49 protein-coding genes and 1 pseudogene are annotated in these 57,671 nt (G+C 67.8%); 24 read left to right on the plus strand and 26 right to left on the minus strand.

The annotated features are described in order from the left end of the window. Positions 1 to 87 precede the first annotated feature (87 nt). Both AWB95_RS11155 and AWB95_RS11160 read left to right on the plus strand, forming a co-directional pair. A complete protein-coding gene (locus AWB95_RS11155) occupies positions 88 to 1,068 on the plus strand; it encodes a phosphotriesterase family protein (protein ID WP_085168222.1) in 981 nt (326 codons plus the stop codon). Next, complete coding sequence (locus tag AWB95_RS11160) at positions 1,061 to 2,515, plus strand: AMP-binding protein (RefSeq protein WP_085168224.1); 1,455 nt, start codon at positions 1,061 to 1,063, stop codon at positions 2,513 to 2,515. The genes AWB95_RS11155 and AWB95_RS11160 overlap by 8 nt, the downstream gene beginning before the upstream one ends. Here AWB95_RS11160 and AWB95_RS11165 read toward each other — a convergent pair. Next, positions 2,481 to 3,657 (minus strand): annotated as a pseudogene (locus AWB95_RS11165) (acyltransferase family protein); the annotation flags it as partial. The gene AWB95_RS11160 and the pseudogene AWB95_RS11165 sit on opposite strands and share 35 nt — an antisense overlap. 100 nt (positions 3,658 to 3,757) lie before the next feature. Here AWB95_RS11165 and pgfA point away from each other — a divergent pair. The 4 genes from pgfA (at position 3,758) to AWB95_RS11185 (ending at position 7,442) form a co-directional block, all read left to right on the plus strand. After that, positions 3,758 to 5,005, plus strand: coding sequence for a cell envelope lipid trafficking protein PgfA (gene pgfA / locus AWB95_RS11170; RefSeq protein WP_169714669.1), 1,248 nt, complete (start codon positions 3,758 to 3,760; stop codon positions 5,003 to 5,005). 27 nt (positions 5,006 to 5,032) lie between these two features. Beyond that, on the plus strand, positions 5,033 to 6,733 hold the full coding sequence (locus AWB95_RS11175) for an MmpA family trehalose lipid delivery protein (protein ID WP_085168246.1): 1,701 nt from the start codon (positions 5,033 to 5,035) through the stop codon (positions 6,731 to 6,733). Between the two features lie 76 nt (positions 6,734 to 6,809). Next, complete coding sequence (locus AWB95_RS11180; RefSeq protein ID WP_062541905.1) at positions 6,810 to 7,034, plus strand: hypothetical protein; 225 nt, start codon at positions 6,810 to 6,812, stop codon at positions 7,032 to 7,034. A 24-nt stretch (positions 7,035 to 7,058) separates the two neighbouring features. Continuing rightward, positions 7,059 to 7,442 (plus strand): nuclear transport factor 2 family protein, encoded by a 384-nt coding sequence (locus AWB95_RS11185; protein WP_062541906.1) that lies wholly within the window; start codon positions 7,059 to 7,061, stop codon positions 7,440 to 7,442. Here AWB95_RS11185 and AWB95_RS11190 read toward each other — a convergent pair. From AWB95_RS11190 to AWB95_RS11200, 3 genes are all read right to left on the minus strand, one after another. After that, positions 7,439 to 8,878 (minus strand): PPE family protein, encoded by a 1,440-nt coding sequence (locus AWB95_RS11190; protein WP_085168228.1) that lies wholly within the window; start codon positions 8,876 to 8,878, stop codon positions 7,439 to 7,441. The genes AWB95_RS11185 and AWB95_RS11190 overlap by 4 nt on opposite strands. Positions 8,879 to 9,016: 138 nt before the next feature. Continuing rightward, complete coding sequence (locus AWB95_RS11195) at positions 9,017 to 10,195, minus strand: cupin domain-containing protein (RefSeq protein WP_062540534.1); 1,179 nt, start codon at positions 10,193 to 10,195, stop codon at positions 9,017 to 9,019. A 2-nt stretch (positions 10,196 to 10,197) separates the two neighbouring features. After that, complete coding sequence (locus AWB95_RS11200) at positions 10,198 to 11,385, minus strand: glycosyltransferase family 4 protein (protein WP_062540533.1); 1,188 nt, start codon at positions 11,383 to 11,385, stop codon at positions 10,198 to 10,200. Positions 11,386 to 11,501: 116 nt separating this feature from the next. Between AWB95_RS11200 and AWB95_RS11205 the strand changes: the two genes are divergently transcribed. Beyond that, a complete protein-coding gene (locus AWB95_RS11205) occupies positions 11,502 to 12,281 on the plus strand; it encodes a class I SAM-dependent methyltransferase (protein ID WP_062540532.1) in 780 nt (259 codons plus the stop codon). A gap of 42 nt (positions 12,282 to 12,323) precedes the next feature. Next, positions 12,324 to 13,796, plus strand: coding sequence for an aldehyde dehydrogenase (locus AWB95_RS11210; RefSeq protein ID WP_062540531.1), 1,473 nt, complete (start codon positions 12,324 to 12,326; stop codon positions 13,794 to 13,796). 75 nt (positions 13,797 to 13,871) lie between these two features. Here AWB95_RS11210 and AWB95_RS11215 read toward each other — a convergent pair whose 3' ends face one another. Next, positions 13,872 to 14,675, minus strand: a complete 804-nt coding sequence (locus AWB95_RS11215) for a crotonase/enoyl-CoA hydratase family protein (protein WP_062540530.1) — start codon at positions 14,673 to 14,675, stop codon at positions 13,872 to 13,874. A gap of 190 nt (positions 14,676 to 14,865) precedes the next feature. On the opposite strand from AWB95_RS11215, the gene AWB95_RS23265 reads away from it, so the two are divergent. Continuing rightward, positions 14,866 to 15,012, plus strand: coding sequence for a hypothetical protein (locus AWB95_RS23265; RefSeq protein WP_169714670.1), 147 nt, complete (start codon positions 14,866 to 14,868; stop codon positions 15,010 to 15,012). Between the two features lie 27 nt (positions 15,013 to 15,039). Then, positions 15,040 to 15,660 carry a TetR/AcrR family transcriptional regulator gene (locus tag AWB95_RS11220; protein ID WP_062540529.1) on the plus strand — a complete coding sequence of 207 codons (621 nt, stop codon included), beginning with the start codon at positions 15,040 to 15,042 and terminating at the stop codon, positions 15,658 to 15,660. A gap of 11 nt (positions 15,661 to 15,671) precedes the next feature. On the opposite strand, the gene AWB95_RS11225 is transcribed toward AWB95_RS11220, so the two are convergent. The 4 genes from AWB95_RS11225 to AWB95_RS11240 all read right to left on the minus strand — a co-directional run bounded on the left by AWB95_RS11225 (position 15,672) and on the right by AWB95_RS11240 (position 19,126). Next, on the minus strand, positions 15,672 to 15,968 hold the full coding sequence (locus AWB95_RS11225) for a hypothetical protein (RefSeq protein ID WP_062540528.1): 297 nt from the start codon (positions 15,966 to 15,968) through the stop codon (positions 15,672 to 15,674). Then, the gene (locus AWB95_RS11230) at positions 15,965 to 17,458 is read right to left on the minus strand and encodes a class I adenylate-forming enzyme family protein (protein ID WP_062540527.1); all 1,494 of its coding nucleotides are present in this window, start codon (positions 17,456 to 17,458) and stop codon (positions 15,965 to 15,967) included. The genes AWB95_RS11225 and AWB95_RS11230 overlap by 4 nt, the downstream gene beginning before the upstream one ends. Positions 17,459 to 17,531: 73 nt before the next feature. Then, on the minus strand, positions 17,532 to 18,365 hold the full coding sequence (locus AWB95_RS11235) for an arylamine N-acetyltransferase family protein (RefSeq protein ID WP_062540526.1): 834 nt from the start codon (positions 18,363 to 18,365) through the stop codon (positions 17,532 to 17,534). Then, positions 18,350 to 19,126: a crotonase/enoyl-CoA hydratase family protein gene (locus AWB95_RS11240; RefSeq protein WP_062540536.1), complete on the minus strand. Its 777-nt coding sequence runs from the start codon at positions 19,124 to 19,126 to the stop codon at positions 18,350 to 18,352. Before AWB95_RS11240 ends, AWB95_RS11235 begins: the two co-directional genes overlap by 16 nt. A gap of 122 nt (positions 19,127 to 19,248) precedes the next feature. Between AWB95_RS11240 and AWB95_RS11245 the strand changes: the two genes are divergently transcribed. Continuing rightward, positions 19,249 to 20,055 carry a 1-acyl-sn-glycerol-3-phosphate acyltransferase gene (locus AWB95_RS11245; RefSeq protein WP_062540525.1) on the plus strand — a complete coding sequence of 269 codons (807 nt, stop codon included), beginning with the start codon at positions 19,249 to 19,251 and terminating at the stop codon, positions 20,053 to 20,055. Beyond that, a complete protein-coding gene (gene fadD12, locus AWB95_RS11250; protein ID WP_062540524.1) occupies positions 20,055 to 21,650 on the plus strand; it encodes an acyl-CoA ligase FadD12 in 1,596 nt (531 codons plus the stop codon). Before AWB95_RS11245 ends, fadD12 begins: the two co-directional genes overlap by 1 nt. A gap of 12 nt (positions 21,651 to 21,662) precedes the next feature. Here the strand turns inward: fadD12 and AWB95_RS11255 are convergent, their stop codons facing one another. Beyond that, positions 21,663 to 23,078: a WS/DGAT/MGAT family O-acyltransferase gene (locus tag AWB95_RS11255; RefSeq protein ID WP_062540523.1), complete on the minus strand. Its 1,416-nt coding sequence runs from the start codon at positions 23,076 to 23,078 to the stop codon at positions 21,663 to 21,665. 43 nt (positions 23,079 to 23,121) lie between these two features. Then, positions 23,122 to 24,339, minus strand: coding sequence for an alpha/beta hydrolase (locus AWB95_RS11260; protein WP_062540535.1), 1,218 nt, complete (start codon positions 24,337 to 24,339; stop codon positions 23,122 to 23,124). A 100-nt stretch (positions 24,340 to 24,439) separates the two neighbouring features. Between AWB95_RS11260 and AWB95_RS11265 the strand changes: the two genes are divergently transcribed. The 3 genes from AWB95_RS11265 to AWB95_RS11275 are packed head-to-tail and all read left to right on the plus strand — an operon-like array spanning position 24,440 to position 27,612. After that, positions 24,440 to 25,333 carry an alpha/beta hydrolase gene (locus AWB95_RS11265; protein WP_085168229.1) on the plus strand — a complete coding sequence of 298 codons (894 nt, stop codon included), beginning with the start codon at positions 24,440 to 24,442 and terminating at the stop codon, positions 25,331 to 25,333. Between the two features lie 4 nt (positions 25,334 to 25,337). Next, positions 25,338 to 26,459: an acyl-CoA dehydrogenase family protein gene (locus AWB95_RS11270; protein WP_269745710.1), complete on the plus strand. Its 1,122-nt coding sequence runs from the start codon at positions 25,338 to 25,340 to the stop codon at positions 26,457 to 26,459. Continuing rightward, entirely contained in the window at positions 26,452 to 27,612 is a 1,161-nt protein-coding gene (locus AWB95_RS11275) for an acyl-CoA dehydrogenase family protein (RefSeq protein ID WP_062538773.1), read from the plus strand. Before AWB95_RS11270 ends, AWB95_RS11275 begins: the two co-directional genes overlap by 8 nt. A gap of 81 nt (positions 27,613 to 27,693) precedes the next feature. Here AWB95_RS11275 and AWB95_RS11280 read toward each other — a convergent pair whose 3' ends face one another. Genes AWB95_RS11280 through AWB95_RS11290 form a run of 3 tightly spaced genes read right to left on the minus strand, consistent with a single transcriptional unit; the run spans position 27,694 to position 31,167 of the window. After that, positions 27,694 to 28,998: an amidohydrolase family protein gene (locus tag AWB95_RS11280; RefSeq protein WP_085168230.1), complete on the minus strand. Its 1,305-nt coding sequence runs from the start codon at positions 28,996 to 28,998 to the stop codon at positions 27,694 to 27,696. Continuing rightward, positions 28,992 to 30,170, minus strand: a complete 1,179-nt coding sequence (locus tag AWB95_RS11285; RefSeq protein ID WP_085168231.1) for a CoA transferase — start codon at positions 30,168 to 30,170, stop codon at positions 28,992 to 28,994. Before AWB95_RS11285 ends, AWB95_RS11280 begins: the two co-directional genes overlap by 7 nt. Positions 30,171 to 30,180: 10 nt before the next feature. Continuing rightward, the gene (locus tag AWB95_RS11290; protein ID WP_062540129.1) at positions 30,181 to 31,167 is read right to left on the minus strand and encodes a MaoC family dehydratase; all 987 of its coding nucleotides are present in this window, start codon (positions 31,165 to 31,167) and stop codon (positions 30,181 to 30,183) included. A gap of 29 nt (positions 31,168 to 31,196) precedes the next feature. Here AWB95_RS11290 and AWB95_RS11295 point away from each other — a divergent pair, with 29 nt between their 5' ends. Continuing rightward, complete coding sequence (locus AWB95_RS11295) at positions 31,197 to 32,348, plus strand: acyl-CoA dehydrogenase family protein (protein ID WP_062540130.1); 1,152 nt, start codon at positions 31,197 to 31,199, stop codon at positions 32,346 to 32,348. An 82-nt stretch (positions 32,349 to 32,430) separates the two neighbouring features. After that, a complete protein-coding gene (locus tag AWB95_RS11300; RefSeq protein WP_062540131.1) occupies positions 32,431 to 33,192 on the plus strand; it encodes an alpha/beta hydrolase in 762 nt (253 codons plus the stop codon). On the opposite strand, the gene AWB95_RS11305 is transcribed toward AWB95_RS11300, so the two are convergent. From AWB95_RS11305 to AWB95_RS11325, 5 genes are all read right to left on the minus strand, one after another. Further along, complete coding sequence (locus AWB95_RS11305; RefSeq protein ID WP_062540132.1) at positions 33,189 to 34,079, minus strand: enoyl-CoA hydratase/isomerase family protein; 891 nt, start codon at positions 34,077 to 34,079, stop codon at positions 33,189 to 33,191. The genes AWB95_RS11300 and AWB95_RS11305 overlap by 4 nt on opposite strands. Further along, positions 34,076 to 35,590: a fatty-acid--CoA ligase FadD4 gene (gene fadD4, locus AWB95_RS11310; protein ID WP_062540133.1), complete on the minus strand. Its 1,515-nt coding sequence runs from the start codon at positions 35,588 to 35,590 to the stop codon at positions 34,076 to 34,078. Before fadD4 ends, AWB95_RS11305 begins: the two co-directional genes overlap by 4 nt. A 119-nt stretch (positions 35,591 to 35,709) precedes the next feature. Beyond that, positions 35,710 to 37,530, minus strand: a complete 1,821-nt coding sequence (locus AWB95_RS11315) for a phosphoenolpyruvate carboxykinase (GTP) (RefSeq protein ID WP_085168232.1) — start codon at positions 37,528 to 37,530, stop codon at positions 35,710 to 35,712. A gap of 140 nt (positions 37,531 to 37,670) precedes the next feature. Further along, complete coding sequence (locus tag AWB95_RS11320) at positions 37,671 to 39,149, minus strand: hypothetical protein (RefSeq protein ID WP_085168233.1); 1,479 nt, start codon at positions 39,147 to 39,149, stop codon at positions 37,671 to 37,673. After that, on the minus strand, positions 39,146 to 40,078 hold the full coding sequence (locus tag AWB95_RS11325) for a hypothetical protein (protein ID WP_085168234.1): 933 nt from the start codon (positions 40,076 to 40,078) through the stop codon (positions 39,146 to 39,148). Before AWB95_RS11325 ends, AWB95_RS11320 begins: the two co-directional genes overlap by 4 nt. Before the next feature lie 165 nt (positions 40,079 to 40,243). On the opposite strand from AWB95_RS11325, the gene trmB reads away from it, so the two are divergent. From trmB to mmpL3, 3 genes are read left to right on the plus strand one after another with little or no spacing between them, the layout of a single operon-like run. Next, entirely contained in the window at positions 40,244 to 41,008 is a 765-nt protein-coding gene (gene trmB / locus AWB95_RS11330) for a tRNA (guanosine(46)-N7)-methyltransferase TrmB (RefSeq protein WP_062541523.1), read from the plus strand. Then, positions 41,005 to 41,691, plus strand: coding sequence for an NYN domain-containing protein (locus tag AWB95_RS11335; RefSeq protein WP_062541524.1), 687 nt, complete (start codon positions 41,005 to 41,007; stop codon positions 41,689 to 41,691). Before trmB ends, AWB95_RS11335 begins: the two co-directional genes overlap by 4 nt. A gap of 59 nt (positions 41,692 to 41,750) precedes the next feature. Further along, positions 41,751 to 44,672: a trehalose monomycolate exporter MmpL3 gene (gene mmpL3, locus AWB95_RS11340; protein WP_085168235.1), complete on the plus strand. Its 2,922-nt coding sequence runs from the start codon at positions 41,751 to 41,753 to the stop codon at positions 44,670 to 44,672. On the opposite strand, the gene AWB95_RS11345 is transcribed toward mmpL3, so the two are convergent. Beyond that, the gene (locus tag AWB95_RS11345) at positions 44,669 to 45,823 is read right to left on the minus strand and encodes an AI-2E family transporter (RefSeq protein ID WP_062540605.1); all 1,155 of its coding nucleotides are present in this window, start codon (positions 45,821 to 45,823) and stop codon (positions 44,669 to 44,671) included. The genes mmpL3 and AWB95_RS11345 overlap by 4 nt on opposite strands. A gap of 117 nt (positions 45,824 to 45,940) precedes the next feature. Between AWB95_RS11345 and AWB95_RS11350 the strand changes: the two genes are divergently transcribed. Then, positions 45,941 to 47,098, plus strand: coding sequence for a lysylphosphatidylglycerol synthase transmembrane domain-containing protein (locus tag AWB95_RS11350; protein WP_062540604.1), 1,158 nt, complete (start codon positions 45,941 to 45,943; stop codon positions 47,096 to 47,098). Here AWB95_RS11350 and AWB95_RS11355 read toward each other — a convergent pair. Then, complete coding sequence (locus AWB95_RS11355; protein ID WP_085168236.1) at positions 47,091 to 47,618, minus strand: hemophore; 528 nt, start codon at positions 47,616 to 47,618, stop codon at positions 47,091 to 47,093. The two genes, AWB95_RS11350 and AWB95_RS11355, sit on opposite strands and share 8 nt — an antisense overlap. Before the next feature lie 287 nt (positions 47,619 to 47,905). Between AWB95_RS11355 and AWB95_RS11360 the strand changes: the two genes are divergently transcribed. Both AWB95_RS11360 and AWB95_RS11365 read left to right on the plus strand, forming a co-directional pair. Next, the gene (locus AWB95_RS11360) at positions 47,906 to 50,872 is read left to right on the plus strand and encodes an MMPL family transporter (protein ID WP_085168237.1); all 2,967 of its coding nucleotides are present in this window, start codon (positions 47,906 to 47,908) and stop codon (positions 50,870 to 50,872) included. Continuing rightward, positions 50,869 to 51,408, plus strand: coding sequence for a transcriptional regulator (locus AWB95_RS11365; protein ID WP_085168238.1), 540 nt, complete (start codon positions 50,869 to 50,871; stop codon positions 51,406 to 51,408). The genes AWB95_RS11360 and AWB95_RS11365 overlap by 4 nt, the downstream gene beginning before the upstream one ends. Before the next feature lie 87 nt (positions 51,409 to 51,495). Here AWB95_RS11365 and AWB95_RS11370 read toward each other — a convergent pair whose 3' ends face one another. Together AWB95_RS11370 and AWB95_RS11375 are read right to left on the minus strand one after the other, a co-directional pair. Then, a complete protein-coding gene (locus AWB95_RS11370; protein WP_062540385.1) occupies positions 51,496 to 52,185 on the minus strand; it encodes a hypothetical protein in 690 nt (229 codons plus the stop codon). Beyond that, on the minus strand, positions 52,182 to 52,790 hold the full coding sequence (locus AWB95_RS11375; protein WP_062540386.1) for a hypothetical protein: 609 nt from the start codon (positions 52,788 to 52,790) through the stop codon (positions 52,182 to 52,184). Before AWB95_RS11375 ends, AWB95_RS11370 begins: the two co-directional genes overlap by 4 nt. Before the next feature lie 41 nt (positions 52,791 to 52,831). Between AWB95_RS11375 and AWB95_RS11380 the strand changes: the two genes are divergently transcribed. After that, positions 52,832 to 54,817, plus strand: a complete 1,986-nt coding sequence (locus AWB95_RS11380) for a M13 family metallopeptidase (protein ID WP_062540387.1) — start codon at positions 52,832 to 52,834, stop codon at positions 54,815 to 54,817. 66 nt (positions 54,818 to 54,883) lie between these two features. Here the strand turns inward: AWB95_RS11380 and AWB95_RS11385 are convergent, their stop codons facing one another. From AWB95_RS11385 to ricR, 3 genes are all read right to left on the minus strand, one after another. Beyond that, complete coding sequence (locus AWB95_RS11385; RefSeq protein WP_085168239.1) at positions 54,884 to 55,897, minus strand: L,D-transpeptidase; 1,014 nt, start codon at positions 55,895 to 55,897, stop codon at positions 54,884 to 54,886. Positions 55,898 to 56,031: 134 nt separating this feature from the next. Continuing rightward, positions 56,032 to 57,258 carry an MFS transporter gene (locus AWB95_RS11390; protein WP_062541540.1) on the minus strand — a complete coding sequence of 409 codons (1,227 nt, stop codon included), beginning with the start codon at positions 57,256 to 57,258 and terminating at the stop codon, positions 56,032 to 56,034. A 71-nt stretch (positions 57,259 to 57,329) separates the two neighbouring features. Next, a complete protein-coding gene (gene ricR / locus AWB95_RS11395) occupies positions 57,330 to 57,620 on the minus strand; it encodes a copper-sensing transcriptional repressor RicR (RefSeq protein WP_062541541.1) in 291 nt (96 codons plus the stop codon). Between the last annotated feature and the right edge of the window lie 51 nt (positions 57,621 to 57,671).

The following is a 57,671-nucleotide window of genomic DNA, read 5'->3' on the forward strand; positions in this document are numbered from 1 at the left end:
GAGAACGCTCAGCTGACGCCAGCCGCCTAAACGCCACACGCAAATACGTCACCGAAATTCCGACCCAGACCACTTAGCATCGGGCCCATGTCGCAAGTGAATACCGCACGGGGAGCGATCGATACCGCCGACCTCGGCGTCACGCTGATGCACGAGCACGTGTTCATCATGACCACCGAGATCATGGAGAACTATCCGGAGGATTGGGGCGACGAGGCCCAGCGCCAGGCCGACGCCGTCAAGCGGCTCAACGAACTCAAGGCCGCCGGGGTGGACACCATCGTCGATCTGACCGTCATCGGGTTGGGCCGCTACATTCCGCGCATCGCCCGCGTCGCCGCCCAGACCGACCTCAACATCGTCGTCGCGACCGGCTTGTACACCTACAACGACGTGCCGTTCCGGTTCCATTACCAGGGACCGGGCACCCAGTTGGACGGCCCGGAGATCATGACCGACATGTTCGTCCGCGACATCGAAGAGGGCATCGCCGACACCGGTATCAAGGCGGCGATCCTCAAGTGCGCCACCGACGAACCCGGCATCACCCCCGGCGTCGAGCGGGTGCTGCGCGCGGTGGCCCAGGCGCACAAACGCACCGGCGTACCTATTTCGACGCACACCCACGCCGGTCTGCGACGCGGACTCGAGCAGCAACGCATCTTCGAAGAGGAGGGCGTCGACCTCTCCCGGGTGGTGATCGGCCATTCCGGCGATTCGACCGACATCGGCTACCTCGAAGAGCTGATCGCCGCCGGCTCCTACCTCGGGATGGACCGGTTCGGCATCGACGTGATCCTTCCTTTCGAGGATCGGGTGAACACGGTGGCGCGGATGTGCGAGCGGGGGCACGCCGACCAGATGGTGCTCTCCCACGACGCCAACTGCTACTTCGACGCGCTGCCCGAAGAGCTGATGCCTGTCGTCGCACCCAATTGGCACTACCTGCACATCCACAACGACGTGATCCCCGCACTCAAAGAGCGCGGCGTCACCGACGAGCAGCTGCACACCATGCTCGTCGACAACCCGCGACGGATCTTCGAACGGCAGGGCGGCTATGAGTGAGATCCTGCCGATCGGCACCCAGATCTCTGCGCTGGCACAGCGAGCTCCCGACGAACCCGCCGTCACCTGTGAGGGACGCACCATCACCCGCGAGGAACTCGACAAGTCCACCAACCGGCTGGCCCGCGCCTACGCAGAGCTCGGTGTCGGCGTCGGCGACTACGTGACGATCGTCTTGCCGAATTCGATCGAGTGGGTACAAGCCACGGTCGCATGCTGGAAGCTGGGCGCGGTTCCCCAACCGCTGTCGCCGCGGCTACCGGCCGCCGAATTCGAAGGCATCCTCGAGCTACGGCCCCGAGCCCTACTCGTCGGCCGTGAGTATCCCGGAATCCCCAGTGTACCAGCAGGATTCACGCCAGACACCTCCGATGACCCGCTGCCGGAAGCGGTGTCGCCGTGCTGGAAGTCGATGGCCTCCGGAGGCAGCACCGGTCGTCCCAAATTGATCGAAGCAGGCGGCGACAGCCGGATACCACCCGAGATCGGCTATCCCTTGGACGCGCAGGAAGGCGACGTCAACCTGATCTCGGTGCCGCTGACCCACAACACCGGCTTCACCACCGCAGTGATCGGCCTGCTGATGCGCCACCACCTGGTGCTGATGCCCAGGTTCGACCCGCACGAATTCCTGCGGCTGGTCACCGAACATCACGTCACCTTCCTGACGACGGTGCCGACGATCATGCAGCGCCTGCTGCCGGTCTATCGCGCCAACCCGAGCGCCTACGACCTGTCGTCGATCCGGCGATTCTGGCACCTCGGCGCGCCCTGCCCGCCAGCGATCAAACAAGCCTGGATCGACCTGCTCGGTCCCGAGAAAGTGTGGGAACTCTACGGCGGCACCGAACTTCAGGCACTGACGTTCATCTCCGGTGACCAATGGCTGACCCACCGCGGCTCGGTGGGCGTCGTGGTCGCCGGCGAGATGAAGGTGCTCGACGAGGACGGCAATCCGTGCCCACCCGGCGTGGTCGGCGAGATCTACATGCGACCCGGCCCCGGCACCGCGCCGACCTACCGCTACGTCGGCGTCACCGCCAAGAGCCGCGACGGCTGGGATTCGCTGGGCGATCTGGGCCACTTCGACGAAGACGGGTTTCTGTACCTGTCGGATCGGCGCGTCGACATGTTCACCGTCGGCGGCCGCAACGTCTATCCGGCCGAGATCGAGAACGCGCTGTCGGCACACCCGGATGTGTTGTCCTGCTTGGTAGTTGGCGTACCCGACGATGACCTCGGCCAGGTGCCCTACGCACTGGTGCAAGCGGAGGCTCTGGACGAGGAGGCCGTCCGCGCGTTTCTGGCCGAACGCATCGCCGCGTACAAGGTGCCGCGCCGCGTCGAGTTCGTCGACACCCCGCTGCGCGACGACGCCGGCAAAGCGAGGCGTTCTGCGGTGCGCGCTCAGGTCATGGCGCGATTGCGTCCTCTTGGCGCCGGCTGACCGCCTCCTGCCGTCGAATCTCCCAGCGCCGCAACGCTTCCCGGCACGGTGATTCGACCAGCGCATAGCTCACGGCGGCAATGGAGACGGCGAAAATCAGCGTCAGGACCAGCACCTCGGGCATGTGGCCCTGGAACGAGAACTCGCCGATCACCGGGAACACCATGGTCAGCGCCGCCAGATGCCAGATGAAAATGCCGTAGGACCAACGGCCCAGCGTCACCATCGGCGCACTGCCCAACAGCCGGTGCGGGGTGTCGGGCCGGTCCAGGACCAGCGGCGCCACCAGCGCGGCCGCCAGCAGCGAACCCATCGCGGTCTTCACCGTGAACTCCGCGGCGGTGCTGGGCGTCAACCCCGCCGGACCGGCCAGCGGGGAGGCCGCCACCAGATAGGCGCCCACCGCGACGACGGCCAGCAGCACCCGCCGCCGCGCCAGCCGATGCGGCAACCCGATCGGGCTGTACACCCACTCCGCGAGCAGCATGCCCGCGACGAACCAGGAGAAGAACGCCGGCGGCCAGTTCAGCGGGTTGAGCCCGGACGGCGCGTGGAAAGGAATCCAGCCCCAAAACCAGCTGGCGATCCCCAGGCCGGCGATCACCGGCACCCGGGCGCGGACCGGCAACCGGGCGGCCAGCAGCGCCAGGATCGGCAGCGCCAGGTAGAAAGTGACCTCAACCGACAGGCTCCACATCTGCGTCAGTCCCGCCGTCAGCGTCAATGGCACATAGACCTGGGTCAGCGACAAGTTCGCCAGCCACACGGTCAGGCTGGCGTGCTCGGCGTCGGGCAGCAAGGTCAGGATCACGACGACGGCCACCACATAGGCGGGCATGATGCGCACCACCCGGGACCGCAGATAGTGACCGGTCGACGGGCTGGGTCCCAGGCCGCGCGCCGCCGCCGCGTGCCCGCGCCACAGCAGGAACCCCGACAAGGCGAAGAACACCGCAACGGCCAAGTCGAAACGGCCGAACAGCCGACCGTCGACCCCACTGGAGTGTCCGGTCTGGAACGCGACGTGGGTGATGACGACACCGATGGCCGCGCATGCCCGCATGCCTTCCACCGCGGGCAGGAAGCTGCGGATCCCGCCCACCTGCCGGCCATCACTCATGGCAGACAGTGTGCCTGTGGCGCCGCGGGACTAAGCCGGCACCTTAAATATTGCTGTTAGGGTCAAACGAGTTTTGGCTTTGCTCCCAGGTAAAGCGGTCTCGGACCAGAAGGAGGACGCGGGTGAACCGAGCAGTCATGTTGCGGATCGCCGCATGCGGAATCATGGGACTCGGGGCCGCCCTGCTGATTGCCGCGCTGCTGCTCTGGACGTATACCGCCAGCAGGATCACCAAGATCCCACTCAACCTGGACACCACATTGATCAGCGACGGCAGCGGAACCGCGCTGGACCCGGCGTCCTTATCCGGCGACCACTTCGTCGTCGACAAGAATGTGCCGCTGGTTTCCCAGCAGCAGATCAGCGTCGAGTCGCCCGCCAACGCGGACGTCGTGACGTTCCAGGTGGGCACGTCGGTTCGGCGCACCGACAAGCAGAAGGACACCGGCCTGCTGCTGGCGCTGGTCGACACCGTCACCCTCAACCGCAAGACGGCGATGGCGGTCTCCGACGAGACCCATCCCGGCGGGGCCGTGCAAAAGCCACGCACCATCAACGACGACAACCCTCCGACCAACATTGCGCTGCCGCACGACGGGCTGTCCTACCGGTTCCCATTCCACACCGAAAAGCAGACGTATCCGTACTTCGACCCGATTGCGCAGAAGGCGTTTGACGCCAACTACAGCGCCGAGGAAGACGTCAACGGCCTGACCACCTACAAGTTCACGCAAAACATCGGGTACGACGACGACGGCAAGCTGGTCGACCCGGTGAAGTACCCGTCGCTGTACGCCAACGACGAGGACAGCAAGGTCACGGCTACCGCCGCGATGTGGGACGTCCCCAGCGACAACCCCGACGAGAAGATCGCCATGACCCGCTACTACGCGGCGCAGAAAACGTTCTGGGTGGACCCCGAGTCGGGCACGATCGTCAAGGAAGAACTGCACGCCAACCACTACTTCGCCCGCGACCCGCTGAAGCCGGAGGTGGCGCTGGCCGACTACAAGGTCACCACCAACGAAGAGACGGTCGAAGGGCAGGTCAACGCGGCCCGCAACGAGCGCGATCGGTTGGCGCTGTGGTCGCGGGTGCTGCCGATCACTTTCACCGCCGCCGGCTTGATCGCCTTGATCGGCGGGGTGCTGCTGGGCTCGTTCAGCCTGCGGACCGAGGCGGCGTTGCTCGACCCCGGCCTGGACACCGCCGACCATGGCTTCTTCGGCCGCGGCGGGCCGCCGGCCGAGCCGGTGCCCGGGGCTGAGGCCGAGACCGAGAAGCTGCCCACACCGCCCGCCGACCTCCAACGAGACGCCGGTCCGCCGCCGACGGCCCCACCCGAGCCGGGTCCACCCGACCGGACCTAACTCTTGACCGGGATCGGCCGCTGGGTTCTGCAGGGGTCCCGTCCCGGGTACGCGCTGGCGCTGGCGCTGCTGGTGGTCGGGCCGCTGCTGAGGCCGGGTTATCTGCTGCTGCGCGACGCGGTGTCCACGCCGCGGTCCTATCTGTCCGACACCGCGCTCGGTCTGTCCGAGTCGGCGCCGCGCGCGACGCCGCAGGATTTCGCGGTCGCGTTGGCCTCGCATCTCATCGACGGCGGCGTCGTGGTGAAGGCGCTGCTCGTCGTCGGGCTGTGGCTGGCGGGTTGGGGTGCGGCCCTGCTGGTCTTGGCGGTGTTGCCGGAGGCCGGGGCGAGCGGTCAGTTCGTCGCGATCACGCTGGCGATCTGGAATCCCTATGTCGGCGAACGGTTGCTGCAGGGGCATTGGAGCCTGCTGGTGGGCTACGGCTGCCTGCCCTGGGTGGCGACGACGATGCTGGCGCTGCGCTCAGGAGGCGGATGGCCGCGGTTCTTCGGGCTGGCGTTCTGGATCGCGCTGGCCGGGCTGACGCCGACCGGCCTGATGCTGGCTGCGACGGTGGCGCTGGTCTGCGTGCTGGCGCCGGGCGATGGCCGCCCACGTTGGCTGTGCGGTGCGGCGACGCTGGCCTGCGCGGTGGTGGCGGCGTTGCCGTGGCTGACGGCGACGGCGCTGGGCTCCTCTTTGCCGGCGGAGCAGGGTGCCGCGATAGCCGCGTTCGCGGCGCGCGCCGAGCCCGGCTTGGGCACGCTGGGCAGCCTGGCCAGCCTGGGCGGCATCTGGAACGGCGATGCGGTACCACCCTCTCGCGCAACGCTTTTCGCGGTAGCAGGGGCAGTCGTGATGCTCGGTGTGGTGGCGGCTGGACTGCCTGCTGTGCTGCGTCGGCCGACGGCGGTGCCGCTGCTGGTGCTGGCTGCGGTGTCGGTGCTGGTGCCCGCGGCGTTGGCCACCGGCCCGGGTCTGCACATGCTGCGGACGGTGGTCGACGTCGTGCCCGGCCTCGGTGTCTTGCGCGACGGGCAGAAGTGGGTGGCGCTGGCGATGCCCGGCTATGCGTTGGCCGTCGCTGGCGCTGTGCTGACGCTGCGACGTTGGGTGTACCCCGCCGTGACGGCGCTGATCTGTTGTGCCGCACTGTTGTTCACGCTGCCTGACCTGACGTGGGGGGTGTGGGGCAGGGTGGCGCCGATACACTATCCGCCCGGCTGGGCCGCTGTCGCGGCGGCAGTCAACGACCATTCCGGGGCGGTAGCGGTGCTGCCGGCCGGCAGCATGCGCCGCTTCTCCTGGTCAGGTCCGGCGCCGGTGCTCGACCCGCTGCCGCGCTGGGTGCGCGCCGACGTGCTGGCCACCGGCGACCTAACGATTTCCGGGGTGACCGTTCCCGGCGAGGGCACGCGGGCACGTGGCGTGCAGCAGCTGCTGTTGGCCGGAGCAGATCCCGCCATGCTGAACCGCGCCGGGGTGGCGTGGCTGGTCGTCGAGCGGGCAACGCCCGGCGAGATCGGCTCGGCAGCAAGGATATTCGAGCACCTCCCCGCGGTCTACCGCGGGCCTGACCTGGCGTTGTATCGAGTCAGCGGCGAGAGTGTCGGCGCCCCTGCCGGTCGGCGGTTGACCGTGCTGATCGCGCATTTCGCGTGGCTGGCGACGCTGGCCGTCGGGGCTATCGGGATGGCGGCAGCCGGCTGGCGCCGGTGTCGGCCGCTCGGTAGTCGGAGGACATGACGTCGCCGATTGCCCCCAACCGGCCGGGGAACCGCGCATCAGGGTAGCGTGACAGCAACAGCGAGGACGGATAAGCATGGCCATAAAGGACTGGCGGGACGCACCGGAGATTCATCCGTCGCAGATCCGCGTCGGTGACATCATCGACACAATGCAGCCCAACCACCTGCGCTACACGGTCAAATTGATCAGCGGGCCGCAGACAAGCCCGCGGCAGTGGACATTTTTCGGCCGCGACGCCCACGGCTTGCAGCACACGAACACATTCGGAGAGAACGACTTAGTTCGCAGGTACACCTGAACATCGCGCCAGTCGGACATTCGCATGAGCTTGTCGAAGGCCGAGGTGCGCCACGTCGTCGATGTCTATCTGCAGGCCTGGACCACCCAAGACCCCGACCTGATCGTCACCATATTCACTCCTACCGCCACCTACCATGAGCGCGTGCTGGGCGAGCCGGTCTGCGGCGAGGCGGGAATCCGCGACTATTGGCAGACCAAAGTGGTTGCGGGACAGGCCAATATCGAGGCCACGTTGCTCAACCTCTACCTCGACGGCACGACGGCCGTCGCCGAGTGGGAAGCGCGGTTCGACGATCTCGTCCAAGGACACCGCAAGCTGATGCGCGAGGTCGCGATCCTGGAATTCGACGGCGATCGGATTCAAAGCTTGCGGGAGTACTGGGCGTCCGAGCGACTGAGTTCCTAACTGGTGTCGGGGTGGTCGGTGTCGGTGCCCCAGCTGCTCGGCATCATCGGCATGGCCGGGCCGCTGAGCGCATCGTCGGCCAGCGTGGTCAACCCGGCGGCTTGTCCGGCCCCGGCCTTCCGCGCAGTACCGGCGAAGCCCAGTGTTCCCGCACCCTGGTCCGAGGCTGCCACGTCGGGCTCCAGATCCATGTATTCGTAACCGCGCCCCAGCTGTTTCGCTTTGGTTCGGCGCCTGCGGTGGCTCGCATCTTCTCGGGTAGCCGCCGCGGCCCCAACAGCCGCCGAGTCGGGCTCTGACGCATTCATTTTGGCTCCGGCGCGGACGCTCATCGGCGCGCCGGTCCCCACTCCGGGCGGCCCGACCACGTACGGGTAGGCGAAACCCGCCCCGCCGGGCGGGGGCGGTGCCGGCGGGCCGGTGGTCGCGACGGCGCTCGCTGTGGGCGCGGTCGCGGGCGCCGGGGCCGCAGCCTGGGCGGCGGCCGGCGTGGGCGCGGGTGAGGGCGTGATTCCGGCAACCGGCTGGATGTCGGCCGGCGCCGGCGCGGCCGCCACAGCAGGAACCTCGGGCGTGGAGACCGAAGCGGATTGGGGCAGGCCGGCCAGCCCGGCCAGGCCCGCGGCGCCCGCCATCGGAATGGCGGGCGCGATCAGGCCGAACGAGAGCTCCGATAGTTGCGTCAACTGGGGGGCGAAGGTGAGATACACCTCGCCGCCCCAGCGAGGGATCCAATACGTGAATATCTGATACAGCACCTCGGCGTTGGTCGGGCTCGGGTGCAACAACTCATTCTCGATGGCGGTGCCGATTTTGCCTAAGCGCTCGGTCCACCAGCTCGGGTCGGTGGGACCCGGCCCCTCGTCTTGGCTTCCGCCGGAGTTGTTGTTGCCGTTGGTTTTCTGGATCACCGGCGCAGGGTCGGTCTGCGGCGTCGACGCCACCGCGGTGCTGGAGACCGCTTGATAGGTCGTCATCGTGGTGGCCGCCTGAACCCACATTCGCGCGTAGTCGGCCTCGTTGAGCGCGATCGGAATGGTGTTGATCCCAAAGAAATTCGTCGCTACCAACACCGCGTGCATGGCATGGTTGCCGGCCAGTTCGGCCAGAGTTGGCATCGTCGCCAGCGCGGCGGTGTAGGCCGCCGCCACAGTCTCATGCTGAGTGGCCGTTGCCGCGCTGTTCGCGCTGACGTGCATCAGCCACGCCAAATACGGAACATGGGCGGCCACATACGATTCCGCGCTGGGACCCTGCCACGCCCCGGTTTGCACCGCCGCCAACAGCGAGCTGAGCTCCTCGGCCGCCGACTCGTATTCGACGCTCAACGAGTTCCACACTCCGGCCGCCGCCAGTAACGACTCCGGCCCCGGACCGCTGCTCAGCAACGCCGAATGCACCTCCGGTGGCGAGGCCATCCAGATCGGCGCGGTCATCGTCGAACACCCACGGGCACCCTCCCGGGGTAATTCTTCCGCGGCGGCAGCGCCTTCGCAATAACGAACTGCGGATGATCTGGGTGCTTTGGTCCGCTTTTCCGGACTTTTAGCCTTGATTTCTGCGCAAAAGCACTTTTAGTCGTCGGGCAGCCGGACAAGGAACCCGGTCGTGATCAACGTTCGGGCCAACGCCGTCTGCTGCTCGGGACTCAGTCCGGGCAGTTCGCGAACTCGAAATGGCTTGCTACTCCCCGCCACGAACTTAATCGCGGCTTTGTGATCCGGACCGACCTTTATCAGCAGCTGAGCAAACTGCAGACCAACATTCCCAGTGTCGGCAACCACTCGGGAGTAGAGCGGCTGGTACTTGACCACCAGCGTGTCTCCGTCGATTCCCACGGCGTTGGAGACCTGTCCGACCGGTGGGCAGCGGCCGCGCCGAACCAGCACCTCCTCCATGGCGCCGAGACCGTCCGCGATGACGCTCGGGTCCCCGACGGTTCGGAGGATGTCGTGCACGACGTCAGTCAAACTCGCGCGCACCCCTGCGTCATCCAGATGCCGCGCCGGCAGACGGGCGTGGATGCCGTCGTCGCGCAGACTCAGCGAATAGAGCACGTGGGTCATGAGCGTCAGCACAGTGGGCGCGTGAATTCCGACGGTCAAGTGGACGGACGGCTCCGACTGCGTCTCCGCTCCGTGAACTTGGCCGCGCGGCAGGTACAGCACGTCGCCGGCCGCCAGGCGCAACTCGGTCGGCGACGAGAGTTCAGGTGTGGCAACCGCATCCGGGTGGTGCATCTCGTGAGGCGGGACCGCGGCGTCGTTGGACAGGTACCAGACCTTCGATCCCTGGATCTGGAGAATCAACACGTCGTGCGGGTCGTAGTGGGGGACGAAGCCCGCCGATCCGGGTGGCGTGATGTAGCCGTTGACCCGTGTCGGGAAGTTCAGCTCGACCTCGATGGCGTGCGACAACGTACCGATCGCACGCACGTACTGCTCAAGCCTGTTGAGGACGATCGTGTACCCGTCGGCGAAGTCGTTGCGGACGCGAGCCACATCCAGGCTGCCGTCCGCAAGCCGGTAGGTGCCGGGGTCCTTGTCCTCGCCACGGCGTACCAGGCGCACCCCGGACGGCTCCGGCCGGACATGCTCGAGAAGTTCGTCGATCACCGACGGCCCCTGCAGCAGACTGTCGAAGTAGCCTGCGTTGCTTCGCTTGACGTGGTGATGCGTCTGCCCCCATACCTCGTCGAGAAAGGTCTGCACACTGAGAGGTTGAAGCAGCCAGGCTAGCGACGTGTCGGCCACGGCTACACCACGCCGCTGATCCGCTTTCCGGCCAACACGGATTCCAGCACCGTGCGCATCGCGTCGGCGCTTTGCGGCCAGGAGAATTCGGCGCTGCGCGCTTGCGCCTTGCCGCCGAGCTGGTCGCGCAGCACCGCGTCGTCGAGCAGTTGGTGCAGCCGATTCACCAGCTCAGTCCGGTCGTCGACCAGCACTCCGGTCACTCCGTCGATGACCGAATCGGCCAGCCCACCCGACGACCGGTAACCGATGGTGGGCACGCCGTGCTGGGCCGCCTCGACCACCGCCAGCCCCCACCCTTCCTTGCGCGACGGCAGCACGTGCACCCAAGACTGTTGCACCACATGGTGTTTGGTCACATCATCGACATGGCCGTGGAATGTCACCGCGTCGCTGATGTCGAGGCGTGCCGCATGGTCGACCAGCCGCTGCCTCCACCAGCCGCCGCCGACGATGTCCAAATGCAAGCCCGGTATCCGCGACCGCAGTTGCGCCACCGCATCCAGCGCGTCCTCGATCTGTTTGTGCGGCACCAGTCGGGACAACACCACCACCCGCGGGGTGGCCGCGCGCGGCCCGGACAGCGACGTCGCCGGTGCCTCATCAAGACCGTTGCGCACCACCGCGATTCGCTGGTAGTCGACACCCAGTGCCACCAAGTCGCGGGCCGACGGAAGCGAGACCGTCACGTATTGGTTGCGCCGGTGCACTCGCGGCGACAGCCACGACTCGACGAACCAGCCCAGCCGGCCGAGCATCCTGCCGGCCACCGGCCACTGCTCCCGGTGGCAATGGTGCACCAGCACCGCCACCCGTCGTCCATAGATCAGCCGGGCCAGAAACGGCAGACCGTTCTGGGTATCGATCACCACGTCGGGCCGTACATGCCGCAGCGGTCCAAGTCCGAGGCGCGCCGCCGCCATCGCCAGCAGCGCCCACACGTACACCGAGTAGCGCCCGCCTGCGCGGCTGATCCGCACCCCGTCGATCACGTCACGGCGGGCCGCGCCTGGGTAGCGGGCGGTGCGCAGCGTGACGGCGATACCGGATTCGGCGAGCTGCGCGCCGATGCGCTGCAGGTAGGTTTCGCTGCCGCCGCCTTGCGGGTGGCCGGTGTCACGCCAGCACAGCAGTAATACCGCCCCGAGACCCTGGGATCGGTGGCCCGAGGGCCGGGAGCGCGCAAACATCGCGGTCCAGCCTAACGCCACCCCGCGACGGTGCGTGTTTGCACGCAACACGCCGTATGAATGCGTACAACTACGCACGTTCGCGCAGGATTCGGTCCGCCCATAGGCTTAGGGCGATGGCCGTGACCGACGTGTTGGCCCGGCGGGCGACGCTGTCCCGCTCGCTGCGGCTGCTATCGGAGTTCCGCTACGAGCAAGCGCAGCCGGCCCGGTTCTACGGCACGCTGGCCGCCGACACCGCGGCGATGGTCTGCGACCTCTGGCGCGGCATGCACGGCGAATCCCCGGTGGGCCGCACCCTGCTCGACGTCGGCGGCGGGCCGGGATACTTCGCGACGGCGTTTGCCGACGCCGGAATCCGCTACATCGGCGTCGAACCGGATGCAGACGAAATGCACCCGGCTGCACCGACTTGCACCCAGAGCTCGGGCGCATTCGTGCGGGCGTCGGGCATGGCGCTGCCGTTCGCCGACGACTCGGTGGACATCTGCTTGTCATCCAATGTCGCCGAACATGTTCCGCGGCCCTGGCAACTGGGCGCCGAGCTGCTGCGGGTGACCCGGCCCGGCGGGCTGGCGGTGTTGTCGTACACGGTGTGGCTGGGGCCCTTCGGCGGACATGAGATGGGCCTGTCCCACTATCTGGGGGGCGAGCGGGCCGCCGCACGCTATGCCCGCAAACACGGCCACCCGGCGAAGAACAACTACGGGTCGTCGTTATTCGCGGTCTCGGCGGCGGACGGCCTGGACTGGGCGGCCAGCACCGGGACGCTGGTCGCCGCATTTCCGCGCTACCACCCGCGATGGGCCTGGTGGTTGACGTCCGTGCCGGTGCTGCGGGAATTTCTGGTGAGCAATTTGGTGCTGGTGCTGCGGCCGCAGCCGCCACTTGACTGAAACCTGTTCTCGTTTTGCCGGTCGCTGGGTAGGGTTGGCGCCATGACCGACAGTCAGAAGACCGAATACGACAAGCTGTTCATCGGCGGCAAGTGGACCGAACCGTCGAGCACCGACGTCATCGAGGTGCACTGCCCGGCCACCGGCGAATACGTCGGCAAGGTGCCGCTGGCGGCCGCGGCCGACGTTGACGCCGCCGTAGCGGCGGCCCGCAAGGCGTTCGACACCGGACCGTGGCCGTCGACCCCGCCGGCGGAGCGCGCGGCCGTCATCGCCAACGCGCTCAAGTTGATGGAAGAGCGCAAGGAGCTGTTCACCCAGATCCTCGCGGGCGAGACCGGCCAGCCGCCGACGACCATCGAAACGATGCATTGGATGAGCTCGATCGGAGCGCTGAATTTCTTCGCCGGCCCGGCCGTCGAGCAGGTCAAGTGGAAAGAGATCCGCACCGGCGGATACGGGCAGAGCATCGTCTACCGCGAGCCGATCGGCGTCGTCGGCGCGATCGTCGCCTGGAACGTCCCGCTGTTCCTGGCCGTCAACAAACTGGGCCCGGCACTGCTGGCCGGCTGCACGGTGGTGCTGAAGCCGGCCGCCGAAACACCGCTGAGCGCAAATGCTTTGGCGGAAGTGTTCGCCGAAGCCGGCCTGCCCGAGGGTGTGCTCTCGATCGTTGCCGGCGGGATCGAGACGGGGCAAGCGCTGACCTCCAACCCGGACGTCGACATCTTCACCTTCACCGGCAGCTCGGGTGTCGGCAAGGAGATCGGCCGGCGCGCCGCCGACCTGCTCAAGCCGTGCACGTTGGAGCTCGGCGGCAAATCGGCGGCGATCGTCCTCGACGACGTCGATCTGGCCTCGGCCATCCCGATGTTGGTGTTCTCCGGGATCATGAACACCGGGCAGGCCTGTGTAGCCCAGACCCGCATCCTGGCTCGGCGCTCGCGATACGACGAGATCGTAGACGCCGTAAGCACTTTCGTGCGGGCGCTGCCGGTGGGCCTGCCGTCGGACCCGGCCGCCCAGATCGGTTCGCTGATCTCGGAGAAGCAGCGCGCCCGCGTCGAGGGCTACATCGCCAAGGGCATCGAGGAGGGCGCCCGGCTGGTGTGCGGCGGCGGACGCCCCGACGGGCTGGACAGCGGCTTCTTTGTGCAGCCAACGGTTTTCGCCGACGTCGACAACAAGATGACGATCGCGCAGGAGGAGATCTTCGGACCGGTGCTGTCCATCATTCCGTACGACACGGAAGACGACGCGATCAGGATCGCCAACGACTCGGTGTACGGCCTGGCCGGCAGCGTGTGGACCGCCGACGTGCCGCACGGGATCGAGATCGCGGAGAAGATCCGCACCGGGACGTATGCGATCAACTGGTACGCGTTCGATCCGTGCTGTCCGTTCGGCGGCTACAAGAACTCCGGCATTGGCCGCGAAAACGGGCCCGAGGGCGTCGAGCACTTCACTCAGCAGAAGAGTGTGCTGATGCCGATGGGCTATACGATCGACAGCTAGCGTCCCGAGCGTGAAGCTAGGCGCACAGTCGAGCTTGAGTGTGAAGCTAGCTTCACGTTGAGCGCCGAAAGAGGGCTAGCGGCCCTGGAAGTGGGCCTGCCGGCGCTCGACGAAAGACTGGACGCCCTCGGCGGCGTCGGCGGTCCCAAACAACGCGGCAACCTCCGGTCGCAGCCGTGCGATGGCGGCCGCATCACCGTGTTCGCGGGCCAGCTGCGCCGACGCCAGAGTGGCCCGAACACCCAGCGGCGCAGCATGATTCGCGATGGTGTGGGCGATCTCACGCGCCCGGGCCAGCGCGGCCGTCGCGTCGATGGCCACCTCCTGAACCAGGCCGATGCGATGCGCCTCGTCGGCGCCGAACTCGTCGCCGGTCAGCAACCAGCGCATCGCATTACCCCACCCGGCGTCGCGGGGAAGCCGGATCGTCGCGCCGCCGAACGGGTAGATCCCGCGTTGCACCTCGATCTGCGCGAACCGGGTACCGGTGGCGGCGACCCGTATATCGGCGGCGAGCAGCAGCTCGATGCCCAGCGTCATGCACCAGCCCTGGGCGACGGCGACCAGCGGAGTGGTCCAGGAGCCGTCGAGGCGCCACGGGTCGCGCCCGTCGTCTGGGAACTCCAGTTCGCCGGCGGCGATGGCCGGTGCGACGTCGACCAGGTCCAGCCCGCCGGTGAAGTGCTCGCCATGGGCGAACAGCACCCCGGCACGGATCTCGGCGTCGGTCTCCAGCAGCGCATATGCCCGGGACAGCTCGGCGAGCATCGCGCGGTTGAAGGCATTGCGTTTGTCTGGCCGGTTGAGACCGATCAGCAGCACGTGGCCGTCCCGCTCGAGGGTGACGGTCTGCATAACGGGCAGTGAGGTTTCGGTCATGGGCCGAGTCAACCGCAGGTCTAAGTAATATGCAATAGAACATAGACAGTGCGGCGTGCTTAGCGTGGCTTGCGCTTATGAGGCGCAGTTATCCCTTGTAGGGCTACCTACTTGTATAGAACCCCTAGCTTGTTCTATGCTGTCTTGCATAATCATGGGCCTCACCGGCGCATGAGGCAGGAGACAGATCATGTGGGTCCTCGAGTTGAACATCGTCGGTTACCGCTTCACCCGTGAGGTTCCCGACCTGCCCCACACGTCCTTGAAGTCGGTGCGGTTGCACCCGCGCAGCGTGCACTGGCGGATGCCGCAACTACGCCACTCGCACGCCGCCTGAGAGTCGGGATTCCCGGGGGAGTTCGCCATGTCGTTAGCCACGCGCACCAGACGCGCCAAACGAGGCGGGACGCGCACCAAGATGCTGGTCAGCGCCGCGGAGGTGATGCGGGAACGCGGGGCCGCCGGCGTCACCATCGACGAAGTGCTCAATCGCAGCGGCGCGCCGCGCGGCTCGGTCTACTACCACTTTCCCGAGGGCCGCAACCAAATCCTCACCGAAGCCCTACGGTATGCCGGTGATGCCATCACCGCCACCATCGATCAATCCGCCGAGCGTGGCGCGATGGTGCTGCTGCGCGAATTCGTCGAGTTGTGGGAACGGCTACTGGCCGATAGCGACTTCGCCTCGGGCTGCCCCGTCGTCGCGGCTGCGATCGGCTCGGCTGACGAGGAACCGCCTTTGACCGCCGAAGCCGGGCAGATCCTGGACCGCTGGTGCGCCGCATTGGCGCGGGCATTCGTCGCCGACGGCTTCCCCGAAACGGATGCGGCATCGCTGGCGGTGACTTCGATTGCGGCGCTGGAGGGCGCCGTCGTGCTATGCCGTTCGACACGCAGCGCCGGCCCGCTGCGCGAGGTGCACAGCCAGCTCGAATTCCTCATCAAGGCAAGGGAATTCGTCCGTCGTAACGGCGTTACCAAGTAATCGCGGGAAAGTCAGTCGCTGGCCGGCAACGGCTTGGCCTCTTTGAGGCTCAGCGCGGTCTGACCGATCGCCAGTGTCCCTGCGCCCGCCTTGGTCACCAGCACCTCGGCGCCGTTCTCGTCCACATAGCGCTTGCCCATCACGTTGCCGTCGGCGAACGCCGGATCCAGTTCCCCGGAACGCTCGGCGCCCAACGGCACCATCGGCGCGCCGCCGCAGCGCAAGTCGTCGAGGCTGTCGGCGCTGCGCACGACGATGACCTGGGTGTCGCACACCTGGCTGGCCAGACGGGTTCCGTTCTTGATCATGATTTCGATCCTAGAGTTCTTAGGGATTCCACGATTTCGCGGCGAAGCACCTTGCCGGTGGCGTTGGTGGGCAGCTCGTCGCGAAAGACTACTCGGTCGGGAGTGCGTGAACCGCGCAAGTGTTTGCGGACATGCTCGCGCAATTCGTCGGGGTCGGGGTCGACGCCGACGGTGGGCACGACCACCGCGACGATCGCCTGACCCCACTGCGGATCGTCGACGCCGACGACGGCGACGTCACGCACATGCGGGTGCTCGATCAGCACGTCTTCCAGTTCGGCAGGCGCGATGTTCTCACCGCCGCGGATGATCGTGTCGTCGCTGCGCCCGCCGATGAACAGATAGCCGCCCTGGTCGAGCATCGCGATGTCGCGCGTGGCAAACCACCCGTCGGCGTCGAGCACCGAACCGATCCCGGTGTAGCGGCCCGACACCTGGTCGCCGCGCACGAACAGCTCGCCCATCTCCCCCGGCCCCAGTACGGCGCCGCTCTCGTCACGGATCTGCACTTCGATTCCCGGCACCGGTTGACCGACCGATCCCAGCCGGCGGGCGATCGCGGGATCCGACGCGGCCTGCGCCTCGCGGTGGTCCTCCGGGGTGAGCACTGCGATCGTCGAACTGGTCTCGGTCAGGCCGTAGGCGTTGACGAAGCCGACGTTCGGCAGCAGCTCCAGCGCTCGGCGAACCAGCGGCAAGCCCACCTTCGATCCGCCGTAGGCGAGGTTGCGCAGCGACGGCAGCTCGTGGCGGCCGGTCTCCAGCACGGTGACGATGCGGTCGAGCATCGTCGGCACCACGGTGGCGGTGGTGACGTGCTCGGCGTTGATCAGCCGCACCCATTCCTCGGGATCGAAGATCGGCAGATAGACCATCTTGCGCCCGGCATACAGGTTCGACAGCGCGGCCCCGACCCCTGCGATGTGGTAGGGCGGCACGCAGATCAGCGCGGCGTCGGTCGGCTCGGCCGACTCGAATTCCACTGTGCCGGTGACATAACTGGTCAGGTTGTTGTGCGAAAGTTCGACGGCCTTGGGCGCCGACGTGGTGCCCGACGTGAACAGCACGATCGCCGTCGCGTCGGGGTCGAGAAACTCTGCGGCCGGCTCCGCGCTGCGGGCCTGGGCCAGGAAGTCGTCGGAATCCATCACCCGCGTGCCAACCACGATGTCGCGGTAGCGGCTGTCGACGACCACGAGCGGTTCGGGCAACCGCCCGATCAAACTCTGGATGCTCTCGGCGGAGAGCCGGTAGTTGATCGGGGTGAACGGCAGACCGGCGCGCGCCGAGGCGAAGATGAGCAGCGGCAACATCGCCCCGCCGGTGCCGACGTAGACCACATGCCGGCAGCCCGATCCGGCGATGACGCCCGCGCCGCTGTCGGCCAGATCGCTCAACTCTTGCGTCGTCAACCGAAGGTCACCGGAGACGACGGCGGTCCGGTCTGGGTTGCTCGAGACCGCCATCTCGAGGAGTAACGAAATGCTCAAAGCTCGGACTTTCTGTGCCGTCGGCCCGTTACAAACACCGCCAAAAGTGTCATGCCGAGTTTAGACGACGCAGCTAGTTGTCGAGCACCTGGGCGATCCGGGCCTCGACGTCGCCCAGACCGGACACGTCGATCCCGAACCGGTTGACCAGCGCGTCGAGCACCTGCCCGGCCGTGTCGAATCGGATGCGTTCGGTTTCACCCTTCGAATGGATCGCGAGATGACGCCCGTTGAGGTTCCACCGCGCGTCGTCTGTCACGAGCGCGGCGGTGAGGCTGGTGACAAAGTGCGACTCGGGATACGTTGACACATACCAACTTCCGACCAGTAGGTCGATCAGCGGTCGCGGCTCGATGCTGAAGATGTACAGCGGCTGCCACGTCTCACGGACCAGCGCTTCCAACACGTATCCGTCGCCGTGAGTGCGTAGCCGGTACGGCTCGTGCCGCGTTTGTTGAACCGGGCCGGGTATCAGGCGGATCGGCGAGGACAGGGTTTGTCCGCCGAATCCGACGTCGACCAGAAACACGTCGTCGACGCCGGGGATGCGCACCGACAGCGCCTGGTGGGTCAGCGCAGGGGGTGGCCCGTCCAACCCCTGCGGGCTCATCCACATCACCCGCGCCGCCAGCGCGTCGACCCTAAAATCCAACTGCTCGAGCACATATCGCAACAGATTGTTGTGCTCGTAGCAGTAGCCGCCGCGGCGCCGGCGCACCAGTTTGTCCGTCACACCCTCCGGGCTGAGGTCGGTTACCGGGACACCGAGCAGCGGGTCGAGGTTCTCGAACGGGATGCGACGCCCGTGCGCGGCCACCAGCTCGGCCAGCGTCTCCAACGTCGGATCGGCCGGCCCCGCATAGCCGACCCGACCGAAATAGGCCGTGAGGTTCAGGTCCCGGTCCACCGTGGCGGGCGCTTCTCGGCGAACGCGATCGCGCCTTCTTTGGCGTCGTTGGAGGCGAACACCGGCATCAGGATCTTGGTCTGCTCGGCGAACATGTTCTCCGGGCTCCAGCCGCGGGACTCGACGATGATCCGCTTGGTGGCGGCCACCGCCAGCGGGCCGTTGGCGGTGATCTTCTCGGCCAGCTTGATCGCCTCGTCCAGCGCCTTGCCCGGCTCGGCCAACACGTTGACCAGGCCGAGGGCATGCGCCCGCTCGGCGGGCAGGTTGTCGCCGGTCAGCGCCAACTCCATCGCCACGGCATACGGGATGCGCTGCGGCAGCCGCAGCAGCCCGCCACCCCCGGCGACCAGCCCCCGTTTGACTTCGGGGATGCCGAACGCCGAGTCCTTCGACGCCACGATCAGGTCGGTGGCCAGCGCCAACTCGGTGCCGCCGGCCAAGGCGTAGCCCTCGACGGCGGCGATCAGCGGCTTGGTCGGTGGACGTTCGGTGAAGCCCATGCCGCGGCCCTGGACGACGACGTTCTCGCCGCGCGCGAACGCCTTGAGGTCCATGCCCGCGCAGAAGGAGCCACCGGCACCGGTCAGGATCGCCACCGACAGGCCCGCGTCGCCGTCCAGGCGGTCCATGGCGTCGGCGAGGCCCTTGCTGACCGCGGCGTTGACGGCGTTTTTGGCCTCGGGCCGGTTGATCGTGATGATCAGTATTCGATCCCGCTGCTCGACGAGAACTGGGGCTTCTTTTTGTGCGGTGCTCACGACGGTGTGACGCTCCTTCGGATCGGGACAGGTGTCGAACGATGGTATCGGTCGGCCCGAACCGCCGCCCGCGCGCTCGACTACCATCACAGCAGTATCGGCGCGGAATCCCAGGGGGATAGTTGACAGCCATCGACACCGAACCAACCGAGATTTCCAAGTGGGATCCGGGACTGACCGAACGGGTGATGGGCTGGATCCGCCCGCTCATCAAGGGCTACCACCGCGCCGAGGTGCGCGGGTTGGAGTCGTTCCCGCCGGGTGGGGCGCTGGTGGTGTCCAACCACTCCGGCGGGCTGTTCCCGATGGACGTGCCGGTCTTTGCTTCCGGGTTCTACGAGAAGTTCGGTTATGACCGTCCGGTCTACACGCTGAGCCACGACGTGTTGTTCACCGGCCCGATCGCCGACTTCTTCGTGCGGACCGGTTTCATCCGCGCCAACCACGAGAACGCCGAGGAGGCACTGCGTTCCGGCGGCGTGGTGGTGGTGTTCCCGGGTGGGGACTACGACGTGTACCGGCCGACGCTGTCGGAGAACACCATCGACTTCGACGGCCGCACCGGCTATGTCCGGGCGGCGCTGAACGCCGGGGTGCCGATCGTGCCGGCGGTCGCCATCGGCGGGCAGGAGAGCCAGCTGTATCTGTCGCGCGGCACGTGGCTGGCCCACGCGCTGCGGCTGGACAAGCTGATGCGGGTGAAGATCCTGCCGATCTCGGTGGGTTTCCCGTTCGGGCTGTCCGCGGTGCTGCCGGTCAACGTGCCGCTGCCGACGAAGATCGTCATGCAGGTGCTCGAGCCGATCGACGTGGCTGAGCAGTTCGGCGAGGACCCCGACATCGACGAGGTCGACGCCCACGTCCGTCACGTCATGCAAAAGGCGCTGGACAAGTTGGCCGAAGAGCGCCGACTGCCGATCCTCGGCTAATGGCGCTCTTCGGCCTGCTGGCCACGATGGTTCGCGCCGGGATCATCGCACCGCTGCGGCCCGACAAATACCTGCGTATTGCGGCTGCCGCCCGTCGCGAAGGTCATTCCGTCACAAGCGGATTCGCGATGTCTGCGCAGCGCTGCCCGGATAGGCCGGCGCTGATCGACGAGCTGGGGTCGCTGACCTACCGCGAGCTCGACGGCCGCTGCGACGCGCTGGCCGCGGCGCTGCAGGGGCTGCCCGGCGGCACACCGGCGGTGGTCGGGATCATGTGCCGCAACCATCGCGGTTTCGTCGAAGCCTTGATGGCCGCCAACCGAATTGGCGCCGACGTGTTGCTGCTCAACACCTCGTTCGCCGGGCCCGCGCTGGCCGAGGTCGTCAACCGCGAGGGCGCCGACGCGGTGATCTACGACGAGGAGTTCACCCACTCGGTCGACCGCGCGCTGACCGACCGCCCGGACACCACCCGCATCGTCGCGTGGACCGAACAGCCGCAGGAGCTCACCGTCGAGCAGTTGATCGCCGAGCACCTCGGCCGGCGGCCCGCAAGGTCCGGCCGCAAAGGCAAACTGATCCTGCTGACGTCGGGAACAACTGGAAGTCCCAAGGGCGCCAAGCATTCTGGCGGTGGCGTGGGCGAGCTTCAAGCGATCCTGGACCGGGTGCCGTGGCACACAGAGGAGACGACGGTGGTGGTGGCGCCGATGTTTCACGCCTGGGGGTTTTCCCAGCTGGTGTTCGCCGCGTCGCTGGGCTGCACGGTGGTGACCCGTCGCAGATTCGACCCGGAAGCCACCCTCGACCTCGTCGACCGCTACCAGGCCACCGGCCTGTGCGTGGTGCCGGTGATGTTCGACCGGATCATGGACCTGCCCGACGAGGTGCGCCGGAAATACAGCTGCCGCTCACTGCGATTCGCGACCGCCTCGGGCTCGCGGATGCGGCCCGACGTGGTGACCCGGTTCATGGACGAGTTCGGCGACGTGATCTACAACAACTACAACGCCACCGAGGCCGGCATGATCGCCACGGCGACACCCGAGGATCTGCGGGCCGCGCCCGACACGGCCGGCAAGCCCGCCGTCGGCACCGAGATCCGCATCCTCGACAGCGACTTCCGCGAAGTGCCCACGGGGCAGGTCGGCCAGATCTTCGTGCGCAACTCCAACCGCTTCGACGGCTATACGTCCGGTAATACCAAGGATTTTCACGACGGCTTCATGGCGTCCGGTGACGTCGGCCGGGTCGACGAGGCCGGGCGACTCTACGTAGTCGGACGCGACGACGAGATGATCGTGTCCGGCGGCGAGAACGTCTACCCGATCGAGGTGGAAAAGACTTTGGTGGGGCACCCCGATGTCGCCGAGGCCGCGGTGCTCGGTGTCGACGACGAACAGTACGGGCAGCGGCTGGCGGCGTTCGTGGTGCTTGTCGACGGCGCGACTGTCACCGTCGACGCGTTGAAGCAGCACGTACGCGACAACCTGGCCAACTACAAGGTGCCCCGCGAGATCGTCGTACTGCCCGAACTGCCCCGCAGCAGCACCGGCAAGGTGGTGCGGGCCGAGTTGCTGGCGCAGCTCAGTTAGCTGCGCGAGCAGTTAAGCCTGCGCCATGGCGCTCTCGACCACCGTCAGCTTCTCGGAAAGCCCTGCGGCGCGGCGTAATTCGACGAAGTCGTCGAGGATGGCCTCGGTGACTTCGTGCGGATCGTCGACGGTGATGCCGTCGGAGAGCACCGACACGTTGAGCTGGTCGACGTAACTCCACACGGTGATGTTCAGACCGCTGCCCGCGGTCAACGGCCCCACCGAATAGATCTCGGTGACCAGCGCGCCGCCGACCCGGCCGTGCTCTCGAGGTCCCGGAACGTTGGAGATCGGCAGGTTGAGTACCTTGTTCTGGCCGTCGCGGCTGGCCAGCCACCGAAAAAGCGCCTCAGCCGGCGCCGGCGGGAAGTAGGCCGACCATCGGCTCACCAGCTCGGGCCCGAGCAACTGATGACTCTCCTTGGCGTCGACGGCGTTGTCGTGCGCCAGGCGGACCCGTTCCAGCGGGTCTTCGGCGTCGCAAGGCAACGCCACCAGCATTCCGGTGAAGTAGTTCCCCGAGATACGGTCCGGCGAGAAGTCGAAACTCACCGGCACCGAGGCCAGCAGCGGCTCGGCCTTGCCTTCGTAGCGCAGCAGCAGTCTCCGCAACGCCCCCGACGATAGGGCCAGCACCACGTCGTTGATCGTGACACCGAGCGTCTTGCCGGTCTCCTTGATGTCGGCCAACGCCAGCGTGGCGGTGGCGAATTTGCGTTCAGGCGTGAGCATGTGGTTCATGAAGGTCGGCGGCGGGGTGAACGGCCGGGTCAACTGTGGTGAGAGCTTGCGGCTGCTGCGGCGCACCCGGGCCACCCCCTCCGCGGTGTAGCGCACGGTGCGCGGAATTCGTCCGAGCTGGCGCAGGTGGTCACCGAATGCCGAGCGCACCAGCTCGGCCTTGGAGGGCGCCGGGTCAGGCGCATACCGCTTGCGGCCCGTTCCCGGTTCGGGGGCCAGGTCCATGCCGCGCGCCAGCAGGTTGGCGGCTGCGACACCGTCGGCCAGCGCATGATGGATCTTGCCGACCACCGCAATCCTGTTGTTGGCCAGGCCCTCAACGAAATACATCTCCCACAGCGGGCGGCTGCGATCCAGCGGCGTGCTGGCGATCTGTCCGATCGCCTCGTCGAGCTCGCGGCGACCGCCCGGGGCCGGCAGCCGCCAGGGCCGGATGTGGTAGGTGAGGTCGACATCGCAGTTCTCGCGCCACATCGGGTGATGGAACTTCATCGGGATGTCGACCAGCTGGTAGCAGAACGGGTCCAACTTGTAGAGCCGGCTGTGGATGACCCGGCGAAAGGCGTCGATATCGAAATCACGGCGGTCGGGATCCAACTCGATGACCGCGATCTTCAGTGTGTGCATATGCACATTCGGCGTCTCGCTGTACAGCAGTACCGCGTCCCAGCCACTGAGCCTTTTCACCCGCCACCTCCCGTTTGGGACGGACCTTACAGTCGGGGGGCGCTCAAATAACGTCTTTGGCCATCAACGCGTGATTGCGGTGAACCTGGTTGAGGAACAACCCGACTGCGGTGGCCATCGCGCCCGTGCGCGCGCCGTCGGTCAGGTCGAAGCCGTGGCCGGCGCCGGGCAATTCCATGTAGCTGACCGGCGAATGCGACACCGAGCGCAGCCGCTCGACGAAGCTGCGCGCCTGTTCGACCGGGATCACCGTGTCGTTGCTGCCGTGGATCACCAGGAACGGCGGGGCGTCCGGGCGAATCCGGGCGATCGGCGAAGCGTCGCGGAACACGTCGGGGTGCTTCTCGATGCTGCGCTTGACGACCACCCGCTCCAGAAAGTCGACGAAACGGACCCGCTCGGCGGTGGAGCGGTCCTCCCAGTCGTAACGGCCGTAGATCCCGACGACGGCCTCCACGGAGGTGTCCGAGCCCTCGGGCAGTTCGGCCTGCAGCTCGGGGTCGTTGACGGTGAGTCCGGCCAGCGCGGCCAAGTGCCCGCCGGCCGAACAACCCGCCACCGCAACGAAATTGCGGTCGCCGCCGAACTTGTCGACGTTGGCATGCGCCCAGGCGATCGCGGTTTTGACGTCGGTGATGTGGCTGGGCCAGCGATGATGCGGCGCGACCCGGTAGTCGATGGACAGGCACACCCAGCCCAGCTCGGCCAGTTGCGACATCAGCGCATAGCCCTGCAGGGTGCGGCTGCCGTGCACCCAGGCACCGCCGGGCACGAACAGCAGCACCGGCGCCGGACGGGTCGGCAAGTTCTTGCGGCGCCACACGTCGAGCAACTGAGCCGGGTGATCACCGTAGCGGACCGCGGTGCGATGCAGGTAGCGGCGATGGCTGAGCGCCCGCCACACCGGCGGCGTGCGCTCGGGCGCGGGCCATTCGATGTCGAGGTCCTTGGCCGAGACGATGCCGCGCAGCGCGGCTTGCGAGACGGTGTGGGTCTGGTCGCGCTCGCGCTTGCGGACCTCGCCGATGCCCGGGGTCAGCCAGGACTTGGCCGTGGTGGACAGGAACTCGGGCAGGACCCGACATCCCCAGACCCCCATTGCCGTCGCGCCACCCAGCGGCTCCAGATGCCTGCCGACCACCGGCAGCGAAGCCGACGCCACGCTCAATGCCAGCATGTAATCCGCCGGACGGGCTCGCAGCAACCATCTGACCCGTGACGCCACGGTCGGGCCGGGATATCGCGTCGCGGGGCGCACCATTCCGGGAGCGTACCCCGTCGGGTTGGGCGCAAACGGCGATCGGCGGTCGGCGGGCCGCCCACCGATCATCCCGTCGGCCACACCGCGCCATACTGGACCGATGCCGGACACCGACGTTCACCCTGACCTGCGCAGAATCGCCCGCATCGCCCCGCGAACCTTGGTCAGCCCACGGACGTTGCGCCTGATGCGGGCCGCGACGCGGCTGCAGGGCCTGCGCAGTCCGGGGGACGTCGAAGTGCTCACCCTGGACTCGGGCGCCGGCATCCGGCTGTTTCGCCCCACCGGGACAACCGAATCCACGGCTGCATTGCTGTGGATGCACGGCGGGGGCTACGTCTTGGGCAGGGCAAGCCAAGACGACACGCTGTGCCGCCGCTTCAGCCGCGAGCTGGGCGCCACCGTGGCGTCGGTGGACTACCGGCTGGCACCCGAACACCCCTATCCCGCGCCGCTCGAGGACTGCTATTCGGCGCTGACGTGGCTGGCCCGGCAGCCCGCGGTGGATCCGTCGCGGATCGCAATCGGCGGTGCCAGCGCGGGCGGCGGGCTGGCGGCCGCCCTGGCGCTGCTCGCCCGCGACCGCGGCGAAGTCACGCCGGCCCTGCAGCTGCTGGCCTACCCGATGCTCGACGACCGCAGTGCGAACAATCCGAAGCACCCGTCGTACCGGTTGTGGAGCCCCAGCAGTAACCGGTTCGGCTGGGCGGCTTATCTCGGTGACGCCGACCCGCAGGTTGCCGTGCCCGCGCGCCGCGACGACCTGAGCGGGCTGCCCCCGGCGTGGATCGGGGTCGGCACCCACGACCTGTTCCACGACGAGGACCTGGCCTACGCCGAGCGGCTCACCCGTGCCGGGGTGGCGTGCCACGTCGAGGTGGTCCCGGGCGCGTTTCACGGATTCGACTTGCTGGTACCCAAAGCCAAAGTGTCCCAGGCGTTTTTCGCCAGCCAGTGCGCCAGCCTGCGCACGGCGCTGGCAGCGAAGGGCTGACGGCGTGCCGTTTTCTGTCACCGACGAGCAGCGGGCGTTGCGCAGCACGGTCGCCGACTTGATGGCGAAACGCTCGCCGGAGTCCGCGGTGCGGGCGTTGACGGCCACCGACACCGGTTTCGACCCGGCGGTGTGGCAGGAGTTGGCGGCCATGGGCCTGGTGGGGCTGTTGATCCCCGAAGAGCACGGCGGCGCCGGTGCCGGCCCGATCGAGTTGGGCATCGTGGCCGAGGAGATGGGCGCTGCGCTGCTGGTCGGTCCGTATCTGTCGACGGCGGTGCTGGTGCCCAGCCTGTTGGCCGCGGCTGGGGAGGTCGACGAATCGGCGGCGGTGTTGCCGCGGATTGCCGCCGGTGAGCTGATCGCGAGTGTAGCTTTCGCCGAGGACGGCTCGGCCCGGGTACCGGCGACCATCGCAACTTGTGCGCGAGCCGTCGGTGACGGCTGGCAGGTGACCGGCTGCAAGAATTTCGTGCTCGACGGCGGATTGGCCGAGTTGGTGTATGTGCTGGCCTTGACCGACGCAGGACCGGCGGTGTTCGCGGTCGAAGCCGATGCGCCCGGCGTGGAGGTGACGCCGCTGACCACGGTGGATCTGACCCGCAAACAATGCCGGCTCCAATTCGCCGACGCCCCAGCACGTTTGGTCGGCCAGTTGGGTTCGGGTGTCGAGGTGCTCGGTGCTGCGCTGGATTCCTCCGCGGTGGCCCTGGTCGGCGAACAGGCCGGCGGGGCACGCCGCGTCATGGACATGGCCGCCGAGTACGCCAAGACGCGTTATCAGTTCGGCCGGCCGATCGGCAGCTTTCAGGCCGTCAAGCACATGTGCGCCGACATGCTGCTGGAAACCGAGTCGGCGGTGTCGGCCGCCCGGTTCGCCAGCGAGTCGGTTGCGCGGCAGTCGCCGTCGCGGATCGCGGATCTTGCGCTGGCACAAGCTTATTGCTCCGATGCCTTCGTGTTTGTCGCCGCGACCAACATCCAGGTGCATGGCGGCATCGGGTTCACCTGGGAGCATCCGGCGCATCTGTATCTGCGCCGGGCCCGCGGCGACGCCCAGCTGCTGGGCAGTCCGTCCTGGCACCGCGAGCGCTACCTGCAGCAGATCGGAGCGTGTCGTGATTGACGAGGAAGTGCGCCGCGAGGTCCGAGAATGGCTGGCCGCCAACTGGTCTCCCGGCATCGATCGCGCCGAGTGGGCGCACACCGTCGTCGACGCCGGCTGGGCCGTCCCCAGCTGGGAGCCCGAGTGGTATGGCCGCGGCCTCACCGATACCGGATCCCGCATTGTCGCTGAGGAATTCGCGGCGGTCGGGGCGCCGGGCGCCGGGCATGACCGGGCAAACCTGTTCGCCTGCACATTGCACGACTGCGGCACCGACGAGCAGAAGCGCCGGCTGATCCCGCCGTCAATCCGCGGCGAGACCAAGTGGTGCCTGCTCTACAGCGAGCCGGGTGCCGGGTCGGATCTGGCGGGCCTGCGCACCCGCGCCGACCGCGACGGCGACGACTGGGTGATCAACGGGCAGAAGGTGTGGACGTCGTTTGCGACGACAGCCGACTACGGGATGCTCGTGGCACGCACCGACTGGGATGTGCCCAAGCACAAGGGAATCAGCTTCTTCATGTTTCCGATGCGCCAACCCGGCGTGGAGATCCGCCCCATCCACCAGATCACGGGCGAATCGGAATTCAACGAGGTGTTCATCGAGAATGCCCGGGTGCCCGCCGACAACATGGTCGGCGAGCCGGGGGCGGGCTGGTCGGTGCTGCAGGTCGCGCTCGGCTACGAACGCCGGTTCATGGGCGATCTGGCCCGCACCTCCAAGAATGCCAAGCGGCCCAAGCCCGAAAAGGGCGGTGGCTTGGTGCAATTGGCGCGTGATTTCGGCCGGCTCGGCGACGCCCACGTTCGTCAGCAGATCGCCCGGGTCGACGCGCTGGTTGCCGTGAACCGTTGGAACAGAGAGCGTTCGAAGACCGCTGTCGATCGCGACGAGTCGGCGACCCTGGCGGCGTTGGGCAAGATCGCGATGTCGCGGATCTTGCACGAGACCGCCCGGGTGGAGACCGAGATCATCGGCGCCGAGGCCATGCTGGCCGGACCGGACAACCCGGTCGGTGACGCGGTGACGTTCCGGACGCTCAACGCGTATTTCACCTCGATCGGCGGCGGCACCGATCAGATTCAGCGCAATATCATCGGCGAACGCATACTCGGTCTGCCCAAAGAGCCGGAGCCCTACCGCAATACGCCGTTCCGCGACTTACCGCACTAACCCCCCGCCCCTGCCGCGAGCGTGCGTGTCACCGCCGACACTCCGTAGTTGAACCTGGTTTACGCACGCTCACGCATGAAGTCACCCTGCGGCGTAGACGATTTCACCGCCGATGATCGTTGCGGCGACCAAACCGGCGTCGAGTTCGGCCAGCACGGCCTCGGGCGGTGCGGTCAGCAGGCACAGGTCGCCCGGCTGCCCCGGCTCGACGGTGCGCACCCGGCTGGGGTGCTCGGGCCAGCCCAGGAACATCATCAAGGCTCGCCGCTCCGGAATACATTCGTCGGCGCCGAGCACCGCCCCGCTCGGGGTGGTGCGATACACCGCGGCGCGCATCGCCGCCCACGGGTCGCCGCGACCGAACGGCATATCGGTGGACAACGCGACCGGAATGCCGGCGAGCAGCAGGGACGCCACCCGCCACAGTTGGTCGTGTTCGCCGGCCGGTATCTCGGTCAGGTACTGATCGCCGCGCTCGGCAACGAAGTTGGGCTGGGTCACCACCGTCACCCCGAGATCCACCAGGTCGTCGAGGCAGTCGGAGGGTGTGTCGGCCGCGTGTTCGATCCGGTCGCGGGGATGCGCGCCGGCCTGCTGCAGCGCCGCGATCGTCACGAGCAGCTGGGCGGCGGTCACGCAGTGGATGGCGACCGGGCCACCATTGCGGTGCCTTTCGGCGATCCAGTGTGCGAGTTCGTCGAGGTCCAGGGCCTCGTCGTGCAGGATGCGCTTACCGGGTGACAGAAAATGCAGCCTCTGGCGTAGCTCACCGTGGCGATGCAGCTCGGTCAACCCCACGATGTCACCGATTTCGAGATCCGGTGTGGCATCGGTGATTCCGGTGACGCCGTAGCTACTCAGCCGCTGGCTGACATCGGCGAGGCCGATATCGCGGCGCTCTAACGCCTCCGACCAATCCGAGGCGGCGCTGCGCAGGCGCCCGTCGGGATGGTCTGCCAGCCCGATCCGGGCCAGCCCGGCGGAGTTGAGGATCCACATCGCGCCGCTGCGGTGCTGTATGCGCACCGGCACGGCGGGTGCCAGCGCATCCAGCGTCATCCGGTCCAGCGGCCCGGCGACCGAGTCGTGATAGCCGATAGCGCGGACCCAGCCGTCGTCGCCGGGCGGGGCGGTGGCCAGCGCGCCCGCGAGCGCGTCCCGGTCGCGCACCTGCGGTGGGCCCACCTGGAGCGACGTTTCGGCTGCGGCCGCGGAGTGCAGATGGACGTGGTGGTCGTGCAAGCCGGGTATCACGGTTCCGCCCGCCGCGTCGTACACGTCTTCACCGGGCAGCGGCTCGATGTCTTTGGCCACCTGGTCGATCTGCGCCCCGACCCGAACGTCGAGAAGAGCGCCGTCCAGCCGGGTAGCCTGTCGAATTAGCATGGCGCGCCGAGCTTTTCGGCAACGATATGCTTTACCGCGGCGTTGTCGGCGCCGAGCGGGGGCGCCGACGGGCTCGGTGGCGGCGGTTGCGGCGCGGCGACGGGTATGTCGCAAGGCGGTGATTGCGGGAGCGCGGCGTAGCCAGCGGCGACCTGCGCCATCGACACCTCGACCAGCTCGCCTCCGCCGCGGCGCAGCGACTGCGCCACCGCCCGCGCCGCCTCCAGCCCGGCCAGCGGGTCTGCGATGGCGTCGCCGCAGAACACCGGCCCTTCGCCGACAAGTCCGCCCGCGACCGCGGCGTCGTCGCCGAACGCGGCCCGGTCCGGCTGACCGGCGTAGCCGCCGATGCGCAGCCACACCCGTCCGGCCCGGGCCGCCACGTCGTCGACGCTCAACCGGCGTCGGCGTAACGCCGCGGGCCGGGAGCCCTCGACGACGACGTCGGCGGCGGTCAGCAAATCCCGCAAGGCGCCGTCGTCGAAATCCACGGCGTAGGAGAGCTTTCCGAAGTTCATCCAGTCGAAGAACGCAGGCTCGCCGCGGCGGGTCCCGTCGGGCCGGGCCGGGCTTTCCACCTTGACGACGACGGCGCCCGCCCGGGCCAGCAGTTGGGTACATAGCGGCCCAGCCCACAAGGACGACAGGTCGGCCACCAGCAGCCCGTCGAGGTCGCGCGGCTCGGTCGTATCGCCGATTCGCCGCACCACCGGCGCGGCCGGGGCCGCCTCGCCAAGCGCCGCCGCCGCGATGTCCAGCAGTTGGGCGCGGCTGACCACGTCGTGCGCGGAACGTGCTGCGGCCCAACGGGTTAGCACTGGCCAAGGGTCGGCGGGAATGGTGTCGCATTCCAGCAGCGCGGGCAGCGCCGCGGTGTCTTCAGCGCGCGGCAGCGCGATCGCCCCCCAGCCGTCAGCGGTGGGCAGCAGCCGGGTGGCGCCGCCCGCAGAAACCGAGCCCTGCCGGGTCAGGCCGCGCAGGGCCGCGCGGCCCGCCAGCGTCGTCGCGGCGTCGACGTCGACACCGGTCAGCTCGGCGATCTCAGCGGTCACTCCTCGGGCCCGGGTCAGCACGGCGGCGCGGGAAAAGTCGGGCGGCCCATCGGGCGGGCCGGTCAGATAGGCCAGCCCGCTGCCGGCCCAGTCTGCTGCGGCCGCATCCACGCCCACCATTGTGCGCGCGTCAGAACTGCAGCGCGGTGAACCGCCAGTCCAGCACCTGGCGGTCCGGCTCGTCCGATTCGCTGACCGCGTAGACCAGCGAGCGCAGGGTCAGCACGCCGCCGTGGTCGGTCGGCTGGGCGGACTCGACGTGCAGCTCGCTGTAGAGCGTGTCGCCCTCGTGCACCGGACCGGTGTGGTCGCAGGACTCCCAGCCCAGCACCGTGGCCAAGTTGGGCAGCAACCGAGTGGCTTGCGCCAGCGCCAGCCCGATAGTGTGTCCGCCGTACACCAGCCGGCTTCCGCTGACCCGCGAATCGTGATGCACTGCAGCAATATTCAGTGTCAGCCGGGCCAACTCGGGTGCGCTGCTGACGATGTCGGCGCTGCTGTGCAACACCGAACCTGCGATGCCTGGGTCGAAATGGGGCCCGGGGATGCGCTCGCGGAACACGGCGCCGTTCCACTGCTCGGTAGCCGAGGGCGGCGGCACCAGATCGGTGCCGATCGCCGAGAGGTCGTCGGCGTGATCGGCGGCGTCCGGCGCGGCGCCCGGACTCAACGGCAACATGGCGCAGCGGTAGAAGTCGAGCACCAACCGATCGGCCTGGTCGATCGTGGTCATCCGCAGGGCTACCAGACCGGTGGGCGCCCGCCCGGGCTTGGCCGAGTTCTTCTTCAGGCCCACCACCTCGGTGCGGGTGAACAGGCTGTCGCCGATGGCCGGGAAGCGGTAGAAGACCAGCCCGCGGTAGAACAGGTTGGCTTTGACGTGCCGGGTGACCAGCGTCGACTGCCCGATCGCGACGTCGCACACCAGACCGGGGTGAGCCAGCGGCGCCGTCGACCCGGTGACCGCCTGCGACAGTTCGGCGTCCAGCGGCAGGCGCAACCGGTCGCCGAGGATGCTCTGATGCACGGCGGCCACCCCGGGGGACAACGTCATCGAAGGGGCGCCGGGAAACACCTGGCCGACGTGCAGGTCGTCGAAGTACGGGCCGCCGGTCATCGGGCGACCCGCCGTGTCAGCATGACGGTATGGACGAGCTCAGCGACGAAGAGGTGCTGCTGGTCGAGACGGTGCGTGACTTCGTCGACAAAGAGGTCAAGCCGACGGTGCGCGAAGTCGAGCATGCCAACGAGTATCCGCAAGTGTGGATCGAGCAGATGAAGCGGATCGGCATTTACGGCTTGGCCATCCCTGAGGAGTACGGCGGGTCACCGGTGTCGATGCCGTGCTACGTGCTGGTCACCCAGGAGCTGGCCCGCGGCTGGATGAGCCTGGCCGGTGCAATGGGCGGGCACACTGTGGTCGCCAAACTGCTCACGTTGTTCGGCACCGAGGAGCAGAAGCGTCACTATCTGCCGCCGATGGCCACCGGCGAGTTGCGGGCCACCATGGCGCTCACCGAGCCGGGCGGCGGCAGCGATCTGCAGAACATGTCGACCACCGCGCGGACCGACGGCGACGAGCTGGTGATCAACGGGTCGAAGACCTGGATTTCCAATGCGCGGCGTTCCGGGCTGATTGCGTTGCTGTGCAAGACCGATCCACATGCGACACCGCGCCACACCGGTATCTCGGTGGTGCTGGTGGAACCCGGCCCGGGGCTGACGATTTCGCGGGACCTGCCCAAGCTGGGCTACAAGGGAGTCGAGTCGTGCGAGCTGTCGTTCGACGGCTACCGGGTCCCCGCGTCGGCGATCCTGGGCGGCGTACCGGGCAAGGGCTTTGCGCAGATGATGAAAGGTCTTGAGACAGGCCGCATTCAGGTGGCCTCCCGGGCATTGGGGGTGGCGACGGCGGCACTCGACGATGCGTTGGCGTATGCGCAGCAGCGGGAAAGCTTCGGCAAACCGATCTGGCAGCACCAGTCCGTCGGAAACTACCTGGCCGACATGGCCACCAAACTCACTGCCGCCCGCCAGCTCACGCGCTACGCGGCCGAACGCTACGACAGCGGCCAACGCTGCGACATGGAAGCCGGGATGGCCAAGCTGTTCGCCTCCGAGGTGGCGATGGAGATCGCGTTGAACGCGGTACGTATCCACGGCGGCTACGGCTACTCCACCGAATACGACGTCGAGCGGTACTTTCGCGACGCGCCGCTGATGATCGTCGGCGAGGGCACCAACGAAATCCAGCGCAACGTGATTGCCGGGCAACTGGTGGCCCGCGGCGGAATCTGATGAGCTCTGCGCCGAGTGTGCGGTTATGTCACGATTTTTCGCTGCGGCCGTGCATTAGGTCCACACTCGGCAGGGTTCGCACATGCTGAGCTCGTTGCAACGGCGGTTGATCTATTTCCCGTCGCCCGGGCCGGTACCGCCCGCGACAGCCGTCTTGCCCGGCGGCGAGGACGTCGTACTCGACACCGACGACGGGCTCCGCCTGGGTGCGTGGTTCTTTCCCGCCCTGGGCGCCGGGCCCGCGGTGTTGGTCTGCAACGGCAACGGCGGTGACCGTATGTTGCGCGCGCCGCTGGCGGCCGCGTTGTGCCGCGCGCGGTTGTCGGTGTTGCTGTTCGACTACCGAGGCTACGGCGGAAACCCCGGCCGCCCAACGGAAGACGGCCTGGCCGTCGATGCGCGCGCCGCCCGGGCATTCCTGGCGGCTCGCCCCGACGTCGATCGGATCGTGTACTTCGGTGAGTCGCTCGGTGCGGCGGTTGTCGTCCGGCTTGCGCTCGAGGTGTCGCCGGCCGCGCTGGTGCTGCGCTCGCCGTTCACGTCGCTGACCGACGTCGGCCGGTTGCACTACCCGTTCCTGCCCGTCGGGGCATTACTGACGGAGCGGTACCCGTCGATCAGCCGCATCGCGCGAGTGGCGGCGCCGCTGTTGGTGATCGCCGGCGACCGCGACACCCTGGTGCCCGCGACGCTGAGCCGACGACTGTATGACGCTGCGCACGAGCCGAAGCGGTTCCTTGTGGTGCCGGGCGCGGACCACAACAGTGTGGACTTGCTCGACGGCCCTGTGATGATCGATGCGGTCGTGCGTTTCCTCCGCGAGCACGGCGTGCCGGCGTCCTAGCCGACAGCGTCCACCAGCCCCCAGGCCAGCGCCGTCGCCGGGCCGACGGTGTGACCGGTGAGGACCAAATACGCTGTGCGCCAACGGCCGATGCGCCGCGTGACGCTGACGGTGCCACCGGCGCCGGGGATCAGACCGAGGCTCAGCTCGGGAAGCCCGAACACCGAATCCGGTGCCGCCGCAACGTGTCCGCAGAACGCCGCCATCTCCAGTCCACTGCCCAGCACCTGACCGTGCACCTCGGCGCGGCAGGCCGACCCGAGCCGAGCGGTCAGCGCGTCGAGCACCAGGGCCGGGCTGTAGCGGGTGCGGGCCAGATGCGCGCTGGCGGGATCGCTGAAGGTGCCGAACTCGGCGAGGTCGCCGCCGCTGCAGAACGACGGTCCATTGCCGGACAGCACTACCTCGTCGACCGAAGTGTCGTAGCGCGCCACATCGAGCGCCTCCAGGAGTGCCGCGCGGGTGTCGGTGGAAAACGCGTTATGCCGCGACGGCCGGTTGAAGCGGATCCGCAGCGTATTGCCGTCGCGTTCGGCCTGCACCGGGTCGGGAATCTCAGGCACGCGGGCCGGGCCGCGCTCGGCAAGCCAGCGGGCGAACTCCCGGCCGGATTGCAGAGTGGAGTACGCCAGCGATTCGGTGATGAGCCCGCGAAACGCCGGGGCACCAGGATCTACCGCACGCAGCACGTCGTCGCACACCGCTGCGGCCTGCGGCCAATGCTTCAGCCGCGCAGCCAGTTCGGCCGTAGCAGCATCAACCGATGGCACGGTAACCACCCGCCGGTCGGCACAGGTGTCTTCGGTCAGCGTGAAAGTTGACTGCTCACTGATGTTTTCGGCGTCGACGCCGACGATGATCCCCGCTGGCAGCTCGACAACGCTCACGAATACTTCTTGACCAACTCGCCTTTGAACATCTTGCCGGTCTCGGTGCGCGGCAGCTCTGCTTCGAACGAGATCGACCGCGGACATTTGTAGTGCGCCAAGCGGTCCCGCAACCACGCCAGCAGCTCATCGGCGAACTGGTCGGTGGCGTCGGCCGGGTCGACGGTCTGCACCACGGCCTTGACACTTTGCCCCATCTCGTCGTCGGGAATCCCGAACACCGCGGCGTCCAGCACTTTTGGATGCGTGACGAGCATGTTCTCGGCTTCTTGCGGGTAGATGTTGACCCCGCCGGAGATGATCATGTGGTGGCGGCGGTCGGTCAGGTACAGGTAGCCCTCGTCGTCGACGTAGCCGACGTCGCCGACAGTCACCCAGCCGTGTTTGTCGCGTGATGCCGCGGTTTTCGCTGCGTCGTTGAGGTATTCGAACTCATAGCCGCCCTCGAAGTAGATCTCGCCGGCTTGTCCTGGCGGCAGCTCGTTGCCGTTCTCGTCGAGGATGTGTATCTGGCAGGCCATCGGCTTACCCACCGAGCCCGGGTGCGCCAGCCATTCCTCGGCGGTGATCAACGTCGACCCGATGGCTTCCGATGACGCGTAGTACTCGTCGATGATCGGGCCCCACCAGTCGATCATCTGTTTCTTGATCTCCACCGGGCACGGCGCCGCCGCGTGGATCACCCGTTGCAGACTCGACAAATCATACGAATTGCGTACCGCCTCAGGCAGTTTGAGCATGCGGGTGAACATGGCCGGCACGAACTGGCCGTGCGTAACCCGGTAGCGCTGGATGGCCTCCAAGCAGCCCTCGGGATCGAACTTCTCCAGCACCACAGTGGTGATGCCGCCGGCCTGCACGCTCATCGACCACACCGACGGCGCCGTGTGGTATAGGGGGGCGGGACTCAGATAGATCGACTCCGGCGTCATCCAGAACCCCACCAGCGCCGACATCATGCCGGGTGCCTCGGCCGGGGGGACGTGTGGCAGTTCGCGTTTGATGCCCTTGGGCCGGCCGGTGGTGCCCGACGAGTACTGCAAAAGGTCGCCCTCGCGTTCGTCGTCGATCGGGGTATCCGGTCGGCCGGCAACGCATTCCGGATAGCGCTGCCAGCCCTCGAGGTCGTCGTCGGCGATCATCAGCAGGTCGGGCAGACCGCCCGGCAGATGCTCGGCCAGATTTTCGCAGGTCTTGCGCAGCGCCGCCGAACCGATGATCGCCTTGGCGGCGCTGTTGTCGATGATGTACGCAGCTTCGGGCGCGGTCAGGTGGGTGTTGATCGGCACGTAGTACAGGCCGCTGCGGCGCGCGGCCCACATCACGGCGTGGATGTGCTCGTTGTTCTCCATGAGGATCGCGACCGAGTCGCCCTCGGCCAGCCCGGCCCGGCGAAAGTAATGCGCCAACCGATTGGCCCGGGCTTCGAGTTCGTCGAAGGTGATGACCGTGCCGCACGGATGGAGGATGACCGCCGGCTTACCGGTGCCGACATGCTCGCGGATCTGCATGCGCAGACTGTACCGCCAACAAAGTTGACGGGTGTCAAGTGGTCGCGCCTTGCCGCGAGCGTGCGCAAACCAGGTTCAAATACGGAGTGTCGGCGGCGACACGCACGCTGACCGGAAAATTAGCCCAGGCGCTGCTTGAGCGCCTCGAACTCGTCGCGGACGCCGGTCGGCAACTTCTCGCCGACGAACTCGAACCACTCCTCGATCATCGGCAGTTCCTGGCGCCATTCGTCGGGGTTGACCACCAGTGCACGCTCCACGTCGGCGCGGTCGACATCAAGCCCGTCGAGCTCGAGGTCGTCGACCGTGGGCACGATGCCGATCGGGGTGTCCTGTCCGCCGGCCCTGTGCTCGATGCGGTCGACGATCCACTTGAGCACCCGGCTGTTCTCGCCGAAGCCCGGCCACAGGAACTTGCCGTCGTCGCCGCGGCGGAACCAGTTGACGAAGAACACCTTTGGCAGCTTGGACTCGTCGGCGTTCTTGCCGAGGTCCAGCCAGTGCTGGAAGTAGTCGCCGACGTGGTAGCCGAGGAACGGCAACATCGCCATCGGGTCGCGGCGCACTGTGCCGACCTTGCCCTCGGCGGCGGCGGTCTGCTCGCTGCCCATGGTGGCGCCCATGAACACGCCATGCTGCCAGTCGCGGGCCTCGGTCACCAGCGGCACCGTCGTCTTGCGGCGGGCGCCGAACAGGATGCCCGAGATCGGCACGCCCTGCGGGTCGTCCCACTCCGGTGCCAGGATCGGGCACTGCGACATCGGCGTGCAGTACCGCGAGTTCGGGTGCGCGGCTTTGGTTTCCGTCTCGCGGATGATCCAGTCGTTGCCCTTCCAGTCGATCAGGTGGTCCGGCTCGCCTTCCAGGCCCTCCCACCACACGTCGTTGTCGTCGGTGAGCGCCACATTGGTGAAGACGGTATTGCCGGCGGCAATGGTCCGCATCGCGTTGGGGTTGGACTTCCAGTTGGTGCCCGGCGCAACACCGAAGAAGCCGAACTCCGGGTTGACCGCGTAGAGCCGGCCGTCCTTGCCGAACCGCATCCAGGCGATGTCGTCGCCGAGTGTTTCCGCGCGCCAGCCCGGGATGGTCGGCTGGATCATCGCCAGGTTGGTTTTGCCGCAGGCCGACGGGAACGCCGCGGCGAAGTAGTAGGCCTTATTTTCCGGCGAGATCAGCTTGAGGATCAGCATGTGCTCGGCCAGCCAGCCCTCGTCGCGGGCCATCGCCGACGCGATCCGCAGCGAGTAGCACTTCTTGCCCAGCAGCGCGTTGCCGCCGTAACCCGAGCCGTAGCTCCAGATTTCGCGGGTCTCCGGGAAGTGGGTGATGTACTTGGTGTCGTTGCACGGCCACGGCACGTCCTTCTGGCCCGGCTCCAGCGGGGCGCCGACGGAATGCAGCGCCTTGACGAAGAACCCGTCGTCGCCCATCTTTTCCAGGGCGGCCTTGCCCATCCGGGTCATCACCTTCATCGAGACGACGACGTACTCGGAGTCGGTGATCTCCACGCCCAACTTGGGGTCGTCGGCGCCCAGCGGGCCCATGCAGAACGGCACCACCCACATGGTGCGCCCGCGCATACAGCCGCGGTAGAGCTCGGTCATGGTCGCCCGCATCTCCGCGGGGTCCATCCAGTTGTTGGTCGGACCGGCGTCTTCCTTGCGCTCTGAGCAGATGAACGTCCGAGACTCCACCCGCGCCACGTCGGACGGGTCCGACAGCGCCAGGTAAGAGTTGGGGTGCTTTTTCTCGTTCAGCTTCTTGAAGGTGCCCGCCTCGACCAGATGCTGGCACAGCCGCTGCCATTCTTCGTCGGAGCCGTCGGCGAAGACCACCCGGTCCGGCTGGGTGAGCTCGGCGACCTCGGCCACCCAGGACAGCAGGCCCTGGTGGTTGGTCGGCGCGGTATCCAGACCGGGGATGGTCGCTGAGGTCATCGAAATCTCCTGAACTCTTACTCGGTGCGTGTCACTGCTGCGAAGGTTTGCAAAATAGCTTTGCGATCCTTAACACAGGTTATCGCGGGCCGTATACCCAAAATGGCGCGGGCGTGTATCAGCTCACTCACAAGAACGATTCAGATCGCCTCATCTGCCCCAATTGTCGGCACCGACTCCGCGGTCTCGGCTTGGGCGCCGTCGCCCAGCTGCGCGCGCACGGCGTCGAGCGCGGACCGCAGCGTCGGCATCTCCCGGTCCCGCAACGCCGCCGCCCGAGCCGCCGCGACGGCATGTTCACGCAGTTCGGTGTCGATGACGCTGACCTGGTCGGCCACCCGCACGCTTTCGGCCTCGTCCGCTTCGCCGAGCGCGGCGTTCAGCGCCGATTCGGCGGCCAGCACCCGGGTGGCCACCATCTGCTCGACCGCCGAGCGCAGCGATCCGGTCGCCTCGCCGACCCAGCGGTCGAGCACCGCACGATCGGCCAGCAGGCCGCGGGTGCCGACCACCCAGACGGTGACCGCCAGACCGATCGCCACGCAGGCGACGATCCCGGCAGCGGTCAGCTCTGGCGCCAGGTCGAGCAGCAGCCGGCTCAGCGTCAACGCCACACCCAGCCCGAAGCCGGCGCCCAGCAGCATCATCAGCCTGGTCTCCAGCCGCCTCGACTTCAGCGGCGGCGCGCCGATCTCCACCTGCGGCAACTCCGCGGCCGGCGGCTCGACCGCAAAGCCGAGCACTTGCGCGACGTCGGTCAGGTGCGCGGTGGTTCCCTCGTCCACCTCGGTCACCACCTGCTCGACGCGGTCGCGGGCGTAGGCCTCGAAGTCCGGCAGTTTGCGCCGACTCAGGCCCGCCGCGTCCTCCTGCAACTCCGACCGCACCGAGGCGCAGCGGTTGCGGGCGAAGTAAGACAGCTGCACGCGGGCCTGCTGGACCTGGCTGCGCAGCGCGATCGTGCGCTCGGATTTGGACAGTCGCCGCTGCCGCAGCACGGCGTTACGCTGCTCGCGCAGCGCCTCGACCCGCGCCCGGCGGCCGGCGCCCTCGGCGTCGCGGTCATAGCGACACACGAGGGTCCGTAGCCGAGACTCCCAGGCCCGCAACCGGTTTCGTCGCGCAAGGTCGGGGTCGGCCAGCTGCTCTTCGACCGCGGCAATCAGGTCGTCGACGCGCGGTTCGCCGCGTTCGGGCGCCGCGGCGGCGCCCACCCAGTGCATCCGGGCATAGCGAGGCGCGTGCTCGGCCAGCGTGTCACGGTCGGCGGCCAGCACGTCGCGCCAGTTGCGGTGCACGTCGATCTTGGACACCACACCGATAACCGGGTCGGTGTCGGTGGCCGCTGCGTCGAGCAGCGCGGCATCGGATTCGGTCAGCACCGCGGCCGCGGAGACCACGAACACTACGGCGCTCGGCGCCTCGCCGGGCGCCAGCTCCGCCGACTCGACGAAGGTGTGCTCGGGCAGCCGTTCGCGCAGCACGCTGACCACGCCGCTGACTCCGGCAAGCCACGGGCCGGTCACCAGCACCGCGTCGCGGCGCTGAATGCCGGGCGCACTGAGCCGCGGCCCGATCGCGCCGACCAATGCGTCGACGTCGGCGACCGGATCGGTCATGGCGATCCCCCGGCGTGCGACCAGAGCCGCAGCGATCCCCTAACGATGTCGGCGCCGCAGGCGCGGTGGATGCCGCTCACCGGGCCGTGACCGTAGCGGCGCCACTGCACCGCCCGGCGCAGGTGCGCCGCGGGGCTCTCGCCGCGGTCGACGTGCAGGCCCGCGGCTTCGACGACGTCGACCGCGGCGGCCATCCGGGCGATCACCGTGTCGTCGCGGGACAGGAACTCGGCGGCCCGGGGGTCGGTGACAGCCAGCGCCTCCAGCTCGGCGACGGCGTCCAGCATCCGCCGGTAGTGCACTTGGGCGCCGAGAGCCGCCAACTGGGCGAGCACGGCGTCGATGCGGCTCAGTCGGCGAAGCCGGGCCCCTACCCCGGCCTTCGACACGCCCTGGCGGATCGCGGCGACTGACTGAGTGACGCCGAACAGGTCGACAGTGTCGACCAGACGCCGGCGGACCCCGGCCCGCACCGGGTGCACGCCGGCGACGAAGCTGTCTGGAGAGCTCAGGTCGGCCGGCCGGACCGCCAGCACCCGCAGCGCGTCCCACAGCTCGTCGTCCAATACGGCCACAGCCAGCAATCCCACCATCGGCTGGATCGGCACGCCGAGCGCGGCCACCGGTTCGCGGGCCACATCGGCCTTGTTCTGCACCGCCAGCACGGGCAGTTGGGCCGCCGCGATCTCGGCCCGGTCCTCCGGCTTGACCACCTCGGCGACGACGTGGACCTGTAGATCGGCGTCGGGCGTCACCGAGACCCCGGCCAGGGCAAGCGCACGCGCGACGGTACGACGGCCCACCCCGCGGCGCCCTGACACGGCGACCCGCAGCGGCGCGTCGACCCGCTCGGCAATCGCGGCCCAGCGGGCGTCGGCGGCATATCGCGCGAGCTGGTCGTGGAAATCCCGGTGCCGCTGTCCGCTCATGTCCCGCCCATTGTCGCTGAACTGGCCCGCTGAACCGGCGAGCGCCGCTCCCAATCGCATCGTGACATCTGCCCGCCCGGGGCGCGAGCCAGCCATCACCAGATACCAGCCGAAGGCAACTGTTGGGTATCAATCTGTACCGCGGTGCGGCTACACCATGGGTATATGGGTAACGATGGACAAATGCACGCACAGTCCGGGGTCCAGGCGCGCCCGGACACCGGCGTGCCCGCCGGCGGCTATCCCCGGACCACCAGCTTCCGGACCCGGCGTTCCGCGCTCTCGGCCGCCCAGCAGCGGACCTGGGACCGCCTGTGGCCGCAACTCGGCACGGTGGCCCGCAGCGCCGACGGGCCGGCCGATCCACTGGACATCCGGGCCTGGTTCGGCCGCGAGGCGCCGGTGGTGCTCGAAATCGGTTGCGGCACAGGGACTTCCACCATCGCGATGGCACGGTCCGAACCGGACGTCGACGTGATCGCGGTCGAGGTCTATCGGCGCGGGCTGGCGCAGCTGCTGAGCGCCATCGACCGGGAGAACGTCGGCAACATCCGCCTGATCCGCGGGGACGCCGTCGACGTCCTCGAGCATCTCATCCCGTCGGGCACATTGACCGGGGTGCGGGTGTTCTTCCCCGACCCGTGGCCCAAGGCCCGCCACCACAAGCGCCGGCTCCTGCAACCGGCCACCGTGGCCCTCATCGCCGACCGGTTGCGGCCCGGCGGAGTGCTGCACGCCGCCACCGATCACGCCGGCTACGCCGAGCAGATCGCCGAGGCCGGCGACGCCGAACCACGATTGCGCCGGGTCGATCCCGACGACCGGTCACTGCCCATTTCGGTTGTCCGTCCGACGACCAAGTACGAGACCAAGGCACAACACGCCGGCAGTGCCGTCACCGAATTGCTCTGGGAAAGAAACAGTCCATGAGCCTGACCGAAGAAACGGGCGACCTGATACCCGTGCCGGCGGAACCGGCCGGCGGCCCCGCCGGTCGACGGGTGCTGCTGGTCTGGGACGCGCCCAACCTGGACATGGGTCTTGGGTCCATCCTTGGCCGCCGGCCGACGGCGCTGGAACGACCCCGATTCGACGCCCTGGGCCGCTGGCTTCTGACCCGCACCGCCGAGGTGGCCACCGATCGGCACGATGTTTCGAGCGAACCCGAGGCCACCGTGTTCACCAACATCGCGCCGGGCAGCGCTGAAGTAGTGAGGCCGTGGGTGGATGCGTTGCGTAACGTGGGATTCGCCGTCTTTGCCAAGCCGAAGATTGATGACGACTCCGATGTGGATGGCGACATGCTCCAACACATCGCGTTGCGCCGCCAGGAGGGTCTGGCCGCGCTGGTGGTGGCCTCCGCCGACGGCCAGGCGTTCCGCGAACCGCTGGAGGAGATCTCGCACGGCGGGGTCCCCGTCCAGGTGCTCGGATTTCGCGAACACGCGAGTTGGGCGTTAGCGTCGGATACCTTGGAGTTCGTCGACCTGGAGGACATCGACGGTGTTTTTCGGGAACCGCTGCCGCGAATCGGACTGGATTCGCTGCCTGAGCAGGGGGCGTGGCTGCAGCCGTTCCGGCCGCTGTCGTCGCTACTGACCTCGCGTGTGTGACAACTAGATAAAGGGCGCGGGTCACGGAGATTTTTCAGCAGATCCAGTAAGGAGCTTACGTGTTCGCCTGGTGGGGCCGAACTGTATACCGCTACCGGTACATCGTCATCGGGGTCATGGTGGCGCTGTGCCTTGGCGGCGGCATCTTCGGGATGAGCCTCGGCAAGCACGTCACTCAGAGCGGGTTCTACGACGACGGCAGCCAGTCGGTGAAGGCGTCGATCCTTGGCGACCAGGTCTACGGTCGCGACCGCACCAGTCACATCGTCGCCGTCTTCACCGCGCCCAAGGGCAAGACTGTCGACGACAAGCAGTGGTTCAACAGCACCAAAGACGAGCTCAACAAGGTCAAAAGCGACCACCCGGACCAGGTGCTCAGTTGGGTGGGGTACTTCACCAATCCCGAGGCGCTGCGCACCATGGCCGACGCCGACAAGCAGCACGCCTTCGCGTCCATTCAGCTCAAGGGCGACGACGACGACACCATCCTGAAGAACTACCAGGCCGTCCAGCCGAGCCTGCAAAAGCTCGACGGCGGCACCGTCAAACTGGCCGGTTTGCAGCCGATCGCCGACGCGTTGACCGGCACCATCGCCACCGACCAGAGGCGGATGGAGGTCCTGGCGCTGCCGTTGGTGGCGGTGGTGCTGTTCTTCGTGTTCGGCGGGGTGGTTGCCGCCGGGCTGCCGGTCATGGTCGGCGGTTTGAGCATCGCCGGGGCGACGGGCATCCTGCGGTTTGTCACCCTGTTCGGGCCGGTGAACTTCTTCGCCCAGCCAGTGATCTCGCTGATCGGTTTGGGTCTCGCCATCGACTACGGGCTGTTCGTGGTGAGCCGTTTCCGTGAGGAGATCGCCGAGGGCTACGACACCGAGGCCGCGGTGCGCCGCAGTGTGATGACGGCCGGTCGTACCGTGGTGTTCTCCGCAGTGCTGATCATCGTCTCGGCCTCCGCCCTGCTGGTGATGCCGCAAGGCTTCGTCAAGGGGCTGACCTACGCCATCTTCGCGGCGGTGGGGCTCGCGGCGCTGCTGTCGATCACGCTGCTGCCGGCCTGTCTGGGCGTGCTGGGCCACCACGTCGACGCGCTCGGGGTGCGAACCCTGTTGCGGGTGCCGTTCTTCCGTAACTGGAAGCCGATGAACTGGTGGCTGAACTTCCTGGCCGACAAGACCCAGAAGACCAAGACCCGCGAGGAAGTCGAGGGCGAGTTCTGGGGCAAGCTCGTCAACGTCGTGATGAAGCGGCCGCTGGCGTTCGCCGTGCCGATCGTGATCGCGATGATCCTGCTGATCATCCCGTTGGGGAAGCTGTCCTTCGGCGGGATGAGCGAGAAGTACCTGCCGCCGGACAATCCCAGCCGCGTAGCCCAAGAGCAGTTCGACAAGATCTTCCCCGGGTTCCGCACCGAGAAGCTGACCCTGGTCATCGAATCCGACAACCACAAGCCGGTCACCGACCAGCAGGTCGCCGACATCCGTAACAGGGCGATGGGGATCAGCGGGTTCGTCAAACCCGACAACGGGCCGGCGAATATGTGGAAGGAACGTCCCGTGCTGCCCGGCGCATCGAAGGACAAGTCGGTCCGGGTGATCGAGAACGGTCTGATCAACCGCAACGACGCGGCGCAGAAAATCAAAGAGCTGCGGGCGATCCCGCCACCCAAGGGGCTGGAGCTGATGGTCGGCGGCACGCCGGCACTCGAGCAGGACAGCATCCACGCCTTGTCCGCCCAGGGGCCGCTGATGCTGGTGATCCTGCTGACCACCACCACCCTGTTGATGTTCCTGGCATTCGGGTCGGTGGTGCTGCCGATCAAAGCCGCGGTGATGAGCGCGTTGACGCTCGGTTCGACGATGGGAATCTTGACCTGGATTTTCGTCGACGGACACGGTGCAGGGTTGCTGAACTTCACCCCGACGCCGTTGATGGTGGTGGTGATCGCGCTGGTGGTCGCGGTGGGCTGGGGCCTGGCCACCGACTACGAGGTGTTCCTGGTCTCCCGGATGGTGGAGGCGCGGGAATCCGGGATGTCCACGTCGGAGGCCATCCGGATCGGGACGGCGACCACCGGTCGCCTGATCACCGCTGCCGCGCTGATCCTTGCCGTGGTCGCCGGCTCGTTCGTGTTCTCCGACCTGGTGATGATGAAATACCTGGCGTTCGGCTTGATGGCGGCGCTGCTGCTGGACGCCACGGTGGTGCGAATGTTCCTGGTGCCGTCGGTGATGAAGCTGCTCGGCGACGACTGCTGGTGGGCGCCGCGCTGGATGAAGCGGCTGCAGACTCGCCTCGGCCTCGGCGAAATCCACCTGCCGCCCGAGCGCAAGCGGCCCGCGCAGCGTCGGCCCGAGCGGGTTGCCGCCGCGCCGCGTGGTCCGGTTGCCACCAAACCGCGACCGCCGCACGATCCCACCCACCCGTCCGCGGAAGGCGCCGCCCGCCCGCGATCGGCCCCGCGGCCGGAGTACCGGCCGCCGCGTCAGGACACGCCGTCGGCGGCGGGCACCACCCGGATGCGGACCCCGACACCGCCGGAGTCTTCCGAAGAGCCGGAGACGACGCGCTTCGCCGCGCCCAAGAACGCCGCGCCGGAACCTTCAGGCGGTGAACGCCGGTCCCCGCCGTCGGGCACGCCGCCCCAGGACCGCGAGATCGAGTCCTGGCTCAGCGAACTGCGCGGGCCTAAACCCGGTGAGCGCCAAGGTGGTTCACGTCCCGCGGGCAACGCCGAGCCGCGTCCGCAGGCGCAGCCGCCTGCCGACCAGACGCGGTCGATTCCGGCGCACCGGGAACAGGCCGACGACGAGGACGAAGCCACCACGGCCATCCCCACCGCGCCGTCGGACGACGACTCCGACATGGCCACCGAGAAACTGAACTCCCGGGCGCGCAACGCCGCAGAAGCCGAGCGGACGCGGCAGCGTCGCAGCGGGGGTCTGAGCGCGCAGGATTTGCTGCGCCGCGAAGGACGCTTCTAACTACTGGGTTCTGCGGCCGGACCGGCCTCGACCTCGTCCGGTTCGGCATGAATGAGGGTCGAGCCGTTGTCGTTGCGTGCGCCCTCCTCCTCCGTAGATGGACCCGGGGCCATCAGCGCCCGCACTGCCCGGTCAGCAAACGCGATGCTCGGGACGGCCAGCAATGCACCGACGATCCCGGCAAGCACACCGCCGGACGTGATTCCCACCACCACCGCCAGCGGATGGATCGACACCGCGCGGCCCATCACCAGCGGCTGCAGCACATGGGTCTCCAACTGGTTCACGCCGATGATCACGCCGAGCGTGATCAACCCGTAAATCCAGCCCTTGGCGATCAACGCGACGACCACCGCCAAAAATCCACTGACCACCGCGCCGATCAGCGGGATGAATGCACCGAGAAAGACCAACGACGCCAGCGGCAATGCCAGCGGCACGGCCATGATCGCCAGCCCGGTACCGACCCCGACGGCATCGACCAACGCCACCAAGAACGTCGCCCGCACATAGCCGATGAGTGACTGGAAGCCGGCGATGCCGGCTCCGTGGACTTTTTCACGCACCTGGCTGGGAAAGATCTTGACCATGAACCGCCAGATGTTGCGGCCGCCGTACAGGAAAAAGATCAGGGTGAACAGCACCACAAATGCGCCCGTGATGATCTCGGTGACCGTCGTAGCGGTGGACAGCGCCCCGCTGGTCAGCTTGGCCTGATTCTTTTGCAGCATGTCGGTCACGGTGTTGCCGATGTTGTTGACCTGGTCCCGGCTCAGGTGCGCCGGACCTTCGATCAGCCACTTGCGGGCCGAGTCGATCAAGCGGGTCACCTGGTTCACCAATGCCGGCAAGCCGTCGATGAACTGGCTGACGACGAAGGCAAGAATTCCGCCGATCGCAGCCAACCCGGTCAGCAACAACAGGAACACCGCGAGTCCACGCTGCACGCCGTGTCGGTCCAGCCAGTCGACACCGGGTAGCAGCAGTGCCGAGAGCAGCAACGCGAGCGCCATCGGAACGAAGATCAGCTCAAGGCGCTTGATCAGCCACAACACCGCCAAGAGGGCGGCCAGCATCAGCATCAGTCGCCACGACCATGCCGCCGCCTTGCGCAGTAGCGGGTGGACGAATTCGTCTTGCTCGGGCGGCATTCCGGTAGCCTAACCGCCGGCTCGGCCGCCGCCATGCCAAAGAATCAGTGCAGACACCGACACGGCGCGATGCAGAGCAACGATCCCTGCGCGACCTGCGCGGCTACCCTAAACCACGTGTCGCATGACGCGCCGCCACAAAACGTCGACGGTCAGGCCGAAGCGCCCGTCCACGGCAAGTACTGGTGGCTCCGTTGGGTGATCCTGGGCATCGTCGCAGTCGTCCTTGCGGTCGAGGTGGCGTTGGTCTGGGACCAGCTGGCAAAGGCATGGAAGAGCCTGTACTCGGCCCAGTGGTACTGGCTGTTGGCCGCAACGCTGGCGGCCGGCGCGTCGATGCACAGCTTCGCGCAGATCCAGCGGACCCTGCTGAGGTCCGCCGGCGTCGAAGTCAAGCAGTGGCGGTCGGAAGCCGCGTTCTACGCCGCCAACTCGCTGAGCACGACGCTGCCCGGAGGGCCGGTGCTCTCGGCCACGTTTCTTCTTCGGCAGCAACGGATTTGGGGCGCGTCGACGGTGGTGGCGTCGTGGCAGCTGGTGATGTCGGGTGTGTTGCAGGCGGTGGGGCTGGCCCTGCTCGGTCTGGGCGGCGCGTTCTTTCTGGGCGCGAAGAACAACCCGTTCTCGTTGCTGTTCACCCTCGGTGGCTTTGTCGCGCTGTTGTTGCTGGGGCAAGCGGTGGCGTCGCGGCCGGAGCTGATCGACGGCATCGGTCTGCGGGTGCTGTCGTGGGTCAACTCCGTTCGCGGCAAGCCCGCCGCTACCGGCATCGACAAGTGGCGGCAGACCCTGGACCAGTTGGAGTCCGTCAGCCTGGGCCGCCGCGACCTGTCGGTGGCGTTCGCGTGGTCGCTGTTCAACTGGATCGCCGACGTGGCGTGCCTCGGCTTCGCCGCGTACGCCGCCGGCGGCAATGCATCGGTGGCCGGGCTGACGGTCGCCTACGCGGCGGCGCGTGCGGTCGGCACGATCCCGTTGATGCCGGGCGGGCTGCTGGTCGTCGAGGCGGTGCTGGTCCCCGGTTTGGTATCCAGCGGCATGTCGTTGCCCGACGCGATCTCGGCGATGCTGATCTACCGGGTGATCAGCTGGTTATTGATCGCCGCGGTCGGCTGGGTGGTGTTCTTCTTCATGTTCCGCACCGAAAACGAGGTCGAGCCCGACAGCGAGGCGGACGCGATGGACCACATCCCGCCGGCCGATCCCGGCGACGGCGCCCTACAAGGCCCACTGCCGCCACCGGACCCCGAAACCGGGGGTCGGGCAGCTACCTGACGACGACCGGTGCGGCCGGGCCGGGCGCCTGCCCGGCCGGTGCCACCGGGGCGCCGCTGGCGGGAGCACCGCCCGTCGGGCCGGCCACCGGCAACGCCGGAGCCGCGCCACCACCGGGCAGCCCGTTCTGCGCTCCCTGCATGAGGCCCAGCACCTGCGGGATACTGATCGGCAGCTTGCACCTGGTCGACAGCGCGGTCAGTGGCTGCGAGATGGTCTGCAGGTCGCCGGCCACCTTGGGGTTGGCGTCGAAATACGACTTCAGCGAGTTGACCGATTGGGGGCCGGCGGGCTGCTGGAGGACGTTGGTCATCGCCTGATTGGTCTCCGGATGCGAGTCCAGGTAGTCACCTGCAGACTTCGCCACCGAGCCGATCGTCCGCGCCATCTCGCTTGCGGCGCAGGGATCGGACGCACCGACGGCGGACGGCACAGCCGACGCGACGAGGGCAGCGCCGCCCAGCGCGGTGGCGGTCAGTACGCCAAAGAGCCTGTGGCGCAACGTTGCACTCGTCGTCATGAACACTCCTTAAGGGGTTGCGGACGTCCGGCCTGGCCACGCAGCACTGGGACCTGATCCCCGACCCGGACACGCCCACCGGACATCCTGCCATCCGTTGCAGCGTCGTCGCCAATCGTGGCGTTCCAGCAACTGCGCGGGCCGGGCCGCAGAGTAACGGTCGCCGATGCCGAGTCGTTGCAGCTCAGCGACCCGAAGCCGAAGTACTTTACAGCATGCTGCGGTAGGCTCGCCTGCACGAAACACGGGTAGCAGGAAAGTGGGGAGGCGCGGCAATCCAGCAGTTCATGATGCGCCTCAGCAGCAACCTGCGCCGCTTCCGCTGGGTGGTCTTCACGGGTTGGTTGCTCGCGCTGATACCTGCGATCTATTTGACGGTGGCCCAGTCGGGTCACCTGACCGGCGGCGGCTTCGAGGTGGCCGGCTCGCAGTCGCTGCGCGTGCACGACGAGCTCGAGGCCCACTACCCCGACCAGGGCGCTTCGCCGCTGGCGCTGGTGGCGGCCCCGCGCGCGGACGCCAGTTTCGAAGACATGAACGACGCCGTCGCGATGCTAAAGCGGGTCGCCGACGAGGTTCCCGATGTGGTGATCGTGCCCAACCCGACCCAGCGGGCGCCGCAGCCCGACCGGCCCTATGTGGTGTCGCTGCGGCTGGATTCCAACAACAACAGCGCCAGTGATGCCGCCAAGAAGCTGCGCACGAAGGTCGGGGTGCAGGGCGACAAACCCGGGCAGATCGCGAACGGCCGGGTGCGGCTGTACGTCATCGGCCAGGGCGCGTTGAGTACGGCGGCGGCCGCCAACACCAAACACGACATCGCCGCCGCGGAAAAATGGAACCTTCCGATCATCTTGATCGTGTTGCTGGCGGTGTTCGGATCGCTGGCCGCCGCGGCGATCCCGCTGGCGCTGGGCATCTGCACCGTCGCGATCACGATGGGCCTGGTCTATTTGCTGTCGGCCTACACCACGATGTCGGTGTTCGTCACCTCGACCGTGTCAATGTTCGGCATCGCGCTGGCCGTCGACTACTCCCTGTTCATTCTGATGCGCTTCCGCGAGGAACTGCGCGCCGGGCGTCAGCCCGCCGAGGCCGTCGACGCCGCGATGGCCACCTCCGGGCTGGCGGTGGTGCTGTCCGGCATGACCGTCGTCGCCTCGCTGACCGGGATCTACCTGATCGACACGCCGGCGCTGGCGTCGATGGCCACCGGCGCGATTTTGGCGGTCGCTGTGGCGATGCTGACGTCGACCACGATGACGCCGGCGGTGCTGGCGACGTTCGGCCGGGCGGCCGCCAAGAGGTCGGCGGTGCTGCACTGGTCGCGACGGCCCGAGACCACCCAGTCGCGGTTCTGGACGCATTGGATCAGCTGGGTGATGCACCGGCCATGGGCATGGGCACTGGCGGCCGCGGCGGTTCTGCTGGCCATGGCGGCGCCGGCCTTGTCGATGGTGCTGGGCAACAGCCTGCTGCGACAGTTCGATTCGTCACACGAGATCCGCGCCGGGGTGGCCGGCGCGGCCGAGGCGCTCGGACCCGGGGCGCTGGGCCCGGTGCAGGTACTGATCACCTTCCCCAGCGGAGACGCGTCCGCCCCGGCACACAACCAGACGCTGGAGGCGCTGCGGCACGAGATCGCGCAGGCGCCCGACATCGTCACGGTGGCGCCGCCGGTGTTCGCCGACGACAACAGCAGCGCCATGCTCTCCGCAGTCCTTGCTGTCGACCCCGAGGATCTGGGCGCCCGACACACCGTGGACTGGATGCGGACCCATCTGCCCGGCCTGCCCGAGGTCGGTTCGGCCCAGGTGGCCATCGGCGGTCCCACGGCGCTGATCAAAGACTTCGACGACCAGGTGTCGAGGACCGAACCGTGGGTGCTGGTGTTCGTCGCGCTGATCGCGTTCGTCATGCTGCTGCTGTCGATCCAGTCGGTGTTCCTGGCGTTCAAGGGCGTGCTGATGACCGTGTTGTCGGTGGCGGCCGCCTACGGCAGCCTGGTCATGGTCTTCCAGTGGGGCTGGCTGGAGAAACTCGGTTTCGCACCGATCACATCGATCGACAGCACGGTTCCGCCCCTGGTCCTGGCGATGACGTTCGGCTTGTCGATGGACTACGAGATCTTCTTGCTGACCCGGATCCGGGAACGGTTCCTGCAGACCGGCCACACCCGTGACGCCGTCGCCTACGGGGTCAGCACCAGTGCCCGCACCATCACCAGCGCGGCGCTGATCATGATCGCGGTGTTCATCGGATTCGCGTTCGCCGGCATGCCGCTGGTCGCCGAGATCGGGGTGGCCTGTGCGGTGGCGATCGCGGTGGACGCCACCGTCGTGCGGCTCGTGATGGTGCCGGCCCTGATGGCGATGTTCGACCAGTGGAACTGGTGGCTGCCGGGCTGGCTGCACCGCATCCTGCCATCGGTGGACTTCGAAAAACCGCTGCCTATGGCCGACCTCGGCGACGTGGTGATGATTCCCGAGGACATCTCCGCGCCGGTGGTGCCGGGCGCCGACCTGCGCATGGTGCTCAAGTCGGCGGCCAAGCTCAAACACCTTGTCCCGGACGCGATTTGCGTGGCCGACCCGCTGGCGTTCACCGGGTGCGGGCGTAACGGCGATCTGCGCGGCCGGGTCAAGGGCGGCGACGACGCCGCCACCCACCGCGTCGCCCTGGCCGCCGCCGCGAACGGCACCGACGGTGGGTCGGTGGCCCGCAAACTCGTCGGCGGCCTGCCGCACCGCAACGGCGCCGGGCGGTCGGTGCGGCCGGTGCATCCGGTCACGCTGTGGCGGGGCCGGCTCTCCGTCGCCCTGGATGCGCTGGAAAGCGAACGCCGAGCCGACCACCCCAGGTTCGAGCGGCGCAGCCCGGTGGAAACCACTCACGTGCAGTTGCCGACAGGGGACCGCCTGCAAATCCCCACCGGGGCGGAAACGCTACGTCTCAAGGGCTACCTGATCATGTCCCGCAACAGCAGCCGCGACTACTTCGAATTTGCTGAGCTGGTCGACGCGATGGAGCCCGAAACCGCCGCGGTCGTGCTGGCCGGGATGGACAGGTACTACTGTTGTCAATCATCCAAGCGACAATGGATCGCTACCCAGTTGGTTCGTCGGCTCGCGGATCCACACCCGTCCGATGTCGAGGACGATCAGTGGCCCGAACCGGATGGGAAGGCAGACTGGGAGGAGGTCAGGCAACGCTGCCTGTCGGTGGCGGTGGCGATGCTGGAGGAGGCGAGGTGACGTTGGCATCGGACCGACGCCCCGGACCGGCGCCGCATCGGTCCCCCGCCGCCCCGCGCGCCCGCCCGGCGCCGCAGCGGCCGCCCCGTCCTGCCTACGCCGATCAGCCCGTCGAGTTCTGGCCCACCTCGGCGATCCGGGCGGCGCTGGAAAGCGGCGACATCGCCACCTGGAAGCAGATCGCGGTCGCAATCAAGCGAGACCCGTACGGCCGCACCGCCCGTCAGGTCGAAGAGGTTCTCGAGCGGGCCCGCCCCTACGGCATCTCCAAGGCGCTCGCGGAGGTGCTCGATCGCGCCCGCGCGCACCTGGAGGCCAACGAGCGCGAAGAAGTGGCCCGCCACGTACGCCTGCTGATGGAGCGATCCGGGCTGGGCCCACGGGAATTCGCGTCGCGCATCGGGGTGCCGGCCAACGACCTGGCCGACTACCTCGAGGCCAAGGTCAGCCCGTCGGCCGCGCTGATGATCCGGATGCGGCGACTGTCCGACCGGTTCGCCAAGTCGCGGTCGCGGCGCCCGCCGGGCAACGACTGATGACGGCTCAGCCGGCGACGCCGCGCCGCGGCGCATCCTGGCTCCAGGTTGGTGATGGACCGTCGTCTGATGGTCGAGCACGCCCGGCTAGCGCGAATTGATCGGTGACCAGTCGCGCACCAGCCAGCTGCCGCTGTCCTTGCTCAGCACCACCCGCACCGCCGGGCTGGCGTGCTCAGGCGGCTGACCCGGCACGTCCTGGGTGACCCGCAGGATCACCGCCACCACGGCCGCCGACGGTCCGATCGCCTCGACACCGGCCGCGAGCGTCTCGGCCTGCGCGCTGACGTGGCGACGGGCCAGGTCGGCGCTGGACTTCGCGTACTGCTCTTTCAGCGCCCCGGACTTGTCAGGCGCCATCATCGCGGCCGCCCGGTCGATCGACGCGGTCGGCGCGCCCGGGGAGAACGACGCCGCCGCCTCCGCCATCCCGGTGGCGATCCGTACCACCTCGGCAGAATCGCGTCTGAGCTCGCGGTCGGCTGTTGTCCAGCGGTAGTACCCGGTCACCACCGCGGCCACCAGCGCGGCCGCGCACAGCGCCATGACAATCAGCCGCAGCAGCGGCGCGTCGTCGTCGGTGCCCACGGTCACCGAATCCCGCCGCAGCAGCCAGAAGTTGACCAGTACGCCCTCGACGATCAGCAGGATCAGCGCCGAACACGTCGCCACCCACCACAACGGCCAGCTCAGCACCACCCCGATTGCCAGCAGCGCCGCGATCGCTGCCAGCGGCGCCGCGACGTCGAACGCCGCCACCCTCCACGTGTTTCTCATCGGATCGACCCCAGCTGCGAGATCAGCAGCCTGCCGTCCACGTCGGACACCGCCAGCCGCAGGTTCCAGTGCACGATCTGCGGTTTGCCGCCGACGTTTTCGCTGACCGACGTGGCGACCACCATGACGGTGTCGGTGCGCCGGGCGACTCCCGGCGGCAGCGGCTCGGCCGGCCGCCGGCCCGGTTGGGCGTCGGGCTCGTGGTGCACCGCTTCGATTGCAACGGCCTCGATTTGTCCGGTGCTGCGGGCCTGCAGCCGTTGCACCACCTGCCGGTAGGGCTGCATGGCGGAGTCGAAGTCGGCGTTGAGTTCTCCCACGGTGCCGTCGTGCAGCCGCTGCAGGTTGGCGTCGACGTTGTCGGTGTTCATGTTGATCAGCACGCCGGTCCAGTCGGCGGCGGTCTGCAGGACCCGGCTTTGGTAGTGCCGCTCGTCGACGTCGCCGCGGTGCGTCGTCCAGATGAGCACTCCCAGCGCGATCGCTGCGACCGACAGCAGGCCCAGCACCGCCGAGGCGATGCCGTAGCCGGAGAAGATCGGGCCGCCGGACGGTTCCGGCGTGTCCTCGGCGGTCGGCTCGGTCTGCTCTCCCTCGTCGGGCATGGCCGTGAGGCTACCTGCCGGTCGGTGGTAAGGATGGCAGGGTGACGGTAGAAGCTATCCGCTCGGGCATCGACCTGAGCAATGTCGACGCTGGTGTCCGCCCACAAGACGACCTGTTCGGTCACGTCAACGGCCGCTGGCTGAGCGAGTATCAGATCCCGGCCGACCGGGCGACCGATGGCGCATTCCGCTCGCTATTCGACCGAGCCGAGGAGCAGGTCCGCGACTTGATCACCGAGCTCAGCGAACGCTCCGCCGCGGCCGGCACCGACGAACAACGCATCGGCGACCTCTACGCCAGTTTTCTCGACGAGGATGCGGTCGAGCGGCGCGGCCTGCAGCCGCTGCTCGACGAGCTGGCGCTGATCGACGCCGCCGCCGACGCCGACGAGCTGGCTGCGGTTGTGGGAGCGCTTCAACGCACCGGGGTCCGCGGCGGGGTCGGCGTGTATGTCGACACAGACGAGAAGAACTCCGCCCGCTACCTGGTGCACGTCAGCCAGTCGGGCCTCGGGCTGCCCGACGAGTCCTACTACCGCGACGAGCAGCATGCCGAGCTGCTGGCCGCCTACCCCGGCCATATCGCGCGGATGTTCGCGCTGGTCTACGGCGGCGACGCGGCGGACCACGCCGAAACCGCCGACCGCATCGTGGCATTGGAGACCAAACTGGCTGCCGCGCACTGGGATGTGGTCAAACGCCGCGACGCCGACCTTACCTACAATCTGCGCACGTTCGCCGACCTGCAGGAGCAGGCGCCGGGCTTCCAGTGGTCGGGCTGGGTGAGCGCGCTGGGCACCACACCGGATGCAGTCGCGGAACTTGTTGTGCGCCAACCGGATTACCTCGCCGAATTTGCAGGGCTGTGGCACGGCGAGGAACTCGACGACTGGAAGCGCTGGGCGCGCTGGCAATTGATCCACGCACGCGCCTGGCTGTTGACCGACGCGCTGGTGCGCGAGGACTTCGCGTTCTATGGCCGCGCGCTGACCGGGGCCGAAGAGATCCGCGAGCGCTGGAAGCGCGGTGTGTCGATGGTGGAGGGTCTGCTTGGCGATGCCGTCGGAAAGCTTTACGTGCAAAGGCATTTCCCGCCGGACGCCAAGGCCCGCATGGACGCGCTGGTGGACAACCTGCGCGAGGCGTACCGGATCAGCATCTCCAACCTGGACTGGATGACACCGCAGACCCGGGAACGCGCACTGGCCAAACTGGACAAGTTCACCGCCAAGATCGGCTATCCGGCCAAGTGGCGCGACTATTCGGCGCTGGTGATCGACCGCAATGACCTTTACGGCAACTACCAACGCGGCTACGCGGTCAACCTGGACCGCGAGCTTGCCAAGCTGGGCGGTCCGGTCGACCGCGACGAGTGGTTCATGACCCCGCAGACGGTCAACGCCTACTACAACCCGGGGATGAACGAAATCGTCTTCCCGGCAGGGATTTTGCAGCCGCCGTTCTTCGACCCACAGGCCGACGACGCTGCGAACTATGGCGGTATCGGCGCGGTGATCGGCCACGAGATCGGGCACGGCTTCGACGACCAGGGCGCCAAATACGACGGCGACGGCAATCTGGTCGACTGGTGGACCGACGACGACCGCGCCGAGTTCGCCGCCCGCACCAAGGCGCTGATCGCGCAATACGACGGCTACACGCCGCGTGCGCTCGGCAACGGCCATCATGTCAACGGCGCGTTCACCGTCGGCGAGAACATCGGAGATCTGGGCGGGCTCTCGATAGCTCTGCTCGCGTATCAACTATCGCTGAACGGCCGTCCCGCCCCGGTGATCGACGGGCTGACCGGCATGCAGCGGTTGTTCTTCGGCTGGGCGCAGGTCTGGCGGGCCAAATCCCGTGACGCCGAGGCGATTCGGCGGCTCGCGGTCGATCCGCATTCGCCGCCGGAATTCCGCTGCAACGGCGTCATCCGCAACATCGACGCCTTCTACGACGCATTCGACGTCGCCGAGAACGACGCACTGTACCTGGAGCCGCAGCACCGGGTGCGCATCTGGAACTAGGCAGCGCGAGCAGACGCAAAAGCCCCGCACGCCTCGGCGTGTCGGGGCCTTTTCCGTCTGGTGGTGCTACAGCTGCCAGTCGTTGGAGCCGTCGTTCTTGCTGTAGGTGCCGACGGAGTTCTTCACCACGATGGGATCGCCGGTGCCGAAGTTGTCGAAGAACCACTTGGCGTTGGCCGGGCTGATGTTGATGCAGCCGTGGCTGACGTTCCGCTTGCCCTGATCGGCCACCGACCACGGCGCGCTGTGCACGAAATCGCCGCTGTTGTCGAACATCACGGCGTTCTCGACATTGACCTTGTAGCCGTACGTCGAGTCGACGGGCACGCCGTATGTGGTGGAATCCATCACCACCTTGGCCTTCTTGTCGAGCACGTAGTAGGTGCCGTTGGCGGTCTGGTGACCGCCCGCGGCCATCCCCATCGACATCGGGATGGTCTTCTCCACGGTCCCGTTGCGGGTGACGGTCATGGTGTGGGTGGCGTCGTCGGCGGTTGCCACCAGCGCGTCGCCGGTGTGAAAGTCCGACGTGGTGCCCGCGGCGTCGATGTGCACGTTGGTGTGGGCCGGCCAGAAGTTGATTGGGCGCCACCGCACCTGGGTGGGGGTCATCCAGTAGAACTTGCCCGGCACCGGCGGGGTCGACGAAATGTGGATCGCCTGCTCGGCCATCGGCTTGTCGGCAATCGGCCGCTGGAAGTTGATGATGATCGGCTGGGCGACGCCGACCATCGAGCCGCTGACCGGAGTGAACGTGGGCGGCAGGAACGGCGGCTGGCCCGTGAAGGGCTCCGGGTTCTGCCCGGCCACCGGACCCGCGGCGGCCGCAGGCTGAGCCGCCGGTGCAGCCGGTGCTGCCGGGGGCGGCGCGGCCAGCGGCTCGGCCGGTGGCGGGGGTGCGAACGGGTCGGGCGGCGGCGCCAGCGGGTCGGCCGGTCCGGCGTCTGCCACGCCAGGGTCGCCGGGGGGCGGTGGCTGGTCGGGATCGGCCAACGCCGAACCGGTGCCCAGCGTCAGCACAGCGGTCAATCCGGCTGTGCTGAGCGCGGCGACGAGAGTTCCCCTCGTCCATCGCGACATATGCATACCTCCAGTCACAGTCCCAACCAGTGTGGCATAGCGCGGAGAGCGGCTAGTGCTTCAGCGGCCACCCGACATGCGCTATTACCGCGCTGACCTGCGCCAATACGTCATCGGTCGAAGGGCCGGAAGCGTTACTCCTCGCCGGCGGGCACGTCGAAGATGTGCCGGCTCGCCGTCATCCCCGCCAGAGCCACTCCCATCAGAACCGCCGACGCGGCCAGCATCACCGGCACGCTGTGCTCGTAGAGCAGCCCGCCGGCCGCCGAACCGGCCATGATGCCGACCTGAAACGCCGTGACGTACAGCGACGACGCCCCGTCTGGGTCGCCTGCGGCGTTACGAATCGCCGTCGACTGCAGCATCGGCGACACCGCCGTCGCCATCGCCCCCCACAGGACAATCGCGGCGGTCCCCACCAGCGCCGTCGCCGCCGTGGGCCGGCCTCCAAACGCCAGCGCGGTCAACAGGACGAACGCCGCCGCCAGCCCGGCCATGCACACGATGACCGCACGTTTGGGCCGGCGGTCCAGCGGGCGAGCCACCACCGGCACGGCCACCAGCCCGGCGACTCCGTAAACGGCCAATAACCAGGCCAGATTGGGTCCTCGCACCCCCACGACGTCGCGGATGACCACGACGATGAAGGTGTAGGACACGAAGTGTCCGGTGACGGCCACCATTGTGAGCAAGCTCACCGCCCAGAGCCGGCCGTTGCGGTGGTGGCGGGCCCGCGGACCGACCCGCTCGAGCTGCTCCGCCGAGAGCACCATCTCCGGAAGCACCAGCCACGCGGCCAAGGTGACGATCCCCGCGGCGATGGTGACGCACACCACGGCCCAGCGCCAGCCCCACATCAGGCTCATCGCCGCCGTCAGCGGGCTGCCGACCACCAGAGCCAGGCTGGTTCCCACGTAGATCGCCGTGGTCGCACGTCCGGCGTGGCTGGGCGGCACCAACCGCGTCGCGATCGGCGCGATGACCGACCACATCAGACCGTGCGTGATCGCGCACAGCACCCGTCCGCCGGCCAACACCCCGAAATTGGGAGCCAGTGCCGACACGAGTTGCGACATGGTCAGGCAGGCCAATGTCAGCAGCAGCGTCCGGCGCCGCGGCCAATGCGCGGTCCAGCGCACCAGCGGAATCGTCGTCAACGCCGCCACCAGCGCGTACCAGGACAACAAGGTGCCGACCAACGCCAGGCTGACATGCAGATCGCGCGCAATAGCGGGCAGCGCGCCCACCGGCACGATCTCGGCCGTGACGTAGATGAACGCCGCGGCGGCCAGCACCGACAACTGCACCGCGATCCGCGGCGTCCACGGTCCGCTGCGAAGGGTTTGGGTTTCGGCGGTCATCAGGGCTGCACTAACCGTACGCACTCGCCCCACGACCAGCACTCAATCACGGGTATTCGGGCGTGTGCGCGTCAGGAACGCACGAGTCGCGCGATCGCGGCGGAAGCTTCGGCGAGCTTCGCCTCGGCCTCGTCGCCTCCGTCGGCCACCGCGCGGGTCACGCAGTGCCCGAGGTGCTCGTCGAGCAGGTTCAGCGCCACGGACCGCAGGGCGCTGTTGACGGCGCTGATCTGGGTGAGGACGTCGATGCAGTACTTGTCCTCGTCGATCATCTTGGCGATGCCCCGCACCTGTCCCTCGATGCGGCGCAGCCGCTTGGCGTAGTTGTCCTTCTGCGGCGAGTAGCCGTGTGCGGCTGTCATGCTCCCAGGGTACCCCCGTGGGGTATCGAAATTGATTTGGGAGGTGCTCGC

The sequence above is a fragment of the Mycobacterium celatum genome (genome assembly GCF_002101595.1).
Taxonomy (GTDB): domain Bacteria; phylum Actinomycetota; class Actinomycetes; order Mycobacteriales; family Mycobacteriaceae; genus Mycobacterium; species Mycobacterium celatum.

Excerpts from the sequence above, each read along its gene's own strand:
- AWB95_RS11155 (WP_085168222.1), top strand. The coding sequence starts at position 88 with ATGTCGCAAGTGAATACCGCACGGGGAGCGATCGATACCGCCGACCTC.
- AWB95_RS11160 (WP_085168224.1), top strand. The coding sequence starts at position 1,061 with ATGAGTGAGATCCTGCCGATCGGCACCCAGATCTCTGCGCTGGCACAG.
- AWB95_RS11180 (WP_062541905.1), top strand. The coding sequence starts at position 6,810 with ATGGCCATAAAGGACTGGCGGGACGCACCGGAGATTCATCCGTCGCAG.
- AWB95_RS11185 (WP_062541906.1), top strand. The coding sequence starts at position 7,059 with ATGAGCTTGTCGAAGGCCGAGGTGCGCCACGTCGTCGATGTCTATCTG.
- AWB95_RS11190 (WP_085168228.1), bottom strand. The coding sequence starts at position 8,878 with ATGACCGCGCCGATCTGGATGGCCTCGCCACCGGAGGTGCATTCGGCG.
- AWB95_RS11200 (WP_062540533.1), bottom strand. The coding sequence starts at position 11,385 with ATGTTTGCGCGCTCCCGGCCCTCGGGCCACCGATCCCAGGGTCTCGGG.
- AWB95_RS11205 (WP_062540532.1), top strand. The coding sequence starts at position 11,502 with ATGGCCGTGACCGACGTGTTGGCCCGGCGGGCGACGCTGTCCCGCTCG.
- AWB95_RS11210 (WP_062540531.1), top strand. The coding sequence starts at position 12,324 with ATGACCGACAGTCAGAAGACCGAATACGACAAGCTGTTCATCGGCGGC.
- AWB95_RS11215 (WP_062540530.1), bottom strand. The coding sequence starts at position 14,675 with ATGACCGAAACCTCACTGCCCGTTATGCAGACCGTCACCCTCGAGCGG.
- AWB95_RS23265 (WP_169714670.1), top strand. The coding sequence starts at position 14,866 with ATGTGGGTCCTCGAGTTGAACATCGTCGGTTACCGCTTCACCCGTGAG.
- AWB95_RS11220 (WP_062540529.1), top strand. The coding sequence starts at position 15,040 with ATGTCGTTAGCCACGCGCACCAGACGCGCCAAACGAGGCGGGACGCGC.
- AWB95_RS11225 (WP_062540528.1), bottom strand. The coding sequence starts at position 15,968 with ATGATCAAGAACGGAACCCGTCTGGCCAGCCAGGTGTGCGACACCCAG.
- fadD12 (WP_062540524.1), top strand. The coding sequence starts at position 20,055 with ATGGCGCTCTTCGGCCTGCTGGCCACGATGGTTCGCGCCGGGATCATC.
- AWB95_RS11260 (WP_062540535.1), bottom strand. The coding sequence starts at position 24,339 with ATGGTGCGCCCCGCGACGCGATATCCCGGCCCGACCGTGGCGTCACGG.
- AWB95_RS11265 (WP_085168229.1), top strand. The coding sequence starts at position 24,440 with ATGCCGGACACCGACGTTCACCCTGACCTGCGCAGAATCGCCCGCATC.
- AWB95_RS11280 (WP_085168230.1), bottom strand. The coding sequence starts at position 28,998 with ATGCTAATTCGACAGGCTACCCGGCTGGACGGCGCTCTTCTCGACGTT.
- AWB95_RS11285 (WP_085168231.1), bottom strand. The coding sequence starts at position 30,170 with ATGGTGGGCGTGGATGCGGCCGCAGCAGACTGGGCCGGCAGCGGGCTG.
- AWB95_RS11290 (WP_062540129.1), bottom strand. The coding sequence starts at position 31,167 with ATGACCGGCGGCCCGTACTTCGACGACCTGCACGTCGGCCAGGTGTTT.
- AWB95_RS11295 (WP_062540130.1), top strand. The coding sequence starts at position 31,197 with ATGGACGAGCTCAGCGACGAAGAGGTGCTGCTGGTCGAGACGGTGCGT.
- AWB95_RS11300 (WP_062540131.1), top strand. The coding sequence starts at position 32,431 with ATGCTGAGCTCGTTGCAACGGCGGTTGATCTATTTCCCGTCGCCCGGG.
- fadD4 (WP_062540133.1), bottom strand. The coding sequence starts at position 35,590 with ATGCAGATCCGCGAGCATGTCGGCACCGGTAAGCCGGCGGTCATCCTC.
- AWB95_RS11315 (WP_085168232.1), bottom strand. The coding sequence starts at position 37,530 with ATGACCTCAGCGACCATCCCCGGTCTGGATACCGCGCCGACCAACCAC.
- AWB95_RS11320 (WP_085168233.1), bottom strand. The coding sequence starts at position 39,149 with ATGACCGATCCGGTCGCCGACGTCGACGCATTGGTCGGCGCGATCGGG.
- AWB95_RS11325 (WP_085168234.1), bottom strand. The coding sequence starts at position 40,078 with ATGAGCGGACAGCGGCACCGGGATTTCCACGACCAGCTCGCGCGATAT.
- trmB (WP_062541523.1), top strand. The coding sequence starts at position 40,244 with ATGGGTAACGATGGACAAATGCACGCACAGTCCGGGGTCCAGGCGCGC.
- AWB95_RS11335 (WP_062541524.1), top strand. The coding sequence starts at position 41,005 with ATGAGCCTGACCGAAGAAACGGGCGACCTGATACCCGTGCCGGCGGAA.
- AWB95_RS11345 (WP_062540605.1), bottom strand. The coding sequence starts at position 45,823 with ATGCCGCCCGAGCAAGACGAATTCGTCCACCCGCTACTGCGCAAGGCG.
- AWB95_RS11355 (WP_085168236.1), bottom strand. The coding sequence starts at position 47,618 with ATGACGACGAGTGCAACGTTGCGCCACAGGCTCTTTGGCGTACTGACC.
- AWB95_RS11360 (WP_085168237.1), top strand. The coding sequence starts at position 47,906 with ATGATGCGCCTCAGCAGCAACCTGCGCCGCTTCCGCTGGGTGGTCTTC.
- AWB95_RS11370 (WP_062540385.1), bottom strand. The coding sequence starts at position 52,185 with ATGAGAAACACGTGGAGGGTGGCGGCGTTCGACGTCGCGGCGCCGCTG.
- AWB95_RS11375 (WP_062540386.1), bottom strand. The coding sequence starts at position 52,790 with ATGCCCGACGAGGGAGAGCAGACCGAGCCGACCGCCGAGGACACGCCG.
- AWB95_RS11385 (WP_085168239.1), bottom strand. The coding sequence starts at position 55,897 with ATGTCGCGATGGACGAGGGGAACTCTCGTCGCCGCGCTCAGCACAGCC.
- AWB95_RS11390 (WP_062541540.1), bottom strand. The coding sequence starts at position 57,258 with ATGACCGCCGAAACCCAAACCCTTCGCAGCGGACCGTGGACGCCGCGG.
- ricR (WP_062541541.1), bottom strand. The coding sequence starts at position 57,620 with ATGACAGCCGCACACGGCTACTCGCCGCAGAAGGACAACTACGCCAAG.